A 57,671-nucleotide genomic window follows, 5' to 3' on the forward strand; every position below is an offset into this window, starting at 1 on the left:
GGTCGGCGTGCTGAAGATGAGCGATGAGGCAGGCAGCGACGAGAAGATCCTGGCCGTGCCGGTGTCGAAGATCTTCAGTGGCTACGCCCACGTTGAAGACATCGCCCAGGTCTCGAGCCACTGGCTGGAGCGCATCGGCCACTTCTTCGAGCACTACAAGGACCTGGAGAAGGGCAAGTGGGTCAAGCTCGATGGCTGGGGCGGCGCCGCTGAGGCCAAGCAGATCCTGATCGAGGCGCACCAGCGCCATCTCGACAGCAAGGCCTGAGCCTGAACCGGATCGCTCCGGCATGCCCTGCCGGAGCGATGCGGGTCACGTTTCATGATGACGGCACATCACTCTTGCCGTCGTATTAGGTAAATTGCGTCACTTCACACGTCATCGACATCCACCGTCGAGACAGCCAGGGGAATGTGTCGTGCGTATTCTGCTTGTAGGGGATGCAGCCAGCCTGCCGGCTGAGCTGACCGAATTCATTGCCGATCTTGGGGAAGACTGGCAGCCGCTGACCGCCACCGATGGCCAGGCCGCGATGACCGCGGTTGCCACCCAGGGCGTGGACGCGGTGATTGTCTGCCCGCAGCTGCCGGACCTCAATGCCACCACGCTGCTCGGCCAGATCCGGACCCTGCGTCCGGAAACCATCCGCATCGCGCTGGTGGACGCACAGCATGGCAACCGGCCGCCGCCGGCGCGCCTGATCGGCGTTGCCCATCGCTTCCTGCCGTTGCCACTGGCGCCGGAAGTGCTTCTGGAAGCGCTGACCAGCCTGGAAGAGCTGCGCGAAGTGCTGGACAGCCCGCGCCTGCGCGATGCCATCGGCCGCATCGAGAAACTGCCGTCGCCGCCGCACCTGTACCTGAGCCTGACCCAGGCGCTGGAGCATGACGACGATGCCGACAGCGCCGACGTCGCCAAGCTGGTGGCCGCTGATCCAGCCATCGCCGCCAAGGTGCTGCAGCTGTCGAATTCGGCGTTCTTCAGCCAGGGCCGCACCATCGCCGACCTGCGTACCGCTGTGACCCGGCTGGGCCTGGCAACACTGCGCGACCTGGTACTGGCCAGCGAAGTGTTCTCGGCGCCGACGCTGTCGACCGCCGAACGCAACTCGCTGCAGCAGCGCGCCCTGCTCGCCTCGCGGCTGGCCGCACGCCTGCTGCCCGAATCCAGCGCCGAACTGGGCGCAACCGCAGCACTGCTGGCCGACATCGGCCTGCTGCTGCCCGGCGTACGCAACGAGCGCACCGAGCCGTCGCTGGCTGGTGATACCCGCCCGGGCCATGCCGAAGCCGGTGCCTACCTGTTGGGGCTGTGGGGCCTGCCGATGCCGATCATCGAGGCGGTGGCGTTCCACCTGCAGCCACAGCGCGCCAACACGCGCAGCTTCTGGGTGACCGGTGCGGTGCACGTGGCGCTTGCGCTGGTCAACGGCGATCCGGTGGATGAGGACTACCTGCAGCGCGCGGGCGTGCTCAGCAAACTGCCGCAGTGGCGCGAACATGCCAACAGCCTGATGGGGCTTACGCCCAGCGAAGCCTGAGCAAACGCTTCGCCACAGGCGCTTGATCAAAAGGCGCGCCCGGTGGGCGCGCCTTTTCTTCATCAACGGGCGCCGCAGGCGTCCTGCACGCAGTGACGGTACTGCAGGTCGCACAGGACCTTCGACTTGCCGGCAGCCAGGCACTCCTGGCGCAGTTCCTCGCAATAGACGCCACCGGGACAGACACCCAGGTTCTGCGCAAAGACCGACCCGACCAGCGTTGCATAGATCAAGACGGCAGCTGATGCCTGGCGCAGCAACGTGTTCTTCATTTCCCTCTCCACTTGCAAGCGTCCGGTATTGGACCTTCCAACTATGTTGATTGCGACAAGCCAACACAGTGACCGAGCGCACCGTCCACGCTGTTTCGGAATTCCCCTACAAATAAACGCTTCGCCAAAAAAAGAGGGCGGGCCTTGCGGCCCGCCCTCCTCGTGTTGCTTTCAGGCTTCGATGGATCAGAAGCGCTGGTTGTACTGGACGAACAGGAAGCGATCGTAATCCAGCATCGGGTCAAGCTGCACGGCGCTGCCGTTGGTGACGGCCTGGGTGATCGGCGGGGTCTTGCCGAACACATTGCGGGCACCGACGGTCACGCTGCCGTTCCACGGAGCCTGCCAGGTGGCGGAGATGTCGTGATAGACAATCGCGCCCTTCTTGTTGGCACCTTCGCCACCGCTCCAGCCACCATTCTCGGTCAGGTAGCCCGGCTCGTTGCACTCGTCTTCGGTGCAGTAGTCGCGGAAGCCACCGTAGTAGCGCATGGTCCAGGTGGCCGACAGGTCGCCCTTGGTCCAGGTGCTGGCCAGGGTGCCGCGGACGCGCGGGAAGTTCCAGTAGCCTGCGTAGTCATCCCACGCAGCACCCTTGGTGGCCTGCTGGCGGAAGCTGGACAGGTAGTTGGTGTCCAGGTTGAACGACAGGGTACCGAAGCTGTACTCCGGCAGGCGGTAACGGACGCCGAAGTTGTAGCCTTCGGTTTCCATCGAGCCCAGGTTCGCGTTGCCGCGGCTCAGGCTGTTGACCTGGCCGGTGACCGGGTCACGACCGTACTGGCCGCAGAACTGCGCCGAAGCATTCTGGTAGCACTGGTTCAGCACGTAGTTGGCCGAGACAGCGGTGATCACGTTGTCGACGGTGATCTTGTACCAGTCCAGCGACACGTTCAGGCCGCTGACGAAGCTCGGGCTCCACACCAGGCCCGCGGTGCGGGTCTTGCTGGTTTCCGGCTGCAGGCTGTCGTTGCCGACGCCCGACTGGAACGGGGCGTTGCCCTGGGTGTCACGCGCGGAAACCGGACGGCCAGCGGCGTCGGTCTGGCGGAAGCCCGGAGCCAGGCCTTCGGCGGCACAGCGTGCGGCAACGGCGCCGTTGCTGCGCTGGCCGAACACGGCATCACACGGATCGGTGAAGTCGTCGAAGGTCTGCGAACCGCCACCGAAGGTGTCGTCCAGGGTCGGGGCACGGAAGCCCTCGCCGTAGGTCGCACGCACCAGCAGGTCGTCGATCGGCTTCCAGGTCACGCTGAACTTGCTGTTGATCGTGTTGCCGAACTTGTCGTAATCCGAGTAACGGCTGGCGACGTCCAGCGACAGTTCCTTGGCACCCGGCAGGTCGCGCAGCAGCGGAACCATCAGCTCCAGGTAGAACTCGTTGGTCTTGTACTTGCCATCGGTCGGGTTGGCCGCCAGTTCGGTGGTGTAACCCGCCGACGACAGGGCATCCGGGTGGTTGTAGCCCGACACTTCGCGGTGCTCGTAACCGGCAGCGAAGGCGAACTCGCCTGCATTGCCCGGCATGTCGAACAGCGAACCGGTGATGTTGGCGAAGTACTGCTTGCTCTTGCTCTGGCCGGTCGAGTTCAGCAGGGTGTTGATGTACTGCAGCGCATTCGGCGTGGCACCGGTGGCGCCGCCCAGCAGGTCGAACGGGGTGCAACGGCCCGGACCGACGCCGAGGTCGATCGGGTTGGCGGCGGTACCGCACTGCGCGACGCCGCTGCCGTTGATGAACGACGGGCCCAGCGCATTCTTCAGTGCCAGCAGGTTGATGTTGCCGGTGCTGGTCTGGGTCACGTCGTACTGGTTGTAGTTGATGCCCACATCCCAGTCGAACGGACGGTTGTTGAAGTCGAAGTTGCCTTCCAGGGCTGCGTCGAAGTGCAGCGACTTCACGTTGTTCTGGGTAACGCGCGGCAGCTCGAAGATGCGGCGACCCCAGCTGGTGATGTCAACGCCGGCGCCCGGGTTGGCCCAGTTGCCCAGCGGGTTGTAGACGCTGTCCTTGCTGATGACGATCGGGTAGGTCGGCTGCGAGGTACCGGTCAGCGGATAGCCGGCGATCTGGCGCTTGGAATCACGCTCGGAGTACATCGCCGTCGACTTCAGACGCAGGTTGTCGTTGATGTCGTAGGTGGCCGAGGTGAACATCGTCTTCGACTCAGCGCCCTGGTTCAGCATCATCTGCTGCGAGGCGTTGTAGTAGTCGTCCAGACCGATGGTGTGATAGTTGTTCAGGTTGTTGGACGGCTGGCCGACGCCCACCGGGGTGTTCCACGAACCGGTGTGGTTGATCACCCAGGTGTTGGCTTCCCAATCACCGTCTTCGTTGTACGAACCCGCACCCGGCGTGCCGGCGGCACGCGGATCGGTGAAACGGCCCCACGGGCCGGCCGGGCTCAGGCCGGCAGTCGGGCTGCCCTGGCCGTAGGTGTACTGGGTCAGGCCACGATCCTTGGCCCACACCGGATCTTCCTTGATGTAGTTCGCGCCGAACACGATCGAGGAGCGCTCGCCGGTGGCACCCAGGGTCAGGCTGTACTGGGTCTTGGAACCGTCGCCGCGGCTGTTCTGGCCGTAGTAGGCACTGGCTTCGGCGCCGTCGAAGTTCTTGCGCAGGATGATGTTGACCACGCCGGCGATGGCGTCGGAACCGTAGATCGCCGAGGCGCCGTCCTTCAGGACTTCAACGCGCTCGATCAGCGAGGTCGGGATGGTCGACATGTCGGTGAAGCCGGCCAGGCTGGTGCTCCAGCGCTTGCCGTTGACCAGCACCAGCGTGCGCTGCTCACCCAGGTTGTACAGGCTGACGTACTGGCCGCCCTGCTCCGGGTTGGACGCCAGCACGGCCGCCTTGCTGTAGGTCTGGGTGCCTGCCACGGACAGGTTCTGCAGCAGGTCGCCGACGCTGACCAGGCCCGAACGCTGGATGTCCTCATGGCTTACGGTGAGGACCGGCTGGGAGGTTTCCACATCCACCGAGCGGATGCGGGAGCCGGTGACTTCCAGGCGATCAAGGGTGGTCGGGGCACTGGCTTCCTGTGCGGAAGCAAATGCCGGTGCCAGCGCCAGCGCAATGCCGGCGGGCAGCAGGCCCAGCCGCACGGCAGGGGTGCGAACGTTCATCAATCTCTCCAAGGTACGTGTTAGTAGCGTGTTAAAACGCTCCAGCACGTTACGATTGCGTTGCGATGCTGTATTTGCGCGACCCAACCGGAGACTTTGCAGAGTGTGGCGGGAGCAAGCCGCCGTTTTCCCTGAACCGGGAAGCAGACTGCCCGTAACGGGCGCGGAAGGCCCGGGCGAAGCTGCAGCAGTTGTCGAATCCGCTGGCTGCGGCGACCTCGCCCACCATCATGTCGGTGTCGCGCAGCAGATCGGCGGCCCGTTCCAGGCGCAACCGTGCCGAAAGCGACTGGGGGCTCTCTTCATACAGGCTCTGGAAGGTCTTGGAGAGGTACCAGCTGGAGAAGTTGGTCAGCTCGGCGAGTTCGCCGATCCGCACCACGCGGTGGCTGTTGCCCTCCAGATAGAGACGGGCACGCTGCATGCGGCCGAACACCTGGCGCTTGCGGCTGCGTGAGCGACCGGGGCAGCGCTGCACGTTGTCGGCCAGGTCACGTTGCAGGCCGGCCAGATGCAACAGCAGCGGGCGCAGCGCCTGCGCAGGCAGGCCGCTGTCGAGCGCATCGCGCCACAGGCGCAGGGCAACGCGGGCGTCGCCGCGGCTCATGCGACCACGACCGGCATACAGGCCGCAATCGGCCATCTCGGACAGCACCCGCATCGCCTCCGCATTCAGGCTGAGGCCCACGCACAGTCCGTTACGGCCGGCCTGCACCAGCGGGCGCGACTCCTTCTCGAAGGCGATCCACTCGCCATGGCGCAGGCGGAAACGCCCTTCCTTGGCTTCCACCCAGGAACTGCCCCGGACCTGCAGCCAGACCGTGAAGCTTGATCCTGCCGTCTGCAGGCTGCCGAGCCGGGCCACGCCCATGCAGGTCGGCGCGAGATCGTCGAGCGCCTTGTCGAGGGAGACGGTTTGGCCACGATCGGCCAGCGAGAGTTGACGCATGGGGCACCACGGGTTTGCCTGATACAGGCTTCCGTTTTGCCTAATCAGGCGTCAGCCCGTCAGGAAAATCCGCCGAGATCGCCACGAATTCGCGGCGAGAACTCCACGAAGAAATCACGAAGAGATATTTTTCTTAAGTATCAATGACTTGAGAAACGCGGGAAACAGGGCTGGCGTCGACCGGGGCAGCTGCATGACGCCGATGTCGGCACCATCGCTGACGGCCAGGGCGACGTACAGATCCCGGCCATCGGCGCTGGCACTGATGCCGTTGCCCGCGCTGAGCCGCTGCCGGTCCAGGCAGCGCTCGGGGGCTTCGGTCCCGGCCTGGATATGGATCAGGGTCGTACCGCACTCGGTCGAGTTGCCGAGATACCCGATGCCACCGGTGCCTGCCACCGTCCAGGTGCGATAGCGCCATCGGCTGGGCCGGTCTTCACTGACCTGCTGCACGCTGGCCGGCGACAGTGCCGCATCCACCGACCACAAGCCGCCGGACGCCAGGCGGGTGAACAGCACGCGGCCATCGCCCCGATCGAAACGTGCCTGGGAGACGCCGTCGATGCTGGCCAGGCGACGCCAGGGGGTCACGCTGCGATCGAACAGGCTCAACCGGGTGCGCTGCTCTGCATCGCGCTCGACCACCAGCAGCTGTTCCGGGGTTGCCCCGTACAGGGCCTGCAGGGGCTGATCCACCGGAACCGGCAACGGTTGCAGGTGTTCGTCGCGCGGTGCGATCTCGTAGACCACGGTACGCCCATGCTCATCGCGCCCGACCACCAGCAGCTGGCGGCTGTCGGCCGACCAGTCCGGCGCCTGCCGTCCCTCCGGGCGCAGGCCCTCGATCGGCCGCAGTGAATCGGGCCGCTGCATGTCCGCCCACCACAACGCGAAACTGCCGGAACGATCGGAGGTGAAGACCAGCTGGCGACCGTCGGGCGCCGCCATCGGTTGCCCGTCACGGCCGCTGGACGCGAACAGCCGCTCGGCGCTGCCGCCGGCCATCGGCACCTTGAACACGCCGAACTGGGCACGGCGGTGAACGAAGGCCAGCACGTCGCCGTGGCGTGACACCGCAGGCCATTGTGCGTCGTCGAGGCCGGCATCACGCAAGGTGCGGCGCTCAACGTCCAGGTAGTACAACCGCACCTCGCTGTCCACGCGCCGGCCGAACACGATGCTGCGCCCATCGCCCAGCCAGGCCCAGCCACGCTGTTCGGCCGATTCGTTGGTCAACTGCTCCAGCTCACCGCCCCCGGCCGGCATCCGCCACAGGTCACCCATCTGCGGATTGCGCACGAACACCAGCCACTTGCCGTCGGGCGAGTAGCGTGGCGCGTAGTCAAAATCATCCTGGTCGACCGCATAGTCCAACGCCCGCCACTGGCCGCTGGCCAGGTCGAGCACACGGATGCCGCGATGGGCATAGCGGCCCACCATGCTGCCAAAGACCAGGCCGCGGCCATCCGGTGTCCAGTCGAAGCTGAGCAGCTCGGTTCCGTCGCAGCGGGTCGCCTGGCGCACACCGCCGCCGGTAGCGCTGGCGATCAGCACCTGGCATCCGCCGTCGGCTCCAAAGCGGGCAAACGCGATCTCGCGCCCGTCCGGTGACCAGCTCGGGAAGCGGTCACTGGCCCCCTTCGGCGGCAGCGCCAGCTGCCGGGCCGGCGCATTGCCCGAGGTCTGCACCTTGATCGCACCACCACCGGCGCCGTCCTCGTTGGCGCCTTCATAGGCAACCTGGGAGCCATCCGGCGAAAGCGTGGGATAGGTTTCAAAACCACTGGTGGCAGTGATCAGGCGATAGGGACGCTGCGGGCTGCCGATCACCCGCACGCCGTTCTCGACCGCTGCATCCACCGGTGAGCTCGGCTCCGGCCCGCGCCGGAGCAGCAATGTGGCCATGACCAGCAGCGCGGCCAGCATCATCACACCCAGCACCCACAACAGCTGGCGGCGCAGCTGGCGCCAGCCACGCCGGCGTGAAGGCGCTGCCGGCACGGCTGCGAGCGGATGCCCGCTGCCGCCGGCCACCGCCGGCATGACCTCTGCGACCACATCGGCGTCCAGCACCGGCTCAAGATCCTCCAGCGCCTGCACTGGTACCAGCAGCCGATAACCGCTCTTGGCGATGGTCTCGATATAGGCCTGGCCGTTGTCGTCGTCGTTGGCGAACGCCTTGCGCAGCTGGGTGACGGCCTGGGTCAGCACGTCATTGGTCGGCAACGTATCGGGCCAGACCTCGGCAAACAGCTCTTCACGGGTGACCACGCGCCCAGGCTGACGCATCAACACGCGCAGCACGCCCAGCGCTTTCGGCGTCAGCCGCCGCGGACGGCGCGCGCCTTCAACCTCGACCTCACGCGAGGACAAGGTAATGACGCAGTCGCCGACCCGCACGCGGTCGGCCTCAATGGGCGTGAGTTCGCTGCTGTTCATTTTCCGCTATACAGTAGGGACGGGACCTGGGCAGGGCTCACCAGCAATACCGTCCCCACCGTCCCTGGACAGGGTCATCGAAAAGCCAGATTCCGCACAAAGCATCGGCGCATACCGCAAAAACAATAACGCCCCCGGATATTAGCCTAAGCCGGTTACCCCGCCTATGACGGGGTCGACACTCAGGCTCTCTCTCGCCGACGCATTCACATAATTTGCATCACTATTCGCGCCCTTTTGGGCGCGAAATTTTTATCTGGCGTTCATTTTCACATGCGCCGAAGCATGGTCAATCCGACCAGACGCGACACCACCAGGCCGATATACATGACGCCTGCGAACTGTTCGAGCATCACCAGAGCCCGTGCCTGCGGGTGCAGCGGCACGACGTCGCTCAATCCAACACCGGACAACAAGCTGAAGCTCAGATAAAGCAGCTCCATCCAGCTGCGCTCGGGGCCAGCGGTCGTACCCTGGAAACTGCCTGGATACCACTGCTGGCACACCGCGAACGCAAAGGCGAACGCCCAGGCCAGCAGCGTGAAGGTTGCCCCGGCCGCGAACAGCTCGTCGCGGGTCACTCTATGGTCCTGCAGCATGTAGGCGATCAACGCCCCCGCCGTATAGAAGTACAGCAGGCTTTCCAGCAGCTGCGCCGTGGTCAGCAGCGCGCTGCGGTCCAGCAGAGCGCCAGCCAGCGAGAACACCACCGAAGGAATGGCCAGCAGCAATGCCAGCCAGGTTCCCAACGGACTGCGCTGGACCACCCACAGCGCAAGGCCGAGCACCGCCATGCCGAACATGCCCAGCGCCGCCCGGCCAGCGGCGGTGTCATCGAGCGCCGGGTACAACAGCACCGCCAGCAGTTGGGCCCCCAGCAGCCATGCCGAGGGGTGGCGGCGGGCGATTGCCAGCCAGCGGGTGGTCAAGGCAACAGGCATGGCGTCCTTTCCGCTGGGCAATGGCCGGAGCATAACGGGTAGCGCCGGGCCACGCCCGGCGCTTTTCCTGGACCGCTGCGCCCGCCGGGCATGGCCCGGCGCTACCGGTGCGGCATCATCCCTGGTGGTAGACCTCGGCACCGGCAGCACGGAACTCCTGCGACTTCTCCTTCATGCCGGCCTCTGCGTAGTCGCGCACGTCCTGGGTGATCTTCATCGAACAGAAGTGCGGGCCGCACATCGAGCAGAAGTGGGCCAGCTTGTGCGCGTCCTTCGGCAGCGTCTCGTCGTGGAATTCCTTGGCCTTCTCCGGATCCAGCCCGAGATGGAACTGGTCCTCCCAGCGGAACTCGAAGCGCGCCTTGCTCAGCGCGTTGTCGCGCACCTGCGCGCCCGGGTGCCCCTTTGCAAGGTCGGCCGCGTGTGCGGCAATGCGGTAAGCCATGATGCCGTCGCGCACGTCCTGGCGGTTGGGCAGGCCGAGGTGCTCCTTCGGCGTCACGTAGCAGAGCATGGCGGTGCCGAACCAGCCGATCATCGCCGCACCGATCGCGCTTGTGATGTGGTCGTAGCCCGGCGCGATGTCGGTGGTCAGCGGGCCCAGCGTGTAGAACGGTGCTTCGCCGCACTCACGCAGCTGCTTGTCCATGTTCTCCTTGATCAGCTGCATCGGCACGTGGCCGGGCCCTTCGATCATGGTCTGCACGTCGTGCTTCCAGGCAATCTTCGTCAGCTCACCCAGCGTCTCCAGTTCACCGAACTGCGCTGCATCGTTGGCATCGGCGATGCAACCCGGGCGCAGGCCATCGCCCAGCGAGAAGGTCACGTCGTAGGCCTTCATGATTTCGCAGATCTCTTCGAAATGCGTGTAGAGGAAATTCTCCTTGTGGTGCGCCAGGCACCACTTGGCCATGATCGAACCGCCGCGGCTGACGATGCCGGTGACCCGCTTGGCGGTGAGCGGCACGTAGCGCAGCAGTACGCCGGCGTGGATGGTGAAGTAGTCCACGCCCTGCTCAGCCTGCTCGATCAGGGTGTCGCGGAAGATTTCCCAGGTGAGCGCCTCGGCACGGCCATCGACCTTTTCCAGCGCCTGGTAGATCGGCACGGTACCAATCGCCACCGGCGAGTTGCGGATGATCCATTCACGGGTTTCGTGGATGTGCTTGCCGGTGGACAGATCCATCACCGTGTCGCCGCCCCAGCGGATCGCCCACACCAGCTTCTCCACCTCTTCGGCAATGCCGGAAGACACGGCGCTGTTGCCGATGTTGGCGTTGATCTTGGTGAGGAAGTTGCGGCCGATGATCATCGGCTCGCTTTCCGGATGGTTGATGTTGTTGGGCAGCACCGCACGACCACGGGCGATCTCGTCGCGCACGAACTCAGGCGTGATGATCTTCTGGATCGACGCACCGAACGCTTCGCCCGGGTGCTGCTGCAGCAGGCCGGCATCGCGGATCGCGTCCAGCCGCTGGTTCTCGCGGATGGCGACGAATTCCATTTCCGGGGTGATGATGCCGCGCCGCGCGTAGTGCATCTGGGTGACGTTGGCACCGGCGCGTGCGCGGCGCGGCAGCGTGCGCGCCGGGAAGCGCACCGCGTCGAGCTTCGGGTCATGTTCGCGGTCGCGGCCGAACGAAGAGCTGAGGCCGTCGAGCAGTTCGGTATCCCCCCGTTCTTCCACCCAGCCACGGCGCAGTGCCGGCAGGCCTGCGGACAGGTCGATATGCACGTCAGGATCGGTGTAGGGACCCGACGTGTCATAGACCGTCACCGGCGCATTCTCTTCGCCGCCGAACAGCGTCGGCGTGCGGGTCAGTGCGATCTCGCGCATCGGTACCAGGAGGTCCGCGCGTGAACCGGGCACATGGATCTTGCGCGAACCGGGAATCGGCCGGGTCACGGATTCGGAGAGTTGCTGGGCCTGTTGCTGCAGGGCGGAGAGCTGTGCGTTCATCGGGCATCGTCCAGGAAGGTCAGGGACGAAGCGGCGGCGCACGGCACCCGCGCACGGACGGTCCTTGGGCGGAGTCCGGGCACGGCTGCATTGCAAAGCTTCCCTACGCCGGTATGAGCCGGATCAGGTTCCAAGGGACTGTCTCAACCGCGGCCACATGGCCCGGTACCCCCGCTTCTTGCTGCGCATTAGAGCATAGACCGCCCACCTCCGGTGGTCGGATCCGCATTCCTGCGGAAAGCAGATCCGACCCTGATCGTCATTCGTTAACAGAACCGTGACGTCGCGTTCAGTAACGTGCACGCCCATCGCGTCGCTGAGATCGATGCGTCCCTCGCCGCCTTCGCGGCCCCTGCCCGGTTCGCGCTGCATGCCGCCGGCCCTTCGCTGCAAGCTCTGCTCGCTCCCCTCAATCCCCTTGATCGGAGAAGCTCCTTCATGGTGTTTCGCGTTTCCATCGCACTGGTTCTGCTGCTGGTGCTGCTGGCCGGCATCGCGCCCGGCCCCTTCAATACCGTTGTGCAGTCCATGCTGGCCGAGGTCATCCGCAGTGTCGGCTGGCTGTACCTGCTGGTGGTGTTCCTGGCACTGGTGTTCCTGATGTACCTGGCCTTCGGCCGCTTCGGCAACCTGCGCATCGGCGGCGAGGACGCCGAACCCGAATTCTCCCGCGCCAGCTGGATGTCGATGCTGTTCGCTGCCGGCATGGGCATCGGCCTGGTGTTCTGGGGTGCGGCCGAGCCGATCTCGCATTTCAGCAAGCCGCCTGAGGGGCTCGCGCCGCAAAGCATGGACGCCGCGCGCGCATCGATGCGCTATGCGTTCTTCCACTGGGGCCTGCACCCGTGGGCGATCTATGCGCTGATCGGCCTGGCGATGGCGTGGTTCCAGTTCAACCGCAATGGCCGCGGCCTGGTCAGTGACATGCTGCAGCCGATCATCGGCCGCCACCATCGCGGCTGGATCGGGCGCGTGGTCAACATTGCCGCGGTGGTTGCCACCGCGATCGGTGTCGCCACCACGCTCGGCTTCGGCACCATCCAGATTGCTGCCGGCATGGAGCGCGTGTTCGGCCTGCATGCAGGGCCGCCGCTGCAGCTGGTGATCATCGCGGTGGCGTTCGTGCTGTACATGGCATCCACCGCCAGCGGCGTGGAGCGCGGGGTGAAATGGCTGTCCAACTTCAACCTGGCGTTGGCTGCGCTGCTGGCGGCCATTCTGCTGGTGCTGGGGCCGACCGGTTTCATCTTCGATACGTTCACCACCACGCTGGGCTCCTACCTCAACCAGCTGGTGACGATGAGCCTGCGCATGTCACCGTTCTCCGGCAGCACCTGGGTGGCGGACTGGACGATCTTCTACTGGGCCTGGTGGATCTCGTGGGCACCGTTCGTGGGATCGTTCATCGCACGCATCTCGCGTGGCCGCAGCGTGCGCGAGTTCGTGATCGGCGTGGTGCTGGCACCGACGCTGCTGGGCTTCTTCTGGTTCGCGGTGTTCGGCGGCACCGCGCTGTGGGCACAGATCTTCGGCCACGCCGATCTGGTGCAGGCGCTGGGCAATGGCTACGAGACGGTGCTGTTCACACTGTTCGACAGCATGCCGCTACCGCTGTTGCTGTCGTGCATCGCGCTGGTACTGCTGATGATCTTCTTCGTGACCTCGGCCGATTCAGCAGTACTGGTGCTGGCCAGCATGTCCACCGACGAGGCCGGCGACCCACCGTTGAAGCGCAAGCTGGCCTGGGGCATTGCGGTGGCGCTGATTGCAGCGGCGTTGCTGCTGGCCGGTGGACTGGACGCGCTGCAGGGCATGATCACGATCGCGGCATTGCCGTTCGCGTTGCTGATGGTGCTGGTGATGGTGTCGCTGTACCGGGTGCTGGACCAGGAATATACGCGCGAGCGGCGGCAGGCGCAGCGCCAGCGGCACATGATCGATGCGTGGATCGCGCGCGAGATGGCGGCGCAGGAAGAGACCCAGGCGGAGGCGGCACGCGCGCACGATCAGGATTGAGGGTTGTTTTGCAGCCTGCGGCTGCACCGCTTTTTTCAAGCAACGGCAACAGCAGAAGCGGCTCTGGGTTTCTGCTGGCTGGGCGGGGCGGTGTGGGCGGCCAGGACACGCCGTAAACCCGTCCATGGGGGCTCGATGGCGCCATCCATGGCGCCAACGGTCCTGCCCACCCACACCGCCCCACCCCCGACAGCTTCCGTGTGACGGTTGGTTTTCCACGCTTTGCGTGGAAGAGGTGTATCGGAAAACAAGAAGGGGTCGGATCCGTTTTCCTGTGGAAAACGGATCCGACCCCAACCCACAGCGCGCGGCTGTTGCTGTTGCCTTTGCTTTTGATCTTTTTCTTCTTCCTGCGGTGGCGGCCACGGAAACTGTCAGGGGCCGGGCGGGTGGGCTGGGTGGGGGTGTCAGCCGCATGGGCCCGAGGCATGCCTCGGGCGGGTTGGGCAGGACGCCCAACCCCGGTCTTGCCGTGTGCGCAGGACAGCGCACACGAGCAAGCGGCTGCCAAGCCTTATCTGATCGGAATCTGGCAGCGTAGGTGCCGAGAGCCGGCGTGGGCCGCCGTACAAGCCTGGATCTCGACGATCGCCATGTAGCTTGGCGCCCACGCCGGAATCTCCCTTGATCCGCCCGAACAGTTGCTGGAGCTGACACTCGCAGTGATAAGACTGGGCAAGCGGGGGAGCTCTCGACCCTTCCAGACTATACGGAGTCCGGTAATGAACGGGATCGGGATTGATGTCAGCAAGCGCCAACTGGATGTCGGCACGACGGACGGAGAGACCCTGCAGGTCTGGAATAGCCGCTCCGGCTTTTCTGAGTTGGATGATTGGCTGAAGAAGCGTCCGGTCAGCCAGATCGTGCTGGAGGCCACCGGCGGCTACGAGCGGCCGGTGCTGGATTTTCTGCACGCAGCGGGCCATCCGGTGGTCCGCGCCAATGCCCTGCGGGCCCGCAGGCTGGCCCAGGGGATGGGCCAGATGGCCAAGACCGACCGGTTGGATGCCTATGCATTGGCGCAGATGGCAGCCTTGGTGAAACTGCCCGCCTACCAACCGCTGGAGCCTTGGCAGCAGAAAATGCGGGAATTCGTGCGGGCACGTCGACAGGCGATGCACGCGCTGACCATCGCGCGGCAGCAGCAGGAAATGGTCGGTGATCGTGAATTGCGCCGGCTACTGCAGGCCAACATCACCCGCTTGCAGACGCTGGTTGAACGTCTGGGAAAGCAAATTGCCGAGCAGGTTGCCCATCAGCCTCAACTGGCTGTCCTGAAGTCGATGAAAGGCGTTGGCTCTGGCCTGCAGGCGGTATTGGCAAGCTATCCTCCCGAGTTGGGGAAGATCAGCGGCAAGGCCATCGCCAGCCTGGTCGGTGTAGCACCCATGTCCCACGACAGCGGGACCATGCGCGGCAAACGAAGCATCCACGGTGGCAGGGCCGAGATCCGCCAAGTGCTTTACATGGCCGCCATGTCGGCCATGCGGCATGAGCCTCGACTGCGAGACTTCTACCAGTCGCTGCGGGCCCGCGGCAAGGAAGGAAAAGTGGCCATCGTGGCGGTGATGCGGAAGATGCTGGTGATTCTCAACGCCCGCGTACGCGACGCCCGAAGCAGACCGATCCCCGCCTAAGGACAGTCGCAGCGTCCCTCCGGAGGCTGCCGGCCAGCGGCCGGCACTACCGTGCCTGTCTGCCGGAGAGGGCCAGGCCTCCCCGGCAACACAGTTGCTACACGGACGTACTTGCGGCGCCCCCCGACCAGCCCACCCGCCCGGCCCAATCACGCAAGCCGGCTTCTGAACCCCCACCGCAGGGGGGGGCTCAGCCCGTTGGCCGGGAAACCTCAATACCCCGCCGCCTGCCCATCCTTGCGGCTCTCCGAAGCACCGTAATAAACCCCGGTGTCAGGATCACGCATGATCGCCTGGTACCCACCATACGGGCCGTCGGCGAACACAATGCGATGCCCCTTGCGCATCAGCGCGCGCACCGTCTCGTACGGGAAGCCGGTTTCCAGATTCACTTCGCCACCGTCGGTCATCGCCGTCGCCTGCCCGGTCGGTTCGGTGGAACCTTCGTGCTGGATGCGCGGTGCGTCACCGGCTTCCTGCAGGTTCATGCCGAAATCCACCAGGTTCATCACGATCTGCGCATGACCCTGCGGCTGCATCGCACCGCCCATCACGCCGAAGCTGGCGTACGGCTTGCCGCCCTTGGTGATGAACGCCGGAATGATGGTCTGGAACGGGCGCTTGCCCGGCGCGTATCCGTTTGGATGGTTCTTCTGCAGCACGAACATCTCGCCGCGGTCCTGCAGGATGAAACCCAGTCCTGGAGGTGCCATGCCACTGCCCATGCCACGGTAGTTGGACTGGATCAGCGACACCATCATGCCGTCGGCGTCGGCCACGGTCATGTAGATGGTGTCGCCCACTTCCAGCTGTTTCGGCGTACCCGGCTGCACTTCCTTCAAGGCCTTGTCCATCGAGATCAGCGCGCGGCGCTGCGCCGCGTACTCCTTGGAGATCAGCTTCTGCACCGGCGCCGGCTGGAACGCCATGTCGGCGTAGAAGCGCGCGCGGTCGGCGAACGCCAGCTTCTTCGCTTCCACGAACAGGTGCACATGCTCCGGTGAACCAAACGGAATCTTCGAGAAATCGTAGCCTTCCAGCACGTTGAGGATCTGCAGCGCGGCGATGCCCTGGCTGTTCGGCGGCAGCTCCCACACGTCGTAGCCGCGGTAGTTGCTGCTGACCGGCTCGACCCACTCGCCATGGTGGTCAGCCATGTCCTGGTAGCTCAGGTAGCCGCCGTTGGCCTTGAAGTAATCGCCGATGGTGTGGGCGATCTCGCCCTTGTAGAACGCATCACGGCCGCCGTCGGCAATCTTCTGCAGGGTGCTGGCCAGGTTCGGGTTCTTCCACATCTCGCCCTTGCGCGGAGCGTGGCCGTTGATCGTGAACTGCTCCTTGAAGCCCGGGTACTGCGACAGCTTCGGCACCGAGCGGTCCCAGTAGTAGGCGATCACTTCGGCCACCGGGTGCCCTTCGCGGGCGTAACGGATGGCGGGGGCCAGGTTGTCGGCCATCGGCTTGCGGCCGAAGCGGTCGTGCAGGGCGAACCAGCCATCGACCGCGCCGGGGACCGACACCGGCAGCGGGCCGGTGGCCGGGATGTCCTTCAGGCCGCGGCGCTGGAATTCGGCCAGGGTCAGCGATTTCGGCGAGCGGCCCGAGCCGTTGTAGCCATAGAGCTTCTGCGTCTTCGGGTCCCAGACGATGGCGAACAGGTCGCCGCCGATGCCATTGCCGGTGGGTTCCATCAGGCCGAGCGCGGCGTTGGCGGCAATCGCCGCGTCCACTGCCGAACCGCCGCCCTTCATCACGTCCAGCGCGATCTGGGTGGCCAACGGCTGCGAGGTCGCGGCCATCGCGTGCGGGGCGATCACCTCCGAGCGGGTGGCGAAGGTCTGGCCGGTGATGCGGTCGGCGGCGAAAGACAGTGCAGGCACGGCGGCGAGCACGGCGGCGGCGAGCAGGGAACGGGCAAGGCGTCGGGACACGGTCGGGTTCCGATGGAAGGGTGGTTCCCCGATCTTCGCCGCTGCGGCCTTCACGCGGTATCGGGCAGAGGTCATGGGCCAGGCGGGCAATCCGCCGGGCATGGCCCGGCGCTACCCGCACGGGCCCTGGTAGCGCCGGGCCATGCCCGGCGACCGAACCGGTAGAGACGCCCTCATTCCCGCGCAGAAAACCCGCTGAAAAGACTGAATTCCGGTTCACCAAAACACTTTCAGCAGCAACCATCCTTGTGCCGCAAGCGATTGCGCTGGATGCAGCGGAAACCAATAAAAAATCCGTCGCCAGGGTTGACACCGCCGAAACGGCTGTGTTTCTCTCGATCACATGTTGCATCACAACACGCCACCGCGAACCCACATCGAAGCCGCCGACACCGGCGCCGCCTCGCTGCGTTCGATTCTTGTGCTCGTACTTATTACCCAACCAACAGGTGCGGGACGAGCCAGCGTGTAAGCAACAAACACACCGGAACTCTTCAAAACCCGCACCCGCCCCGGTGCGGGTTTTTTCATTTCAGGACCTGGTTTCAGACGCAACCACCATGCATACCGCCAACTTCAAAACCCGGACCCACACCACCACGACGCCTCGTGGCGGGTGTTCGCGTGCGATGCATGGCGCCTCCCCCACCGCTTTCCCCTGACCGGCCGGCACGTCACCTCGACGACCGGCCGTTCTTTTTTCTTCCCACCGCAAGGAACCTCCCCCATGAGCACCAACGACCTGCCCCAGACCAAGATCGCCGTCATCGGCTACGGCAGCCAGGGCCGCGCCCACGCACTGAACCTGCGCGAATCCGGCTTCGACGTGGTGGTAGGCCTGCGCCCGGGCGGCCCGACCGAGGTCAAGGCGCAGGCCGATGGCTTCACCGTCAAGGCCCCGGCCGATGCAGTGAAGGATGCCGACCTGGTTGCCGTGCTGACCCCGGACATGGTGCAGAAGAAACTGTACGACGACGTGCTGGCGCCGAACATGAAGCAGGGTGCGGTGCTGTTGTTCGCGCACGGCCTGAACGTGCACTTCGACATGATCAAGCCGCGTGACGACCTCGACGTGGTGCTGGTCGCACCGAAGGGCCCGGGCGCGCTGGTGCGCCGCGAGTATGAAATCGGCCGCGGCGTGCCGTGCATCTGGGCGGTCTACCAGGACAAGAGCGGCAAGGCCGCCGACTACGCGCTGGCCTATGCCGGTGGCCTCGGCGGCGCCCGCGCCAACCTGATCCAGACCACCTTCAAGGAAGAAACCGAGACCGATCTGTTCGGTGAGCAGGCGGTGCTGTGCGGCGGTGCCTCGGCGCTGGTGCAGGCCGGTTTCGAGACCCTGGTCGAAGCCGGTTATCAGCCGGAAATCGCCTACTACGAAGTGCTGCACGAGCTGAAGCTGATCGTGGACCTGTTCTACGAAGGCGGCATCTCGCGCATGCTGGAATTCATCTCCGAGACCGCGCAGTACGGCGACTACGTCAGCGGCCCGCGCGTGATCGATGCCGGCACCAAGGCACGCATGAAGGAAGTACTGAAGGACATCCAGGACGGCACCTTCACCAAGAACTGGGTGGCCGAGTACGAAGCGGGCCTGCCGAACTACAACAAGTTCAAGCAGGCCGACCTGGAACACCCGATCGAGAAGGTAGGCAAGGAACTGCGCGCCAAGATGGTCTGGTTGCAAGGTCAAGCCGCGTAACAACGCGGCACCCCCACCCGCTCTGCAAGGTTCCCCCATGAACTCTCCCACACACCGCAGCACGCCGCCCAACGGCGCGCGCTGGCTGACCCAGGCGCTGGAGGCCGAGGGCGTCCGCACCCTGTTCGGCTATCCCGGCGGCACCATCATGCCGTTCTACGACGCGCTGGTGGATTCGTCGCTGAAGCACATCCTGGTACGCCATGAGCAGGGTGCGGCGTTGGCGGCCAATGGCTTCGCCCGCGCCAGCGGCCAGGTCGGCGTCTGCGTGGCCACCTCCGGCCCGGGCGCGTCGAACCTGGTCACCGGCATCGCCGACGCGATGCTGGATTCGGTGCCGATGGTCTGCATCACCGGCCAGGTCGGCACGCCGCTGCTGGGCACCGATGCCTTCCAGGAACTGGATGTGTTCGGCCTGACGATGCCGATCGTCAAGCACAGCTGGCTGGTGCGCAGCGTCGATGACCTGCCGCGCGTGGTGGCCGACGCCTTCCGCATCGCCCGCGAGGGCCGCCCCGGCCCGGTGCTGATCGACCTGCCCAAGGACGTGCAGCTGGCCGATGCCAGCCATCTGCCGGTGCACGTGCCGAGCAGCGTCGAACCACCACCGGCACCGGCCGACGCAGCCATCGCCGAGGCCATTGCCGCGCTGGCGGCAGCCGAGAAGCCGGTGGTCTACGCCGGTGGTGGCATCGCGCTGGGTGATGCCGTGCAGGACCTGCGCGACTTCGTTGAAGCCAGCGCGATTCCCACCGTGATGACCCTGCGCGGACTGGGTGCACTGCCGGCCAACCACCCGCAGTCGCTGGGCATGCTGGGCATGCATGGCACCCGCGCGGCCAACATGGCGGTGCAGGAAAGCGACCTGCTGCTGGTGCTGGGTGCCCGCTTCGATGACCGCGCCACCGGCAAGCTGGCCGAGTTCGCGCCGTTCGCCCGCGTGGTCCATATCGACGCTGACGCCTACGAGATCTCCAAGCTGCGCAGTGCCGATGTTGCCGTGCCCGGCAATGTCGGCCATGCGATCCGCGCCCTGCGTGCGGCCTTCCCCTCCCCCAAGGCCCACCAGGACGCATGGCGCAGGCGCTGTGCACAGCATCGCGATCGTTTCGCTGCGCGCTACGATGCTCCAGGCCAGCACATCTACGCGCCGGCCATGCTGAAGCGCCTGAGCGAACTGGCCCCGGCCGATGCGGTGATCGCCTGCGACGTTGGCCAGCACCAGATGTGGGTGGCGCAGCACTGCCGCTTCAACCACCCGCGCAACCACCTGACCAGTGGCGCGCTGGGCACCATGGGCTTCGGCCTGCCGGCCGCGATGGGCGCGCAGTTCGCCTGCCCGGACCGCACCGTGGTGCTGGTCTCCGGTGATGGCAGCTTCATGATGAACGTGCAGGAACTGGCCACCATCGCCCGCTGCCGCCTGCCGGTGAAGATCGTGCTGCTGGACAACAGTTCGCTGGGCATGGTGCGGCAGTGGCAGGAGCTGTTCTTCGCCGAGCGTTACAGCGAGATCGATCTGTCCGACAACCCGGACTTCGTGGCATTGGCGCAGGTGTTCGGCATTGCCGCCACCCGCATCGACGCGCGCGACGACGTCGAGGGCGGCCTGGCCGCGCTGCTGGCCGAGCCGGGCCCGGCGCTGCTGCACGTGGCCATCGATGCACGCGCCAACGTGTGGCCGCTGGTGCCGCCGAACACCGCCAACAGCACCATGCTGGAAAGCAACCCTGCCCACGCCCGCCAGGAGACCCCCAATGCAATACCGGCTTGACCTGGTGCTGCACCCGGCCGAAGGCGCGCTGCTGCGCGTGATCGGCATGGCCGAGCGTCGCGGCTTCGCGCCGCGCGCGATCAGCGGTGCGCCGGTGGCCGCCGATGACGGCCGCTGGCACCTGCAGCTGGTCGTCGATGGCCAGCGCCCGGCGGAAACGCTGTGCCGGCAGATCGAGAAGATCTACGACTGCGTGTCCGTGCAGGTCACCGCCGTGGAAGGAGTATCGCCATGAACACCCGTACCGTAGCGACCACGGTGCCGGTACGGAGGCGTCTTCTTCGCTGCCCGTGCCCGCATGCGGCGGTCGACCGCACCCCGCTGGTGGCCCATGCCGGCCGCTGATGCCAGCCAGGAAAGCGATGTCGGCGACGTAAGCGTCGCCGACGTCCTGGCCGCGCAGGCCCGCCTGCGCCGCTTCCTGCCGCCCACCCCGCTGCACCATGCCGAGCGCTTCGGCACCTGGCTGAAGCTGGAGAACCTGCAGCGCACCGGTTCCTACAAGGTGCGCGGCGCATTGAATGCACTGCTGGCCGGCCGCGAACGCGGCGACACCCGGCCAGTGATCTGCGCCTCGGCCGGCAACCACGCCCAGGGCGTGGCCTGGGCCGCCTACCGTCTGGACGTACCGGCCATCACGGTGATGCCGCATGGCGCGCCCGCCACCAAGATCGCCGGCGTCGCCCACTGGGGCGCGACCGTGCGCCAGCACGGCAACAGCTACGACGAGGCCTACGCCTTCGCGGTCGAGCTGGCGCAGCGCCACGGCTACCGCTTCCTGTCCGCGTTCGATGATGCCGACGTGATCGCCGGCCAGGGTACGGTTGGCATCGAGCTGGCCGCACACGCACCGGACGTGGTGATCGTACCGATCGGTGGTGGTGGACTGGCCTCCGGTGTGGCCCTGGCGCTGAAATCACAGGGCGTGCGCGTGGTGGGTGCACAGGTGGAAGGCGTTGACTCGATGGCGCGCGCGATCCGCGGCGATGTCCGCGAGATCGCACCTGCCGCCTCGCTGGCCGACGGCGTGCGGGTGAAGATCCCAGGCTTCCTGACCCGCCGCCTGTGCACCTCGCTGCTGGACGATGTGGTGATCGTGCGCGAAGCCGAACTGCGCGAAACCCTGGTACGGCTGGCACTGGAAGAACACATCATCGCCGAGGGCGCCGGTGCGCTCGCGCTGGCTGCCGGCCGCCGCGTCGCGGGCCGCCGCAAGTGCGCGGTGGTCTCCGGCGGAAACATCGATGCCGGCGTGCTGGCCGGCCTGCTTACCGACATCCGACCGCGCCCGCCGCGCAAGCCGCGGCGACGGCGCAGCGAAACACCCCGCTCGCCCGCCAAGGCCAGCGCGCCGCCCTCCCCCACCTCTTCCCCTTCCCACCTGCAAGCCGCAACGCCCGCTGTCGAGGAGATTTCCCTGTGACCACCATCGAACGAATTACCACCCCGCGCATCCGCATCTTCGACACCACCCTGCGTGACGGCGAGCAGTCCCCCGGCTGCAGCATGAGCCCGCCGCAGAAGCTGGTGATGGCGCGTGCGCTGGACGAACTGGGCGTGGACATCATCGAGACCGGCTTCCCGGCCAGCTCGCAGTCCGACCGCGAGGCGATGGCACTGATCGGCCGCGAACTGCGCCGCCCGAGCCTGAGCCTGGCGGTGCTGTCACGCTGCCTGCAGGCCGACATCGAAACTTCCGCACGTGCGCTGGAAGCGGCTGCCAATCCACGCCTGCACGTGTTCCTGTCGACCAGCCCGCTGCACCGCGAGCACAAGCTGCGCATGACCCGCGAGCAGGTACTGGAGTCGGTACGCAAGCACGTAGCGCTGGCGCGCTCCTACATCGACGATGTCGAATTCTCGGCCGAGGATGCCACCCGTACCGAGCTGGATTACCTGATCGAGGTCTCGCGCGTGGCGATCGCCGCTGGCGCCACCACCATCAACCTGCCCGACACCGTCGGCTTCACCACGCCGGAGGAGATCCGCGCGATGTTCCAGAAGGTCATCGCCGGCGTCGCCGACGTGCCCAATGCCGCCAACGTGATCTTCAGCGCGCACTGCCACAACGACCTGGGCCTGGCCGTGGCCAACTCGCTGGCCGCCATCGAAGGGGGCGCGCGACAGGTCGAATGCACCATCAACGGCATCGGTGAACGCGCCGGCAACTGCTCGCTGGAAGAAATCGCCATGGTGCTGAAGGTGCGCCAGGCCTTCTACGAGCAGGACATTGCGATCAACACCCCGCGCATCGTCGGCACCTCGCAGCTGCTGCAGCGCCTGGTCGGCATGCCGGTACAGCGCAACAAGGCGATCGTCGGCGCCAATGCCTTCGCCCACGAATCGGGCATCCACCAGCACGGCATGCTGCGCCATCGCGGCACCTACGAAATCATGCGTCCGGAAGACGTGGGCTGGGAGGACTCGCAGATGGTGCTGGGCCGCCACAGTGGCCGCGCCGCTGTTGAAGCACGCCTGCGTGCGCTGGGCTTCTGGCTGGACGAAGACGAACTGAAGCTGGTGTTCGAGCAGTTCAAGGGCCTGTGCGAACAGCAGCGCGTGGTCACCGATGCCGACCTGCAGACGCTGATGCAGGGCGGTTCCAACGCACAGGGCTACCGCCTGGCGTCGATGACCATCAGCGATGTCGGCAGCCGTGCCAACGCGCTGGTTGAACTGTCCGACCCGGATGGCAACCGCGTGGCCGAGACCGCGCAGGGCGACGGCCCGGTCGATGCGCTGTTCGGCGCACTGTCGGCCGCCACCGGCGTGCAGCTGATGCTGGACAGCTACCACGTGCACAGCGTCGGCATCGGCGCCGATGCGCGTGGCGAAGCCAACCTGAGCGTGCGCCACGAGGGCGTGGAGTACGACGGCACCGGCACCAGCAAGGACATCATCGAAGCCTCCGCGCTGGCCTGGCTGGATGTTGCCAACCGCCTGCTGCGCCAGCGCCAGGCCGCCGCCCACAGCAGCACCGACGTTGCCACCCCCGCCACCGCCTGAGGAAGCCGAGATGAGCGCCTTCGACACCCCCACCCCGACCAGCGCCGCTGGCCAGCAGTGGAACGCCCAGGACTATGCGATCGATGCCGGCTTCGTGCCGCTGCTCGGCGGCGCCGTGGCGCGCCTGCTCGATCCGCGCGCCGGTGAGCGCATCCTCGACCTGGGCTGTGGCGATGGCGTACTCAGCACCGAGCTGGCGCTGAGCGGCGCACGCATCCACGGTGTGGATGCCTCCCCGGAACTGGTGATCGCCGCCCGTGCGCGTGGTGTCGACGCGCAGGTGATGGACGGCCACGCGCTGTCGTTCGACAGCGAGTTCGATGCGGTGTTCAGCAATGCCGCACTGCATTGGATGGGCAACCCCGACCAGGTGCTGGAAGGCGTGCGCCGCGCCCTGCGCCCCGGCGGCCGCTTCGTCGCCGAGTTCGGCGGCCATGGCAACGTGGCCACGATCATCGCCGCGGTGCAGGCCGCACGTGTGGCCCACGGTCATGGCGCCAGCGCCTTCTCGTGGTACTTCCCGACCGCCGATGCCTACGCCGACCGCCTGCGCCAGCATGGCTTCCACGTGCAGCTGATCGAATGCACGCCGCGCCCGACCGCGCTGCCGACCGGCGTGGCCGGCTGGTTGCGCGTGTTCGCCGCGCCGCTGCTGGATGACCTGCCCAGCGAGGCCCGCGCCACCGTGCGCGAAGCCGCCGCCGCGCTGCTGGCCGATCTGCCGCGCAATGCCGCCGGCCAGCCACTGGCCGACTATGTGCGGCTTCGGGTGCTCGCCCGCCGCCGCTGACATGACCTTTTCGCTATCTTTCCTGATGTCCGCACCTTCGTACTTCTGCCAGGCACACGCATGACTTCCGCACCCCGCACCCTGTACGACAAACTGTGGGACGCCCACGTGGTGGTTCCCGAATCCGACAGTGCGCCCGCCGTGCTGTACATCGACCTGCACCTGATCCACGAGGTCACCTCACCGCAGGCCTTCACCGAACTGCGCGAGCGCGGCCTGAAGCCGCGCCGGCCGGATCGGACCAAGGCAACGATGGACCATTCCACCCCGACTCTGCCGGCCGGTGCCGACGGCAGGCTGCCCTATGCCAGCGCCGCCTCCGAAGCGCAGGTTGCCACCCTGGCACGCAACTGCGCCGAGCACGGCATCGAGCTGTTCGACATGGCTTCGGACAACCGCGGCATCGTCCACGTGATCGCGCCGGAACAGGGCTTCACCCAGCCGGGCATGACCATCGTCTGCGGCGACAGTCACACCTCCACCCATGGTGCCTTCGGTTCGCTGGCGTTCGGCATCGGCACCAGCGAAGTCGGCCACGTGCTGGCCACGCAGTGCCTGCTGCAGCGCAAGGCGAAGACCTTTGCCATCACCGTCGATGGCCCGCTGGCGCCGGGCGTCGGCGCCAAGGACGTGGTCCTGCACATCATCGGCGTGATCGGCGTCAACGGTGGCACCGGCCACGTCATCGAGTTCCGTGGCAGCACCATCGAAGCGATGGACATGGAACAGCGCATGACCCTGTGCAACATGTCGATCGAGGCCGGCGCGCGTGCCGGCATGGTCGCTCCGGACCAGGTCACCTTCGACTTCGTGGCCAATACCCCGCGTGGCCCCAAGGGTGCCGCGTTCGACGCCGCCGTCGCACGCTGGCAGCAGCTGCGCAGCGATGACGGCGCACGCTTCGACAGCGAAGTACGCATCGACGCCGCCGACATCCGCCCGACCCTGACCTGGGGCACGCATCCGGGCACCGCCATCGCGGTGGATGCGCCGATTCCCGCCGCCAACGATGCGGCCGCACAGAAGGGCCTGGACTACATGCACTTCCAGGCCGGCAAGGCACTGGCCGGTACGCCGGTGGACGTGGTGTTCGTCGGTTCGTGCACCAATGGCCGCCTGAGCGACATGCGCGAAGTGGCGCAGGTGCTGCGCGGCCGCCGCGTCGCCGAGCGGGTACGCATGCTGGTGGTACCGGGCTCGGAGATCGTCAAGCGCGAGGCCGAGGCCGAAGGCATCCACGAGATCGTGCGCGCCGCGGGTGCCGAATGGCGCGAGCCGGGCTGCTCGATGTGCATCGCCATGAACGGCGATCTGGTCGCGCCCGGCCAGCTGGCCGTGAGCACCAGCAACCGCAATTTCGAGGGCCGCCAGGGCCCCGGTTCACGTACGCTGCTGGCCTCGCCGATGAGCGCCGCGTGGGCCGCGGTGAACGGGCACGTTGCCGATACCCGCGAACTGTTCGCACAGGAGGTGGCGTAATGGCCGGTTTCCGTACCCTGATCTCGTCCAGCGTGGTGCTGGCACAGACCAACATCGACACCGACCAGATCATTCCGGCGCGGTTCCTGTCCACCACCGAACGTGCCGGCCTGGGCCGCAACGCCTTCAATGACTGGCGCTGGCAGGCCGACGGTTCACCAGTGGCCGACTTCGCCTTCAACCAGCCGCACAACGCCGGCCGCAGCATCCTGCTGGCCGGCCGCAACTTCGGCTGCGGCTCCTCGCGCGAGCATGCGCCGTGGGCCCTGACCGACCTCGGCCTGCGCGCCATCGTCAGCAGCGAGATCGCCGACATCTTCCGCGGCAACTCGCTGAAGAACGGCCTGCTGCCGATCGTGCTGGACGAGGCCGACGTGCAGGCGCTGATGCAGCGGCCAGACGATGAACTGACCATCGACGTGGCCGCGCGCGAGCTGCGCACCCCCGATGGCCGCGTGTATTCCTTCCCGCTGGATGGCTTCTCGCAGACCTGCCTGCTGGAAGGTGTCGACCAGTTGGGGTATCTGTTGGGCCGTGTCCCTGAAATCGAACGTTACGAGAGTGAGCATGCACGCTGAAATTGTTGTCCTGCCCGGTGATGGCATCGGCCCGGAAGTGGCCGCCGCCGCAGTTGCCGTCCTGAAGTCCGTCGCCGAACGCTTCAACCACAGCTTCACCTTCAGCGAGCACGATATCGGTGGCATCGCCATCGACCGCCACGGCGAACCGCTGCCAGCGTCGACGCTGGCTGCTTGCCAGGCCGCCAATGCGGTGCTGCTGGGCGCGGTCGGTGGCCCGAAGTGGTCCGACCCGAATGCCAAGGTGCGTCCGGAACAGGGCCTGCTGGCAATCCGCAAGGCGCTGGGCCTGTATGCCAACCTGCGCCCGGTGCGCACCCATGAAGCCGCGTTGCATGCCTCGCCGATCAAGGCCGAGCTGCTGCAGGGCGTCGACTTCGTGGTGGTGCGCGAACTGACCGGCGGCATCTACTTCGGCGACAAGACCCGCGATGCCGACAGCGCCAGCGATCTGTGCCGCTACACCGTGGCCGAGATCGAGCGTGTGCTGCGCAGCGCCTTCCGCCTGGCCCAGCAGCGTCGCGGCAAGGTCACCTCGGTGGACAAGGCCAACGTGCTGGAGACCTCGCGCCTGTGGCGTGACGTGGCCGCGCGCATCGGCCGCGAGGAATTCCCGGACGTTGCGCTGGAGCACCAGCTTGTCGATTCGATGGCCATGCACCTGCTGGCCAAGCCGCGCGAGTACGACGTGATCGTGACCGAGAACATGTTCGGCGACATCCTCACCGACGAAGCCTCGATGCTGGCCGGTTCGCTGGGCCTGCTGCCGTCGGCTTCGCTGGGCGAGCCGGGTGCGGTCGGTATCTACGAACCGATCCATGGTTCGGCACCGGACATCGCCGGCAAGGGCATCGCCAACCCGTACGCAACGATCTTCAGCGCGGCGATGCTGCTGCGCCATTCGCTGGGGTTGGAAGCCGAAGCGGCCACGGTGGAAGCCGCCGTGCATGCAGTGCTGGATGATGGCGTGTTCACCGCCGACCTGGCCGCGAAGGGGCAGGCGGTGAGCACCGCAGCGGCAACCGATGCGGTGCTGGCAAAGCTGCGCTGACCCATCGGGCAACACCTGTAGAGCCGAGCCATGCTCGGCTCATTCAACAGCAGTCGAGCATGGCTCGACTCTACAGGTAGCCGGCAGCCACGCCATGCGTGGCTGCCTTACTTGGTGGTGTACCCACCATTGACCAGAATCGTCTGCCCGGTCATCCACCAGCCATCGGTCACCAGGAAGCGGATCCACGGCACGATGTCGGCGATGTCGGTCAGGCCGGTGCGGGTGAATGCCGACAGCGCCGCCGCGGTCTTGTGATACGCCTGCGCATCGGCGCTCTCGGCCGGGTAGAAGAACGGCGTGTCCATCGGACCGGGGCCGATCGCGGTCACCGAGATGCCGCGCTCACCGAACTCCTTCGACGCCGCGCGGGTGAAGTGCTCGACCGGCGCCTTGGTTCCGGCGTAGCTGGAATAGAACGGCGTGTAGGCACCCAGCAGCGAGGTCACCAGGGTGCAGATGCGAGCACCGTCGTTGACGTGGCGACCAGCTTCCTTGAGGAAGAAGAACGCCGCCTTGGCGTTGACCGCGCTCATCTCGTCGTACTCTGCCTCGCTGATTTCCAGCAGCGGCTTCTTCAGTACCTTGCCGACCGTGTTGATGGCGATGTCAGGGCGACCGACCGCTGCCACGGCGTCTGCGAACAAGCGCTCCATCGCTGCCGCCGACGTCAGGTCGCCCTGCAGGGCAACGGCTTTGCTGCCGGCGGCCTGCACCGCAGCGACGGTGGCTTCGGCGTCGGCGTGGGTGGCGGCACTGTTGTAGTGAACCACGATGGCCCTGGCACCCTGCGCGGCGAAGTCGCGGGCGATCAGCCCACCCAGGTTCTTGGCGCCACCGGCGATCAGCACGGTCTTGCCCTTGAGGGAATGGTCGGTCATGGCTTCGATCTCGGGAGGGGGCTGCCCGGGGTGGCAACCCTGCCCTGACGACGATATCGTGCAGAAAATGCGGATAAAGCCCGCCACATTGACTTAACTTTCCAGAGCCAGCGAACAATGGACCGGATCGATCGCTTCCGCATCTTCACCCGGGTGGTGGAGTGCGCCAGCTTCACCCGCGCCGCCGACCAGCTCGGCCTGCCCCGCTCCACCGTCTCGGCAGCCATTGCTGAGCTGGAGCAGCGGCTCGGCACCCGCCTGCTTCAGCGCTCCACCCGTCGCGTCTCCACCACCCACGATGGCGACGTGTTCCATGCGCGCTGCCTGCGCCTGATCGCCGAAGTCGAAGACGCCGAAACCCTGTTCCGCCAGGACGACGCGCAGCCGACGGGCCTGCTGAAGATCGACGTGCCCAGCCGCATCGGCCGCCGCATCATCGCCCCTTCCCTTCCGGATTTCTTCGCGCGCCATCCGCAGGTGGAAGTGGATCTGGGAATGACCGACCGCGCGGTGAACCTGATCGAAGACGGTTGCGATGCGGTGCTGCGGGTCGGCCAGCTGGGCGATTCCAGCCTGGTGGCGCGCACGCTGGGCCAGCTCGACTTCGTCAACGTCGCCGCGCCGGCGTACCTGCGTGAACACGGCATGCCGCAGCAGCCTGCCGACCTGCAGCAGCACCGTGCAGTGAACTACGCCTCGCCGACCACTGCCCGGGTGGAACCGTGGGAGTGGCAGGAGGGCGCGCAGCTGCGCACATTGCCGATGTCCGGCTGGGTGCGGGTGAACAGTGCAGAAGCGTCGATCGCGTGCTGCGTGGCCGGGCTGGGGTTGTTGCAGATTCCGCGTTACGACGTGCAGGCGGAACTGCAATCCGGCGAACTGGTGGAAGTGATGCCGCAGTACGTGGCGCAGCCGTTACCGGTGACCCTGCTGCAGCCGCATCGGCAGCACCGCGCGCAACGCGTGCAGGTGTTCATCGAGTGGTTGTTGCCGGTGCTGCGGGCGGGGCTGCAATTGCAGTAGATCCACGCCATGCGTGGATGGATGCATCCGTGCCAACCAAGGTTGGCACCCACCACATCATGGATGGGGTCAGATCCCTTTCCCTCCGGGAAAGGGATCTGACCCCGGTCGTGACCCCGGTCGGGCGTTACGCCCCGGATTCGTCCGGCTTGACCCGGAACCACGCCGCGTAGAGCGCCGGCAGGAACACCAGGGTCAGCACGGTGCCCACGATCAGGCCGCCCATGATCGAGATCGCCATCGAGCCGTAGAACGCGCTGCGCGACAGCGGAATCATCGCCAGCACGGCGGCAAGCGCGGTCAGCACGATCGGGCGGAAGCGGCGCACGGTAGCATCGATGATCGAATGCCAGCGGTCATGCCCGGCATCGATGTCCTGCTGGATCTGGTCGATCAGGATCACCGAGTTGCGCATGATCATGCCGGCCAGTGCGATCGTGCCCAGCAGTGCAACGAAGCCGAACGGCGCACGGAACAGCAGCAGGAACAGGGTCGCACCGATGATGCCCAGCGGCGCGGTCACCAGCACCATCGCCGCGCGCGAGAAGCTGCGCAGCTGCAGCATCAGCAGCGTCGCCACCACCACCAGGAACAGCGGCATGCCGGCCTTGATCGAGTTCTGGCCGCGGGCCGAGTCCTCCACCGTACCGCCGGTTTCCAGCAGGTAGCCGCTGGGCAGTTCGGCGCGGATGCCATCCAGCGTCGGCAGGATCTGGTGCACCACGTCCAGTGGCTGCATGCCATCGCTGATGTCGGCGCGCACGGTCACCGTCGGCAGGCGGTTGCGATGCCAGATGATGCCGTCCTCGAAGCCGTACTCCATCGTCGCCACCTGCGACAGCGTGATGCTGCCGCCGTTTGCAGTCGGCATCGACAGGCTCGACAGCAGCTCCAGCCGGTTGCGCTCATCGGCCGGGCCACGCAGCAGCATCTCGATCTGGCGGTTGCCTTCGCGGTACACGCTCACCGACTGCCCGGCCAGCGAACTGGACAGGAACTGGCTGACCTGGGCACTGCTCACGCCCAGTGCGCGGGCACGCTCCTGGTCGATCACCAGGCGCACCACCTTGCTCGGCTCACTCCAGTCCAGGTTGACGTTCATCACGTGCGGGTTCTCACGCACCTTGGCCTCGACCTGGCGTGCGATCGCCTGCACCTTCTCGATGTGCTCGCCGGAAATGCGCATCTGCACCGGATAACCGACCGGCGGGCCGTTCTCCAGGCGGGTCACGCGCATCTGCACATCCGGGAACTTCGGGATCACCTCGTGCAGCAGCCAGTCGCGGGTGCTTTCGCGCGACTTGATGTCCTTGGCCAGCACCACGAACTGGGCGAAGTTGGTGGCCGGCAGCTGCTGGTCCAGTGGCAGGTAGAAGCGCGGCGAACCGGTGCCAACGTAGGACACATAGTTGGCGATGCCCTCGCGGCTGGACAGCAGCTTCTCCAGCTTCTCGGCCTGGGCCTGGGTCGAGCGCAGCGAGGCGCCCTCGGCCAGCTCGATGTCCACCATCAGCTCCGGCCGGGTCGAATCCGGGAAGAACTGCTGCGGCACGAAGCGGAACAGCATCAGCGAACCGATGAACAACGCGATGGTCGCGGCGATCACCCACCAGCGCCGGCGCAGGCAGGTATCCAGGAAGCGACGGAAGCTTCGATAGAACGGGCGCTGGTACGGATCATGGTCATGCCCGTGCTGCGGCGGCGCGATCAGGTTGGCCAGCGCCGGGTAGCGGTCGGCCCACTGCTGGCGCTTGGCATGCCAGCGCGCGGACAGGCTGCCCGGCTTCGGCGGCTGCGGGTTGAACAGGTCCGGCAGCATCTTGTCGCCCAGGTACGGGATGAACAGCACCGCCGCGATCCACGACACTACCAGCGCGATGGTCACCACCTGGAACAGCGAGCGGGTGTACTCACCGGTGCTCGAGGCGGCCGTAGCGATCGGCAGGAAGCCGGCCGCGGTGATCAGGGTACCGGTCAGCATCGGGAACGCGGTCGACTCCCAGGCGAAGCTGGCCGCGCGCAGGCGGTCGTAGCCCTGCTCCATCTTGGTGGCCATCATCTCCACCGCGATGATCGCGTCGTCCACCAGCAGGCCCAGCGCCAGCACCAGCGCGCCCAACGAGATCTTGTGCAGGCCGATGTCGAAGTAGTGCATGACGAAGAAGGTCATCGCCAGCACCAGCGGGATGGTCACGCCCACCACCAGGCCGGTGCGCAGGCCCAGCGAGAAGAAGCTGACCAGCAGCACGATCACCACTGCCTCGGTCAGCACCTGCACGAACTCGCCGACCGACTCCTCCACCGACTGCGGCTGATCGGACACCTTGCGCAGCTGCATGCCCGCCGGCAGGGTCTTCTGCAGGCGCTCGAACTCGGCATCCAGGTTGGCGCCGAGCTTGAGGATGTCACCGCCATCCTTCATCGCCACCGCCAGGCCGATTGCCTCTTCGCCCATGAAGCGCATCTTCGGCGACGCCGGATCGGCGAAGCCGCGCTTGACCTCGGCGATGTCACCCAGGTGCACGGTGCGCTCTCCGGCGCGGATCGGGAACTGGCGGATCGCTTCGATATCATTGAACTGGCCGGTCACGCGCAGCTGCACGCGATCGGTGGCGGTCTCGAAGAAGCTCGTGCCGGTCACCGCATTCTGGTCGGCCAGTGCCTGCTGCACCTGCTGCATCGACACGCCCAGCGTCGCCAGGCGGGTGTTGGACAGCTCGATCCACACCTTCTCGTCCTGCAGGCCGACCAGATCGATCTTGCCGACATCGGGCACGCGTTGCAGTTCCAGCTGGATGCGGTCGGCGTAGTCACGCATCACCGCATAGTCGAAGCCTTTGCCGGTCAGCGCGTAGATGTTGCCGTAGGTGTCGCCGAACTCGTCGTTGAAGAACGGGCCGACGATCTCGCGCGGCAGGGTCGCCCGGATGTCGCCCACGCGCTTGCGCACCTGGTACCACAGATCCGGAATCTGCTTGGAACGCAGGCTGTCACGGGCCATGAAGATCACCTGCGATTCGCCCGGGCGCGAGTACGAGCGGATGAACTCGTACTCGCCGGTGTTCATCAGCGCCTTCTCGATCGGCTCGGTCACCTGCCGCGAGACCTGCTCGGCGGTTGCGCCCGGCCACAGCGTGCGCACCACCATCGCCTTGAAGGTGAACGGCGGGTCTTCGGACTGGCCCAGATGCTTGTACGACCATGCGCCGATCAGGGCGAAGGCGAGCATCGCAAACAGCACCAGCGGGCGATTGGCCAGCGCCCACTCGGAAAGATTGAAGCGGCGCACCGGCTTACTCCTTGGCCTTGGCGGCAGCGGGCGGCGTGGCCGGCTTCAGCACCGGGCGGTTCTGCCGGTCCACCGCGATCACCGGCTGGCCGGCGCGCAGCAGATGGCCACCTGCGGCAACCACCCAGTCCCCGGCACCGACCCCGGACAGCACCGGCACCGATTCGCTGCCATAGGCTCCGGTGGTGACCGACGCGGCCTTCAGCGTGCTGTTGGCCGGATCGACCACCCACACGCTGGCGGCACCGTTGGCACCGCGCTGCAGCGCGCCCAGCGGCAGCTGCAGGGTGCCGTGGCGGCCGGCACTGCTGTAGACGCGTGCGCTCTGGCCCAGTTCGACATCGGCCAGCGCATCGGCGGCCAGGCTGACGCGGGTGGCATAGGTGCGTGCCTGCGGATCGGCGGCGGCAGCGATCTCGCGGATCGTGCCCGGCAGGCGCTGGCCCGGGCGGTTCCACAGTTCCACCTCGACCGGCTGGCCGACCGCGTAGTCGCGGATGGTGGCTTCGGGCAGATCGATCAGCACTTCGCGGCCACCATCGGCGGCCAGATTGAAGATGGTCTGCCCGGCGGACACCACCTGCCCGGCTTCGGCTTCGCGGCTGGCGATCACGCCATCGGCCGGTGCGCGCAGCTGTGCGTAGTCGGCCTGGTTGCGCAGCACATCGAGGTTGGCGCGGGCGGCATTGGCCTGGCCCTGAGCAGCCTTGAACGCCGCGGACTGCTGGTCCAGCTGCGAGCGGCTGACCAGTTGCTGGTCGGCCAGCACCTGGTAGCGCTTGAGATCGTCACGGGCACGCACCAGATCGGCTTCCGCCGCCGCCAGCTGGGCCTGCGAGGCACGCGCCTGCAGCGCGAAGTCGGCCACGTCCAGTTCGGCCAGCACGTCGCCCTTCTTCACCCGCTGGCCGGCATCGACATGGCGCTTGACCAGGTTGCCGCCGACGCGGAACGACAGCGGGCTTTCCTGGCGGGCACGCACCGTGCCCGGGAACGCCGCCGGCGCCTGTCCGGCCTGTTCGCCGGGGTGAACCACCAGTACCGGCACGGCCGCCTGCGGCGCCTGTTCCTGTCCCGAACAGGCTGCCAGCGCAGCCACCCACACCATACCGCCCATCCAGCGCACGATCTTCATCGGTCAACGTCCTGAAAACGCAGGGTTGCAACAAGGGGGAGCCGCGACTGCCGGCCCAATTTAATAAACCGGCCGGTATAGTATAAATATCGAACCGCTTGGTCTAGTATTGTTGCGATGAGTTCTTCCACTTCCCGCAAGCCGTCGGCCAAGCCTGCTGCCAAGGCCGCCGGACCCGGGCGCCCCAAGGATCTGGGCAAGCGCGCGGCGATCCTTGAAGCAGCCAAGGTACTGTTCATCGAACAGGGCTATACCGGCGTGAGCATGGACGCCATTGCCGCCCAGGCCGGCGTCTCGAAGCTGACCGTGTACAGCCACTTCGGCGACAAGGAAACCCTGTTTTCCGAGGCCGTGCAGTCAAAGTGCATTGAAATGCTGCCCGATGCCCTGTTCGTGGCCGACGCGGACGGCCCGCTGCGCGACCAGCTGATCGGCATCGGCCTGGCCTTCTTCGAGCTGATCACCTCCGATGCGGCGATCTCGATCCAGCGCATGATGATGGCGCCGGAGACCGATGAACGCCTGCGCGAGCTGTTCTGGCAGGCCGGCCCGGAACGCACCTGCGAGGCCCTGGCCGACTTCCTGCGCGCCCGCGGCGAACGCGGTGAGCTGGCGATCCCCGACTACTACCTGGCCGGCCAGCAGTTCCTGACCCTGGTGAAGGGCGAAGTGCACATGCATATGATGTGCGGCATGCCACTGTCACCGGTGGAGTGCGACCCTCTTGCCCATGTGACCGCCAGCATCGACTTCTTCCTGCGCGCCTATGCGCCGCGAGGGGCCGGGACGGCTGAATAACCAAAACTGAACGAACCGGAGGTCGCGATGACTTCCGGCACTGCGACCCCGGCCACCCGGCAGCTGATGCTCTGGGCGCGCCGCCGGCCTCCGGCACCGGTAAAATGGCCGGCCCACTGCGCTGGATTTGAACCTCATGACGATTGATTACGCCCACGCCCGCGAACTGATGGTGGAACAGCAGATCCGTCCCTGGGACGTGCTGGACATCAAGGTGCTCGACGTCCTGGCCCGCCTGCCGCGCGAGGCCTTTGTCGCCGATGCACACCGGGCTCTGGCCTACGCCGATGTCGAACTGCCGATCGGCCATGGCCAGAAGATGATGAAGCCGGTCATCGAGGGCCGTACCCTGCAGGCACTGGATCTGCAGCCGGGTGACGAAGTGCTGGAAATCGGCACCGGCAGCGGCTTCCTGTCGGCCTGCATCGGTGCGCTTGCGCGCGATGTGCTGAGCCTGGAGATCGACCCGGAACTGGCCGCCGCCGCGCGTGCCCGCCTGGACGCTTCCGGCCTGGGCACCAACGTCCGCGTGGAAGTGGCCGATGCCCTGTCCTGGCAGACCGAACGCCGCTTTGACGTGATCTGTGTCACTGGTGCGGTCGACGTGGTGCCGTCACAGTTCGCCTCGTGGCTGCGTCCGGGTGGTCGCCTGTTCGTGATCCACGGCCGCTCGCCGGCGATGGAGGCCCTGCTGGTCAAGGCCGACGGCAGCACCGAGTCCCTGTTCGAGACCGATATCGATTACCTGCGTGGTGCCGCCCCGGCCCCCCAGTTCCACCTCTGAGTCCAAGGAAGCCGCAATGATCCGCCGATCCCTCGCTGTTGCGCTGGCCACTGCCCTGCTGCCGTTGTCCGCCCATGCCGCCGACCTGCTGCAGGTCTACGAGATGGCGCGCAACGGCGATCCGCAGCTGTCCGCTGCCGAATCGACCCGGCTGGTCGACAAGGAAGGCGCCGTGCAGGCGCGCGCCGCTCTGCTGCCGCAGATCGACGGTACTGCCACGCTGAACCGCTCGCGCAGCGAAGCTGACCATGATGCCAACTCCGGCACGATCACCAGCAAGCGCCGCAACTACACGATCAATGGCAGCCAGACGCTGTTCAACTGGACCCAGATCAACAACCTGCGTTCGCAGCGTGAACTGAGCAAGGCGGCGGACTTCACCCTTGATTCGGCCAACGATAGCCTGATCGTGCGTACCTCGGCGGCCTACTTCAACGTGCTGGTGGCGATCGAATCGCTGAACGCCGCACAGACCAATGAAGCGGCCGCGAAGAAGCAGTTCGACTTCGCCGACAAGCGCCTGGAAGTGGGCCTGGCGCCGATCACCGACGTGCACGAAGCGCGCGCCCAGTACGACCAGGCGCGTGCCAACACCATCGTTGCGCAGAACACCCTGGCCGATAACTACCAGGCCCTGACCGAACTGACCGGCCAGCCGGTGGTCAACCTGCGTGGCCTGCCGGCGGACTTCCGCCCGGAAGTGCCGGCCAACCGCGGCAACATCGACGAGCTGGTGCACCAGGCCACCACCCAGAATCCGGCGCTGAAGGCGCAGGAGCTGAAGGTCAGTGCCGCCGAAGCCGGTGTGCAGGCGGCCCGTGGCGGCCACTACCCGACCCTGTCACTGGGCGGCAGCTGGGGCAAGAGCGCGACCTGGGGTGACAGCACCGGTGCCGGCTCGCTGTCGCCGGATGCACGCACCAACAGCATCGGCCTGACCCTGAGCGTGCCGATCTTCTCCGGCGGCGCCACCCAGTCCGGCGTGCGCCAGGCACTGGCCCAGCGTGACATCGCCCAGGACGGCTACGAGCAGCAGAAGCGTGCCTTGGACCGCAACACCCGCAATGCCTACCAGACCCTGGTGCAGGGCATCAGCGAAGTGGAAGCCCGCCGCCTGGCGGTGGTCTCGGCGCAGAGCGCGTACGACGCGTCGCAGGTCGGCCTGGAAGTCGGTACCCGTACCGTGCTGGACGTGATCCAGAACCAGCGCATCCTGTTCTCGGCGCAGCTGGATTACGCCAATGCGCGCTATACGTTCCTGCAGAACCGCCTGCTGCTGAGCCAGTCGCTGGGCGCACTGGACGTAGCCGAGCTGCAGGACGTCAACCGCCTGCTGACCCAGGACGCAGGCAACCCGGCAACGACCACGCACTGAGTCGTCAGCCTGCCGGTCACGAAGAAGCCACCCGCGAGGGTGGCTTTTTTGTTGGTCGCGCGTACGGAAGCATGCATCCAGCGACCGTCAGCCGGGCCAGACCCGCATCCGTTCGACTGCGGCCAGCAGACACAGTGCGATGGCGACGGGCGCCAGCACCGGCAGGGCACGTGACCGCGGTGCCCGTCCACGCAGCACAGCCAGGCACACGGCCCCCATCACCAACAGGGTTGCCGGGCCAGGCAATACCGGCAGGCTGCCCATTGGCGCCCACAACGCCAGCAATGCCGCCGACAGGACGACGGCGACCGGCACCAGCCTCTCCCGGAATTCCAGGGATTCGCCACCTGCCGTCGGCCACAGCTGTATCGCCAGCCGCGCAGCCAACATCAGCAGCACCAGAACGAGCGCCCCCAACCCGGCCACTCCTGCCAACGGCAGCAAGGGCATCATCCAGTACAGCTGCGGGTGATGCTGCAGGGCCACCGACAAAGGCCGCGTGCTGGCCAAGGACGGAAATTCGACCAGGCCAGCCTGCAACGCGGCCAGTACGATCAGCAGCACCATGGCCAGCAGCACGCACGCCAGCAGCAGCCGCGGCCGTGCCCTCGCCTGCCTGCCAATGCCAGGGAATCCCAGCGCCAGGCCAACGGTGGCGAACACACCGGACAGCGGCACGCTCGCCGCCAGTACACCGCCGATCCCGAAGCGATAGGGTGCCGTTGCCGGCGGCAGCCATGGAATCCAGTACGCGTAGTGCACATGGCGGGCTGCCAGCACCAGCAACAGCAGGCCGACGCCGATCTTCACCGTCAGCAGCACGCAGGCAACCAGCACCACACGGTGTGGCCGCAGCAATCCGACCACTGCAAGCAGCAGCAGGCTGGCAGCAGCCATCAGTTGATCCGGCATCCCGTTGCTTGTCTCGATTCCACAACCAGCCAGCAGCGCATGCAGATGGCTGGCGATGGATTGCGCCACGCCAGCGGCAGTCACCACCAGTTCCAGCAGCAGCGCGCCACCGAGCAGAACGGCCGGCACGCTTCCCAAGCGGTCCCGCAACACGCCGTTCAGGCCGTCGGCAGCGGGCCATTGCTGGTTCAGGACGTGCAGGCAGTACAGCAGCGGACCCGTGCCCAGCGCGGCCAGCAGCAGGCTCAGGACGATGGCCGGGCCGGCCTGGGCTGCGGTGTGCTGGCCGACCAGCGCGACCACGCTGCCTCCCAGCAGCAAGGTCAGTGCCACCACTACAAGGCGATCGCCGTACCCGGGCTCATCAATGCCGTCGGGGCTGCTGTCGCTGTCCATCGCAAGTTCCCTTGATATCCGCCCAAGCGCGGTCGACAGCAGACTGACAGCCTGTGCCGGGAGGCGGTATCGGAATACGCGCCCTGCGCACCGCGATGTGACGGCAGGCACGTTGGCAAGGAAGCTCCCGGTCCCGCTACGACAGGTTCGCGGTCGCTAAGCAGAATTGACGCGGTCTTTCACGACAGTCGCGTCGCGCGCGCCGGCCCTTAGAACTCAGCGGCAAGGTGGCGGCAGGTGCGGTCCGACCAGCGCCAGCGTACGCTGCAGGGCACCGCGTCCATTGCTGATCAGCGTGCAGCCTGCCCGCGCCATGTCCTCGCGTGCCTGCGGGTCTTCAAGCAGGTGCTGCAGCAGTTCGCCGACCGCCTGCACGTCTTCGCCGATCAACAGCGCGCCGGCCTCGCGCATGCGCCGGGAAATTTCCGAGAAGTTGTGCAGGTGCGGGCCTGTCACCGCAGCGGTGCCCATCGCCGCCGGCTCCAGCAGGTTGTGGCCACCGATCGGCTGCAGGCTTCCCCCGACAAACGCCACCTGCGCGCAGGCATAGAACGGCATCAGCTCGCCCAGGGTATCGATGACGAACACATCGGTTTCAACCTCCGGCCACTGCTTCGCGCGCCGGGTTGCCACGTTCCAGCCCTGCTCCCGCGCCAGTGCCTCCACCTTCGGGAAGCGCTCGGGATGCCGCGGCGCCCACAGCAGCAACAGGTCGGGGTGCTGCTGGCGCAGGCGCCGGTGCAGATCGATCACTGCCTGTTCTTCACCATCGTGGGTACTGGCGGCGATCCACACCGGCCGCCGGGCCGGCACGCAGGCATGGAACTGCTCGACGAAGCGCTGCACGTCCGGCGTGGTGATGTCGAACTTCAGGTTGCCCAGCGCCTGCACCTGCTCCGGCGCAGCGCCCAGCTGCACGAAACGCTCGGCATCGTCCTGCGACTGCGCGGCCACGCAGGTGACCGTGCGCAGCGCGCGGCGTATCAACGCCGCCAGCAGCCGGTAGCCCCGCAGCGAACGTGCCGACAGGCGCGCGTTGAGGATGTAGACCGGAATGCTACGGTCACGGCAACCGAACAGCATGTTCGGCCACAGTTCGGTTTCCAGGATCAGCGCCAGGCTGGGCTGGAAGTGGCCGAGGAAGCGGTTGACGCTGCCGGGCACGTCATACGGCAGGTAGACGTGGTCCAGGGCATCGCCCCACAGCGCACGCACGCGCTCGGAGCCGGTCGGGGTGATGGTGGTGATGACCCAGCGGATGTCCGGGCGCTCCTTGCGCAGCGCGTTTACCAGCGGCGCAGCGGCATTGACTTCGCCCACCGAGACCGCGTGCAGCCAGACCCGCGGTTGGCCGGTGGGTTGCGGATAGGAGGCATAGCGCTCGTCCCAGCGCCGGAAGTATTCACGGACCCGGAAGCCGCGCCAGACCAGGTGGTACACGGTGATCGGCAGCAGGATGTAGAGCACGACCGAGTACAGGCCGCGCAGGATCCATTCGACAGGGTCTTTACGCATGCGGCAAGGATACGGGAGCCCCCCGGGAAAGACACGCGGCCGCCTTGGTAGAATGGGCCAATGTCCGATGCCACCACCGCCGTCCGCCCGTCGCTGCGCGATCCCCGCAACTGGCCGATGTTCGCCGCCATGCTGGGCGCCTTCGCCATCGCCCGCCTGCCGTGGATGCTGCAGCGTGCGCTGGGCCGGGGCGTCGGCTGGATCACCTGGCGCCTGCTCGGCAGCCGTCGCCGCGCCGCCGAGGTCAACCTGCAGCTGTGCTTCCCCGAGAAGGACGAGGCCTGGCGCCAGCGCCTGGTGCGCGACAGCTTCGATGCCCTGGGCGTGGGCGTGTTCGAGTGCATCCGCGCCTGGTGGGGCAGCATCGACAGCATCCGCCCGCAGGTGCAGATCGAAGGACTGGAACATCTGCGGCAGATGCAGGCGGAAGGTCGTGGCGTGCTGCTGGTGTCCGGCCACTTCATGACACTGGAAATGTGCGGGCGCCTGCTGTGCGACTACGTTGATCTTTCGGGCATGTACCGCAAGCACAAGAACCCGGTGTATGAGTGGGCGGTGAAGTTCGGCCGCCTGCGCTATGCCAAGGCAATGTTCGCCAATGAGGACATCCGCGCTACCGTGCGCCACCTGAAGAAGGGGGGCTTCCTCTGGTATGCGCCGGACCAGGACATGCGCGGCAAGGACACCGTGTTCGTACCGTTCTTCGGCCATACCGCCTCGACCATCACCGCTACCCACCAGCTGGCGCGGATGACCGGCTGCGCGGTGATCCCGTATTTCCATCGCCGCGAAGGCGGGAAGTACTTCCTGAAGATCGGCGCGCCGCTGGAGAATTTCCCCAGCGAGGACGTGGAAGCCGATACCACGCGGGTCAACCAGGCCATCGAAGAGATGGTGCGCGAGGCGCCCGACCAGTACCTCTGGATCCATCGCCGATTCAAGCGGCAGCCGGGTGGCCGGAGCGATTTCTACAAGTAACGCGGGGGCGGGTTGGCTCTATCCACGCATGGCGTGGATCTACCGGCGCGGATGGATTCATCCACGCATGGCGTGGATCTACCGGGCGTTCTGAAGTAGATCCACGCCATGCGTGGATGCGCTTCGATCCCGAGCCAGAATTCACAACGGCCAACGGCACCATGCATGCGGGTACTCACCCAACGTGCTGGCCAGGCCGCTCCGGACCGGGTTGGCCATGATGTACATCGCCTTCTCGTGAAGTGATTCGTCGGTCCGCACTGCATGGTCGTGATAGCCGTGCTGCCACAGCGCGCCGCGTCGGCCCAGATACTGGTTCAACACGCGGCCGCTGCGGGATTTGAGCAGGGACATGCACTCGGCCAAGGTTCCACTGCGCAGTTCCATCAACCAGTGCAGGTGGTCGGGCATCACCACCCATGCCAGGCTGTGGCTGGAACCGCTGCGTTCGACGAAGCGCAGCGCATCTACCAGGATCGCCACACGGGCGGCATCGGCGAAGAACGGTTCCCGGCCAAGGGTTGCCGTGGTCAGGAGGTACACGCTCCCCGGGTTGGAGTAGCGACCGTAGCGGAGTCTGGGGCTGGCCATGGCCCCAGCGTGCGATACGCAGGGAAGCACCGGTAGCGGAGGTTGGCGCGTGCTTGCGTCGGGAAAGCCCCATCCACGCATGGCGTGGATCTACCAGGGTTGCGTTTGTCCGGTGACCGCCCATCAGTGTTCGTCCGGCGATTGCAGTAGATCCACGCCATGCGTGGATGCGCCGTTATTTCGGCGCCAGTGATTCATCCGCGTCCCGCGCCAGCAGGCTGCCGGCGAACAGCGCGGCCAGCAATACGGTCAGGCCACCCCAGAAGGCCGAATAGAACGCCAGATGGGTGTTCAGCGGGAACACGGTCACCGCCAGCGCCAGCATCGCCGGACGCGCGCGTTCGCGGGCAATTGCCGGCGCGTAGCGCCATGCACGCCAGGCCTGGGCCACGGCCGCCAGCCACAGCAACAGGCCAATCACTCCGGTCTCTGCGAGGATTTCCAGCACGATCTGGTGGGCGTGCAGCGCCGGGGCATTGCCCCACACCGCCGGCCCTTCCTCCGCCACGCAGGCGGGATAGGCATCGCGGAAACCACGTGCACCCACGCCATTGATCGGGTGCGCTTCAATCATGCAGGCGGCAGCTTCCCAGATCCGCGCGCGCCCTGACAGGGCCTCGTCGACACCACGCTCGCCCCCATCCAGCGCCATGGCCGTACGCGCGAAGCGCTCGCGCAGCTGCGGCACGCTGGCGGTCAGAGCGCCCGCGCCGAGCACCGCCACCAGCGCCAGCGCGGCCAGCCGTTTCCAGCCGAACTGGCGCACGCCGCTGTAGGCCAGCACCAGCGCGAAGGTGATCCACGAGGCGCGCGAACCGGCCAGCAGCAGCACGCTGCCCAGCGCTGCCGCAGCCAGCAGCCAGCCCGCATTGCCAAAGCGCCGCGCGACAGGCAGCAGCAGGAACGGCGACAGGCTGGCCAGCACCTGGCCGAACTTCAGGTTGCAGGGTCCCAGTGCGCCGCTGAGGCGGTCGGCCAGGGCGGCCTCATCGGCCGGGCACAGCGCGTGGCCACTGACCGCCAGCTTCAGCTGTTCCAGTGACCAGAACCATGGGCTGGTACCGGCCACGGCCTGCACCAGCGCATCCAGCGTCCATGCGCCGGTGATCAGCGCCAGACCTGCGAAGGTCAGCCGCCGCCGCTCCGGCGTGGCCACCGCGATCGCCACCAGCCACATGAAGGGCAGATAGCGCAGGCCCGCTGCAGCTTTGGTCCACGAGGCCGCAGGGTCGATCGCATCGAATGCGGAAAATGCCTGCGGCAGCCAATAGCCGAGGAACAGGATCGAAGTCAGTGCCCAGGCCGCCGTGCTCAACAGATGCGGGCGGCGCTGCAGGCGGCGCATCACCATGCGCGCCGCAGCGTACAGCGCACCCAGGCCCAACACGGTTTCGGCGATGCCCGGCAACGGCCACATCGCCACGTACGCCAGCACCCACCAGGGCGCCCAGCGCCCGGCGCGGTCGTCGCGCACGATGACGGCAGGGTCAGCCGGCGAGGTCGGCATAGAGGCGGAGGGTATCGCGCTGCATGGCCTGCAGGGTAAACGGGATGCGGGTCGGCAAGGACGGGGGCTGGGCCAGCAGGGCCAGCGCACGTTCACCCAATGCGCGCGCATCGCCGAGCGGCACGGCACCTGCGGGTTGCAGCTGCCGAAGCAGTTCACCGACGCCACCATGGTCCCAGCCCAGCACCGGTCGGCCCACCGACAGCGCCTCGACCACGGTGCGGCCGAACGCTTCGGGCTTGTCCGACAGCTGCAGCACCAGGTCGCTGGCCGCGTAGGCCTGAGCGATGCGCGCGGTCGGTGTGCTGATGTGCACGGCCTCGGCCACGCCGAGCGCGGCCGCCTGCCGGCGCAGATCGGCCACGTAGGCTTCACGGCCGGGTTCATCGGTGCCCAGCATCCACAGCTGCGCCAGCACACCGGCGGCGCGCACATCGGCAAGCAACTGCAGCGCATGTGCGTGGCCCTTCAGACGGGTGCCCCGCCCCGGCAACAGCAGCAATGGGCCTTCAACCTGCGCCAGCCACGGGTAATCGGCTGCTAGCGCCATCCGCGGACGGCGATCGGCACGCGCCACGCGCGGGAACTGGGCCACATCAACGCCGCGCGGAATCACCTGCAGCGCCTGTTCGGGCACGGTCGGGTAGTGCCGCTGCACGTAATCGCGCACGGTGTTGGATACGCAGATCACGCGCTCGCCGCTGGTCATCACTGCGCTGTAGCGGCTGGGCGAATTCAGCCCGTGCACGGTGGTCACCCAGTGCGGGCGCTGCGCGGCAGGCAGGGCGCGGATCGCGTACAGGCCCAGCCATGCCGGCAGGCGCGAGCGCGCATGCACGATGTCCGCGCCAACCTCGGCGAACAAGCGGCGCAGGGTCGGCAGATGGCGCAGGGTCAGCAGCGACTTGCGGCCGATGTCCAGGGTGAGGTGCTCGGCACCGCTATCGAGCAGCGGCTGCACCAGGCGGCCACCGGCGGAAACCACCAGCGCCCGATGGCCGGCGGCGACCAGGGCCGCAGCGATTTCCAGGGTCGAGCGCTCGACACCACCGGAGTGCAGCGCCGGCAGCAACTGCACCACGGTCAATCGGCGCATCGAGGGGGCAGCCGCTTAGTCGGCCAGCACGAACACGGAACCGCAGTACGGGCACTGCGCTTCACCGTTGGGCTCGTCTTCGATCGGCAGGTACACGCGCGGATGCGAGTTCCACAGCGCCATTTCCGGGGTCGGGCAGCTCAGCGGAAGATCGCTGCGGTGCACGGTGTAGCGCTTCTCGGCGTTGGCGGGCGCAGTGGCGGTATGGCTCATGGCGGATGTCGATGAACGGGTTGCGAGGCCTGTGATTCTAGCATCCGGGCCGCCCCGACATGGCGCCGCAACAGGTCTTTGGGCGCCGCGGGCCGATTCCGCGTGGCGTTGCACAGCACCTGGGCCGGTCTGTCAGCGTGGAATCCCCGGTCGCCCGTGCGGGTTGGTGCTGGAATCCTGCCGACCGCGATATTTCCCGCATTTGGATCGAACTAAATGGCACTTGTCAGGCCGCGGCGGCTGTTGCAGGATCGGGCCCGGGTCGTGAATCGACCCGTCCAATCGACCCGATCGCATGGCCCGCCCCCACCGGACCGGCATCGCCTCTTCCACTGCCATCCCGGCGGGCGGAGCGATGCTGCCCGTGGTGTCCGCCGATGCGGGTTCTGCCCGCCGCCTGCCCTTCCGGGAGACTCCTGCATGACCCTGTCCGATCCACGCCGCGCCCTGCTTCCGCTTGCCCTGGCCCTGGCCTGTGCGACCACTGCGATGCCGGTGCTGGCACAGGGACTGCAGACCTCGTTCGAACCCGGCGAACCTGCGCCGGCGCAGGCCGCTGGCGCCCTGCAGGCAACAATCGGCAACGGCCCTGCCGCGCCTTACACGGCCAAGCGCAACGCCGGCTACAGCGGGCTGCATGCCCTTCGCTACAGCAGCGCAGGAGGCAACGCGCGGCGCGAACTGTTCAAGACCGACCTGCCGATCGAGGCCGACACCACGCTGTCGTGGCTGGTGCTGCCGGAAATCGTTGGCCGGGACACCGTGGCCTCGACCTATGTGTCGCTGGACCTGCGGCTGGACGATGGCAGCCTCGTGTCGGCCAGCCCGGCACGCGACCAGCACGGCGTAGCCCTTGGCGCACGCGCGCAGGGCGAGTCGAAGACGCTGTACCCGCAACAGTGGGCACGCAAGGCGGTGCGACTGGGCGACGTGCCCGCGCTGAAGGGTCGCCGCGTGGTAGCGATCGAACTGGAGGTGGCCAGCGCCGACGGTGCGCCGGTGTCCGGCTGGATCGACGACGTGCGCCTGGATGCTCAGCCGCGGCAACAGCCGCAGCGCGTCTCCGACTGGGTGCTGACCACCCGTGGCACCCAGGCCAACGGCACCTTCTCGCGCGGCAACAATTTCCCGGCCACGGCGGTGCCGCACGGCTTCAATTTCTGGACCCCGGTGACCGATGCCGGCGCGCTGAACTGGCTGTACCGCTGGAACGAGCAGAACGACGCACAGAACCGCCCGCAGCTGCAGGCGCTCGCGTTGAGCCACCAGCCCAGCCCGTGGATGGGCGACCGCCAGACCTTCCAGGTAATGCCCTCGGCCAGCCGTGGCGTGCCGGAGGCTGATCGCCGCAAACGTGCCTTGTCGTTCGACCGCAGCCACGAAAGCGCCCGCCCCTACCGCTACGACGTGCGCTTCGACAACGGCGTCGCGGCATCGATCGCGCCGACCGACCATGCCGCGCTGTTCCGCTTCGACTTCCCGGAGGGCGGCGACGCCAACCTGCTGTTCGACAACGTCGATGCACGTGGCGGCCTGAGCCTGGATGCCGCCACGCAGACGCTGTCCGGCTATACCGATACGCGCAGCGGCCTGTCCAACGGTGCCAGCCGCATGTACGTGGTCGCCAGCTTCGACAAACCCTGGCGCAGCAGCGGTCGCCTCGACACCGGCCGCCCGACCGGCTACATCAAGTTCGATGCCGGCAGCGAGCGACGGGTGACCATGCGCATCGCCACTTCGCTGATCTCGGTGGAGCAGGCACGGCACAACCTGGCGCTGGAAATCGCCGCCACCGATACGCTGGAGAGCGTGGCCGGGCGCGCGCAGGATGCGTGGGATGCGCGCCTGGCCCGCTTCGACATCGGCACGGCCAGCGACGACCAGAAGACCACGCTGTACTCCAGCCTGTACCGGCTGTACCTGTACCCCAACTCAGGCCACGAGAACGTGGGCAGCGCGGCCGCACCCGACTGGCGCTATGCCAACCAGGCCAGCGCCAGCGATGACAACACCGAGGGCAGCGCGAAGCGCAGCTTCACCGGCGTGCGCGATGGCAAGGTGTTCGTCAACAACGGCTTCTGGGACACCTTCCGCACCACCTGGCCGGCCTATGCGCTGTTCACGCCCGACGATGCCGGGCAGATGGTGCAGGGCTTCATCGAGCAGTACCGCGCTGGCGGCTGGATCGCGCGCTGGTCGTCGCCGGGCTACGCGGACCTGATGGTCGGCACCAGTTCGGATGTGGCGTTTGCCGATGCTTGGCTGAAAGGCATCGGCGGCTTTGATCCGGCCGAGGCCTACGCCGCCGCAGTGAAGAACGCGACCGTGGTACCGCCGGACCGCCACGTCGGCCGCAAGGGCATGGACCGCTCGACCTTCCGTGGCTATGCCAGCGCCGACGTGCATGAGGGCATGTCATGGACGATGGAAGGCGCGCTCAATGACTTCGGCATCGCCAACATGGCCGACGCTCTGGCCAAGCGTGCGACCACGCCGGCCGCACGCGAACGCTACAGCACCGAGGCCGACTACTTCCGCCACCGCGCCGCCAGCTACGCGACGATGTTCGATCCGGCGGCAGGCTTCTTCCAGGGCCGCAAGGCCGATGGCCGCTGGCGCGTGGACGCCAAGGACTACGACCCGCGCGTATGGGGCCACGACTACACCGAATCCAATGGCTGGACCTTCGCCTTCACCGCGGCCCACGACGGTGAAGGCCTGGCCGCACTGTACGGCGGCCGCGACAAGCTGGCCGCCAAGCTGGACACCTTCTTCGCCACGCCGGAAACCGCCGATGCGGCGTTCGCCGGCTCCTACGGCGGCACCATCCATGAGATGACCGAAGCGCGCGATGTGCGCATGGGCATGTACGCGCACAGCAACCAGCCGGCGCACCACATCCCGTGGATGTACCTGTACGCCGGGCAGCCGTGGAAGACCCAGCAGCACGTGCGCGAGATCCTGTCGCGGCTGTATGTGGGCAGCGAGATCGGCCAGGGCTATCCGGGCGATGAGGACAACGGCGAGACCTCGGCCTGGTACGTGCTGGCATCGCTGGGCCTGTACCCCCTGCGCATGGGCGCGCCGGAGTACGTGATCGGTTCACCGGCCTTCGAACATGCGCGCGTGGAACTGCAGGGCGGTGCCGTGCTGACCGTGAACGCGGCCAACAACTCGCGTGAGAACGTCTACGTGCAGTCGCTGAAGATCAACGGCAAGCCCTGGACCAGGACCTGGGTGCCGCACGGGCTGATCGCCAAGGGCGCGACCCTGGACTTCGTGATGGGCCCGCAACCGTCGCGCTGGGGCAGTGGTGTGGACGACGTGCCGCGCTCGCTGACCGCGCGTGGCCAGCGTCCGCAACTGCTGCACGACCTGCTGGGCAGCGGCGCGAAGGCAGTGCTGGCCGATGGCCGTGCCCTGCCCGCGCTGGTCGATGACGATGCCGGCACGACAGTGGGCCTGGGCGGCGGCGCAACCATCGCGCTGACCGGCCTGGCTGACGGCACCGCGACGATGTACACGCTGACCAGTGGCGACGGCCGCATCCATGGCGGTGAATGGACGCTGGAGGCGCGCAATGGCAGCGGCAGCTGGACCGTGCTCGACCAGCGCAGTGGCGAAGACTTCGAATCTGCCCGCCAGACCCGTCCGTTCCGCATCGCAAAACCCGGCCGCTACAGCGAGTACCGCCTGCGCCTGGCGGCACCAGGGCGACTGCCGCTGGCCGAGATCGAACTGCTGGCAGCCGGCACCGTACAATGATCCGCATGCGCTACCGTCTTCTGCCCCTGGCCCTTGTTGCCCTGTCCTTCTCCAGCTTCGGCCAGACCCAGGCGTTCGATACGCAGCTGACCCGCGACGGCGTGACACTGAACTACCAGGACGCCCGTGGCGTCCTGGCTGCACCGCAGCGCAAGCGGGTGATCGATACGTTCTTCTTCGCCTATCTGCGCGAGCGGGCTGACTTCCACCCCGCCGCGCCGTCGTTGGTGCGCATCGTGATCGATCCGGCCTACACCGGCATCGCCTTCGTCGGCGACAAGGACCAGGCGGCGACGATCACCATCAATCCCGGCTGGTTGGCGCAGCACCCGAACGACATCGACCTGGTCACCCACGAGGCGATGCACATCGTGCAGGGCTATCCCGGTTACGGCGATGCACGGGTACCGGGCTGGCTGGTGGAAGGCATCGCCGACTACGCGCGCGACCGCTACGGCATGGACAACGCCGCCGCGGGCTGGGCGTTGCCGGTCAAGGTCGAGAAGGGGCAGAACGTCGACAGCGGCTACCGGGTCACCGGTGCGTTCCTGAAGTGGGCCGAGGCTGAGCATCCCGGCCTGGTGCTGGCGCTGGACAAGGCCCTGCGCGAGGGCCGCTATACGCCAGCGCTGTGGCAGAAGCACACCGGCAAGGCATTGCCGGCGCTGTGGACGCAATACGCCAAGCCGCGTTCGGATGCACCGCCGCCGGCCCCTGCGCGGCGCGGCAAGCGGCACTGACTGGGTGGTCGACTGGGTATCGGGGCGACTGGGTATTGGGGCGCCTGGGTAGAGTCGACTGTTAGTCGACTGCTCTTCGTACAACCATCCAAAACCCCGCGCTATCGCGCGATAGTCGACCAACGGTCGACTCTACCTCGCTGCCTTCTACGCCTCAGCGCGACCGCACGAAACCGGCGTACAGCGCGAACAGTTGCTGGAAGTAACGCCGCGTCACTCGATTGCGCATGACACCCTCGCCGATGGAAAGTTGGTCGGGCCCAGGGTGGGAAGGCCGGTCCGGTCCCTTCCCACGGCCGGGCCGCGTGGGCGTATTGGGCCGTAGCGGCGTTGCAGGGGGATGACCAGGTCGCGTCGCGCGTGTGGCAGCGATGGGACGGGCATCGGGACCGGGACCGAGACCGGGACCGGTAGAGTCGACCGTTGGTCGACTATCGCGCGATAGCGCGGGATTTTCGGCGTCCGAATCAAGAGCAGTCGACTGACAGTCGACTCTACCCGTTTCCGCTGCGCGGAAACAGAAACGCGCCCCGTGGGGCGCGTTTCTGCAGCTGTCGCTGGAAAGAAGGCTTACGCCTTCTTTTCCGCTTCCAGCTGCTTCCTGATCTGCGCATCAACTGCGGCAATCGCGGTCATGTTCAGGATCCGGCGCGAGGTCGCGCTGGTGGTCAGGATGTGCACCGGCTTGTTCACGCCCATCAGGATCGGGCCGATCGCCACGCCGTCGGTGAACACACGCACCAGGTTGTAGGCGATGTTGGCCGCTTCCAGGTTCGGCAGCACGAACAGGTTGGCGCGGCCCTGCAGGGTCGAGCCCGGCAGCAGCTTCTGGCGCAGCGCTTCATCCCACGCGGTGTCGCCCTGCATTTCGCCGTCCACGTTCAGACGCGGGTTGCGCTTGAGCAGCAGCTCGCGCACCTGGCGCATCTTCAGCGCGTCCTTGGAGTCGTGGCTGCCGAAGTTGGAGTGCGACAGCAGCGCCACCTTCGGCTCGATGCCGAACAGCTTCATGCGGTAGGCCGCCTGCAGGGTCGCTTCGCACAGCTGCTCGGCGGTCGGGTCTTCCTGCACGTGGGTATCGACGAAGAAGAACACGCCCTGCTGGTTGATCACGCCGGTCATGGCCGAGGTCGAGGTGACCTTCGGCTCCAGCGGCAGCACGCTGCGCACGTAACCCAGCTTCTTGTGGAAGCGGCCGACGATGCCGGTCAGCATCGCGTCGGCTTCGCCACGGGCCACCATCACCGCGGCGATCAGGGTCGGGCGCGAACGCATCAGGTTCTTCGCCGCGGCCACGGTCACGCCACGACGGCCGGTCAGGCCGTGGTAGTACTGCCAGTACTCGTTGAAGCGCGGGTCGTCGTTGATGTTGGTGACTTCAACGTTCTCGCCGATCTTCAGGCGCAGGCCCAGACGCTCGATGCGCGATTCGATCACTTCCGGGCGGCCGATCAGGATCGGGTGTGCCAGGCCGTCATCAACCACGTTCTGCACAGCCTGCAGCACCACTTCCTCTTCGCCTTCGGCGTACACCACGCGCTGCTTGTCGCTGCGCGCGCGGTCGTAGACCGGCTTCATCATCAGGCTGGTGCGGTAGACGAACTGGGCCAGCTTGTCGCGGTAGGCGCCCATGTCGTCGATCGGGCGCGAGGCCACGCCCGAGTCCATCGCGGCCTGGGCCACGGCGGCCGACAGCTCCACCAGCAGGCGGCGGTCGAACGGGCGCGGGATCAGGTATTCACGGCCGAAGCTCGGGGTTTCACCGCCGTAGGCCGAGCCCATGTCGGTGGCGGCACGGCGTGCCAGCGCGGCGATGGCGCGCACGCAGGCGATCTTCATTTCTTCGTTGATCGCGGTCGCGCCCACGTCCAGCGCACCGCGGAACAGGTACGGGAAGCACAGCACGTTGTTGACCTGGTTCGGGTAGTCCGAACGGCCGGTGCCGATGATCGCGTCCGGACGCGCAGCGCGCGCCACTTCCGGCATGATTTCCGGGGTCGGGTTGGCCAGCGCGAAGATCACCGGATCCGGCGCCATGGTCTTGACCATCTCGGCGGTCAGGATGCCCGGTGCCGACAGGCCCAGGAAGATGTCCGCGCCGTCGACGATCTCGGCCAGGGTGCGCTTGTCGGTGTCGCGCGCATAGCGCTGCTTTTCCGGATCCAGGTCGGTACGACCGGTATGGATCACGCCCTCGCGGTCGAAGGCCAGGATGTTTTCCGGCTTCAGGCCCAGCTGCACCAGCATGTTCACGCAGGAAATACCGGCCGCGCCCATGCCCGTGGTCGCCAGCTTCACTTCCTCGATCTTCTTGCCGGTGATCGCCATGGCGTTGAGCACCGCTGCGCCGACGATGATCGCCGTGCCGTGCTGGTCGTCATGGAACACCGGGATCTTCATGCGCTCGCGCAGCTTGCGCTCGACCACGAAGCATTCCGGGGCCTTGATGTCTTCCAGGTTGATGCCGCCGAAGGTCGGCTCCAGCGAGGCGATGATGTCGACCAGCTTGTCCGGGTCGGTCTCGTCCACTTCGATGTCGAACACATCGATGCCGGCGAACTTCTGGAACAGAACGCCCTTGCCTTCCATCACCGGCTTGCCGGCCAGTGCGCCGATGTTGCCCAGGCCCAGCACTGCGGTGCCGTTGGAGATCACCGCCACCAGGTTGCCGCGCGCGGTCAGCTCGCTGGCCTGCTGCGGGTCGGCCTTGATCGCTTCACAGGCGTACGCCACGCCCGGCGAATACGCCAGCGACAGGTCGCGCTGGGTCAGCATGGGCTTGGTAGCGGAAACCTTGATCTTGCCGGGCGGAGACATCCGGTGGTAATCGAGGGCGGCCTGTTTGAAATCTTCGTTGGACATCGATGTGGGTTACATGAATGGGCAGAAGGGACAGGGGATGATACCCCCGTTGGAGCGTCCGGACCTGTCGCTATCCTGTCGCAGGCATGCTGCGACCGCACAATTCCGTGCCGTATGCGACGGTACCGGGATACCAGCTTCGGCGTCTGCCATGACAGCCATGGGACGCCCTGAAACGCCGCGGGGCCGTACCACTGTCGTGATCGGCCCCGCGGTACCACACACCTGGATCAGCCCTTGGCCGGCAGCGCCTCGGGCAGCGCGTCCACCGGCGGCGGCAGCTCGCTCTCGCGGCCATCCAGCGCCAGCTGCAGGCGGTTGCGGTCCAGCGCGCCTTCCCAGCGCGAGACCACCACGGTGGCCACCGCATTGCCGATGAAGTTGGTCAGCGAGCGGCATTCGCTCATGAAGCGGTCCACGCCCAGGATCAGCGCCATGCCGGCCACCGGCACTTCCGGCACCACGGCCAGGGTCGCGGCCAGGGTGATGAAGCCGGCACCGGTGACACCGGCCGCACCCTTGGAGCTGAGCATGGCGACCAGCAGCAGGGCGATCTGGTGGCCCAGGGTCAGTTCGGTATTGGTGGCCTGGGCAATGAACAGCGCGGCCAGGGTCATGTAGATGTTGGTGCCGTCCAGGTTGAACGAGTAGCCGGTCGGGACCACCAGGCCCACCACCGACTTGCTGCAGCCGGCGCGTTCCATCTTCTCCATCAGCGACGGCAGCGCCGACTCCGACGAGGAAGTGCCCAGCACCAGCAGCAGTTCGGCCTTCAGGTAGCGCGCCAGCTTGAACACCGAGAAGCCACACAGTCGGCAGACCAGGCCCAGGATCACCGCCACGAACAGGAAGGCGGTGAGGTAGAACGAGCCCACCAGCCATGCCAGGTTGACCAGCGAACCAACGCCGTACTTGCCGATGGTGAAGGCGATCGCGCCGAAGGCACCAATCGGGGCGGCCTTCATCAGGATGTGCACCAGCTTGAACACCGGGGCGACCAGCGCCTCCAGGAAGCTCAGGATCGGCTTGCCCTTCTCGCCCACCGATGCCAGCGCGATGCCGAACAGCACCGCGATGAACAGCACCTGCAGGATGTTGCCGTCGACGAAGGCGCTCACCAGCGTCTTCGGAATGATGTCCATCAGGAAGCCGACCAGGGTCAGGTCGTGCGACTTCTCGACGTAGCTGTGCACCGCGGTCTGGTCCAGCTCGGCCGGGTTGATGTTCATGCCGGCGCCGGGCTGCACCACGTGCGCCACGATCATGCCGACGATCAGCGCCAGCGTGGAGAAGAACAGGAAGTACGCCATTGCCTTGGCAAACACGCGGCCCACCGTGCGCAGATGGGTCATGCTGGCGATGCCGGTGACGATGGTCAGGAAGATCACCGGCGCGATGATCATCTTCACCAGGTTGATGAAGGCATCGCCGAGCGGCTTCATCTTCTCGCCGACCAGCGGTTCGTAGTGGCCGAGGATGGCGCCCAGGACGATCGCCACGATCACCTGGAAGTACAACTGGCGATAGATCGGCAACGGCTTTGTAGGCGCCGGGGCTGCGGTCGGGATGTGCATGGCGGACTCCGGAAGGGGCGTTTTCAGGCACGTACGGCCCCGGGACAGCGCGGGAACCGTTACCGTGGAAACTGCTCGCAGGCCCTGTGCTGCACGCGCAGGGGGTGCGACCAATGGACGCCTTTGTACGCGCCGGGCACGCCGGCGCAGATAACCTATTGGTACTAGCCCCCCGGTTCAGGTGGCCGTGGTGCCTACACTGGCGCCGCACCGCCCGATCACGGGGAGGCCGGTGGCCCGGGCTGAACAGCTGGGCGCGTCATTGCGAAAGTTTCGGCCCCCGCGGCCGTTGTTGTCCTGTCCACACGCAATCTGAGAGAGCCGCACCCTACATGCGCCCGATTCCCACCTTGCTGGCCCTGTCCCTGGCCGCCCTTCCCGCCTTCGCCTCGGCTGCCGATTTCGACAACTGGCCGACCAAGTACGCCTTCGGCGACGGTACCGAGTTGGCCGCGACCGCCAACATCGCCTACGACTACAACGATTTTTCCTCCGGCAGCGGCCTTGAGGACGATGACGCCGTGCGCCGCAAGGAGTTCGGCGCGACGCTGAAGAAGAAGGGCGTCTACGACGCGATGGTCTACTACGACTTCCAGTCCGACACCTGGCTGGACGTATTCGTGCGCTTCGAGAGCAAGGCTTTCTTCGGCCGTGACATCGGCCGTTTCCGCTTCGGCTACATGAAGACCCCGGTCGGCCTGGACGCCAACACCTCGTCGCGTGCGGGCAGCTTCCTGGAGACCGCGCTGCCCGTGCAGGCCTTCTACGCAGGCCGCCGCACGGGCGTGGAATGGGTGCTGGAGCGCCCGCAGTACCTGCTGCAGGCCGGCGCCTATGGCGGCAAGGACCTGCAGGGTGACAACCCCGGTACCACCCAGGCAGTACGTGCAGTCTGGACGCCGGTGAAGGCGCCGGGTGACGTGATCCACCTGGGCCTGGCCTACTCGCAGGAAAATCCGCGCGGCTACAGCGATGGCCGCGACGTGCACCACGAGGCCAGCGCGCGCCTGCGCGCGCGCCCGGAAGCCGGCCTGACCGACATCCGCTACGTCGATTCCGGCGCCCTGGTCACCGCCGACCAGATCCGCCGCACCGGCCTGGAAGGCATCTGGATCCGCGGCCCGTTCTCGCTGCAGGCCGAAGCCCTGCAGGCCACCGTCACCCGCAAGGGCCTGCCGGATTACACCGGCAGCGGCCAGTACGCGATGGCCAGCTGGGTGCTGACCGGCGAATCGCGCCCGTACAACGCCGGTGCGGTGGCCAACATCAAGCCCGCGCACGACTACGGCGCGGTGGAACTGGTGGCCCGTTACAGCCGCATGGACCTCGACGATGGCAGCATCCTTGGTGGCCGCCAGCACGACCTGACCCTGGGCGCGAACTGGTACCTGACCAGCCACTTCAAGTTCCAGGCCAACTACGTGAAGGTCGACGCCAGCCGTCGTGGCGTGCACAGCACGCCGGAGATCTTCGAACTGCGCGCGCAGATGCACTTCTGACCCCTTCCACGTCAGATCCCGGCGGGCGTGCATGCCACGCCCGCCGGCCCTGCGTAGACTGCCGCCATGTACTGGCTCAGCCGCCACCGGATGCTGTTGCTGACCATCGCGGTGATGGTCGGTGGCACCGTGCTGTGCGCGGTCACCGCCGGCCACTATGCCTGGCGGCGTGCCCTCGGCGAGGAAAGCAGCCAGGTGCAGCGCCAGCTGCAGTTGTATGGCCAGGGCCTGCAGCAGCGCATCGACCGCTTCGGCACGTTGCCGCAGGTGCTGGCACTGGATCCGGACCTGCTGCACGCGCTGCGCGTGCCGCCCTCGCCCACCGAACGGCAGCGGCTGAACCTCAAGCTGCAACGCGCCAATGAGGTCACCCGCGCCTCGACCCTGACCCTGGTCGGCCACGACGGCGTGGCGGTGGCGGCCAGCAACTGGGACCAGCCGACCACCAATGTCGGCGAGAACTACAGCTACCGCCCGTACTACCGGCAGGCACTGGCCAAGGGCCGGGGTCGCTTCTACGGCATCGGCATGACCACCGGCGTACCCGGCTATTACCTGTCGCAGGCCATCGAGGAAGGTGGCCAGCGGCTGGGCGTGGTGGTGATCAAGGTCGAGCTGTCGGCGCTGGAACAGGAATGGCTGAGCAGCCCGGACGTGGTGCTGGCCAGTGACGACCACGATGTGGTCTTCCTGGCCAATCGGGACAGCTGGCGCTACCGCCTGCTGCGCCCGTTGGGCGCCGACGAGCGCCGCGAGATGCTCGATGCCCGCCAGTACGCCGACCGCGCGCTGCAGCCACTGCGTGCGCGTACCGAGGACGTGCTGGCCGACGGCGGCCGCATGGTGCGCCTGCTGGACCCGGCATTGCCGCAGCCGATGCTGTGGCAGAGCCTGGCGCTGCCTGCCGAAGACTGGAACCTGCATCTACTGCACGATGCCAGTGCGGCCACTTCTGCCGGTCGCGCGGCCGCACTCACCGGCGGTGCTGCGTGGCTTGCACTGGGCTTCCTGGTGCTGTTCGTGCAGCAGCGCCGGCGCCTGGCCAAGCACCGCCTGCGCAGTCGCCGCGAGCTGGAAACCCTGCTCAAGCAGCATGCGCAGGAACTGCGCACCGCACAGGATGGCCTGCTGCAGGCCGCAACCGACGCTGACAGCGGCCTCAGCCGCAGCCTCGAACACCTGCCGCAGGGCGTGGTGGTCATCGACCGCGAACTGCGCCTGGTCGCGTGGAATTCGCGCTACCTGGAACTGTTCCGTTTCCCGCTGGACCTGGTGCGCGTGGGCCGGCCGATCGAGGAACTGTTCCGCTTCAACGCACGCCGCGGCCTGCTCGGTCCCGGCCCGGTGGACGAGGCCATCGAGCGTCGCCTGAACCACCTGCGCAGCGGCCGCCCGCACATGCGCGAGAGCGAGAAGGACGACGGCACGGTGCTGGAGATCCGTGGCAATCCCTTGCCCGACGGTGGCTTCGTCACCAGCTATGCCGACATCACCAGCTACAAGAATGCCGCGCGCGAACTGCGCTCGCTGGCCGATGCGCTGGAGCACCGCATCGCCGAGCGCACCCATGATCTGGATGAGGCGCGCCGCGAAGCCGAGCAGGCCAACCGCTACAAGACCCGCTTTGTCGCCTCGGCCGTGCACGACCTGCTGCAGCCCCTCAACGCAGCGCGCATGTTCGTCTCGGTGCTGCGCGGCAAGCTGAGCGACCCGGCACAGCAGCAGACCAGCGACCACATCGACGCTGCACTGGCCGCGCAGGACGCGATCCTCAACAGCCTGCTGGATATCGCGCGCCTGGAATCGGGCAGCCTGCCAACCCGTGTGCAGGCGTTCCGGCTGGGCCCGCTGCTGCAGACGCTGGCGCGCGAGTTCGGCATCGCCGCGCAGTCACGCGGGCTGGTGGTCGACTGGGTCGATACCGCTGCGGTGGTGGTCAGCGATGAAGCGCTGCTGCGGCGCATCCTGCAGAACTTCCTGTCCAATGCACTGCGCTACAGCGAACGCGGCCGCGTGCTGCTCGGCTGTCGCCGCCGCGACGGTCTGCTGTGGATCGAAGTGCACGACCAGGGCCCGGGCATTCCCGATGCGCTGCAGGGCGAGATCTTCGAGGAATTCCGCCGCCTGCACGACGGCCAGCAGCGCGGCGCCGGTCTTGGCCTGGCGATCGTCGACCGCATCGGCCGCCTGCTTGGCCATCCGATCCGGCTGCGCTCGCAGCTGGGCCAGGGCAGCGTGTTCGCGGTGGGCGTGCCGTTCGGCGAAGCCAGCGCGATTCCCGCTACTGCTCCTGCGCCGGTGCTGGTGCAGGAACCGGCGGCGGACAATCCGCTGCGCGGGCGCCGTGTGTGGGTGATCGATGACGATCCGCACGTCTGCGCGGCCAGCCGCGCGCTGCTGGAACGCTGGGGCTGCGAGGTGATGCTGGCCGATGGCCCACAGGCCGCGTTGCTGCTGGCCAGTGTCGAAACGGTGCCGGAGCTGGTGCTGCTGGATGTACGCATGGGCGATCACCATGGCCCGGTGCTGTACGAGACGCTGGCCGAGCTGTGGCAGGCGCGCCCACCGGTGGTGCTGGTGACCGCCGAGCGTGATGCGGGGCTGCGCGAGATGGCCGCGGAGCGCGGCTGGGGGATGATGGCCAAGCCGGTGAAGCCGCCGGCGCTGCGGGCGTTGATGAGCCAGTTGCTGATCCGCCATCGTGGGTAGTTTCCAGCCAACGGCGCAGCCCCTCGTGGGTGGCCGCGCAAAGCAGTTCATGGCTGGGGCCGGGTAGATGGGCTGCGCAGGGGCCGCTGCAAGTACGTCCATGTAAGCTCGGTCGCCGCATCCATGCGGCTCACGCCCCTGCGCAGCCCATCTACCCGGCCACGGACAAGTTCCGTGCGCGTCCACCCACGGAGAAGAAAAAGAAAATCAAAAGCGGGCCGCTGCGCTGCGCTTGCTCGTGTAGAGCCGAGCCCATGCTCGGCTTCGCGGGCCGGCCGGAAAGCAGCCGAGCGTGGGCTCGGCTCTACAAAAGGCGGCCTGGCAGGCTGCTTTTGATTTTGATCTTCTTTTTCTTATCCGTGGGTGACAGGCCACCGAAATCTGTCAGCGGCCGGTCGGGTTGGGTGCGCGGGGGTGTCAGCCGCATGGATGCGGCTGCCAAGCCTCCAGGGACGGATTCACGGCGTCCCCCGCGCACCCAACCCGACCGGCCCACTCGCAGCTTTTGCTTTCAACGCCCCCCAAACCACCCACGAGGGGCTGCGCCGTTGGCTGGAGCTACCGCCCGGCGCCGGCGTCGCCCTCAGGCTCCAGCGCCTTCACCAGCACCGCCGCCTGCGTGCGACTGTGGCATTCAAGCTTCTTCAGGATCGCGGTGACATGCACCTTCACCGTGTTCTCGGCCAACCCCAGCGTGTAGGCAATCTGCTTGTTGAGCAGGCCGTCTGCCAGGCACAGCAGCACCCGGAACTGCTGCGGCGTCAGCTGCGCCAGGCGGCTGGCCAGCAGCGCATCCGCCTCCGAGCGTTCGGCGGCCATCGCCGGGAACCA

At 66.9% G+C, this 57,671-nt stretch carries 41 protein-coding genes and 1 riboswitch (2 of these 42 only partly in view); of the genes, 22 read left to right on the top strand and 19 right to left on the bottom strand.

Annotated features, from left to right (window positions below; translation table 11 throughout):
- Positions 1-268 carry the final stretch of an inorganic diphosphatase gene (gene ppa, locus QP552_RS17160; RefSeq protein WP_005410935.1) on the top strand. It extends 269 nt beyond the left edge of the window, so the window shows 268 of its 537 coding nt (coding positions 270-537); its start codon lies beyond the left edge, outside the window; its stop codon occupies positions 266-268.
- A gap of 151 nt (positions 269-419) precedes the next feature.
- Positions 420-1,541, top strand: coding sequence for an HDOD domain-containing protein (locus QP552_RS17165; protein WP_111112904.1), 1,122 nt, complete (start codon positions 420-422; stop codon positions 1,539-1,541).
- A gap of 62 nt (positions 1,542-1,603) precedes the next feature.
- Here QP552_RS17165 and QP552_RS17170 read toward each other — a convergent pair whose 3' ends face one another.
- The 6 genes from QP552_RS17170 to thiC all read right to left on the bottom strand — a co-directional run bounded on the left by QP552_RS17170 (position 1,604) and on the right by thiC (position 11,234).
- Entirely contained in the window at positions 1,604-1,813 is a 210-nt protein-coding gene (locus QP552_RS17170; RefSeq protein ID WP_286074143.1) for a hypothetical protein, read from the bottom strand.
- Positions 1,814-1,999: 186 nt separating this feature from the next.
- On the bottom strand, positions 2,000-4,945 hold the full coding sequence (locus tag QP552_RS17175) for a TonB-dependent receptor (protein WP_286074144.1): 2,946 nt from the start codon (positions 4,943-4,945) through the stop codon (positions 2,000-2,002).
- 49 nt (positions 4,946-4,994) lie between these two features.
- The gene (locus QP552_RS17180; RefSeq protein WP_049429948.1) at positions 4,995-5,894 is read right to left on the bottom strand and encodes a helix-turn-helix transcriptional regulator; all 900 of its coding nucleotides are present in this window, start codon (positions 5,892-5,894) and stop codon (positions 4,995-4,997) included.
- Positions 5,895-6,008: 114 nt separating this feature from the next.
- Positions 6,009-8,333 carry a winged helix-turn-helix domain-containing protein gene (locus tag QP552_RS17185; protein WP_154329594.1) on the bottom strand — a complete coding sequence of 775 codons (2,325 nt, stop codon included), beginning with the start codon at positions 8,331-8,333 and terminating at the stop codon, positions 6,009-6,011.
- Positions 8,334-8,602: 269 nt separating this feature from the next.
- Positions 8,603-9,274: an ion channel gene (locus QP552_RS17190; protein ID WP_099552986.1), complete on the bottom strand. Its 672-nt coding sequence runs from the start codon at positions 9,272-9,274 to the stop codon at positions 8,603-8,605.
- A gap of 115 nt (positions 9,275-9,389) precedes the next feature.
- The gene (thiC, locus tag QP552_RS17195; RefSeq protein ID WP_286074145.1) at positions 9,390-11,234 is read right to left on the bottom strand and encodes a phosphomethylpyrimidine synthase ThiC; all 1,845 of its coding nucleotides are present in this window, start codon (positions 11,232-11,234) and stop codon (positions 9,390-9,392) included.
- Between the two features lie 82 nt (positions 11,235-11,316).
- Positions 11,317-11,417, bottom strand: a riboswitch (TPP riboswitch).
- A 255-nt stretch (positions 11,418-11,672) separates the two neighbouring features.
- Here thiC and QP552_RS17200 point away from each other — a divergent pair.
- Positions 11,673-13,250, top strand: coding sequence for a BCCT family transporter (locus QP552_RS17200; RefSeq protein ID WP_286074146.1), 1,578 nt, complete (start codon positions 11,673-11,675; stop codon positions 13,248-13,250).
- Between the two features lie 722 nt (positions 13,251-13,972).
- The gene (locus QP552_RS17205; protein WP_286074147.1) at positions 13,973-14,887 is read left to right on the top strand and encodes an IS110 family transposase; all 915 of its coding nucleotides are present in this window, start codon (positions 13,973-13,975) and stop codon (positions 14,885-14,887) included.
- Positions 14,888-15,099: 212 nt separating this feature from the next.
- Here QP552_RS17205 and ggt read toward each other — a convergent pair whose 3' ends face one another.
- A complete protein-coding gene (gene ggt, locus QP552_RS17210) occupies positions 15,100-16,818 on the bottom strand; it encodes a gamma-glutamyltransferase (protein ID WP_286074148.1) in 1,719 nt (572 codons plus the stop codon).
- 727 nt (positions 16,819-17,545) lie between these two features.
- Between ggt and ilvC the strand changes: the two genes are divergently transcribed.
- From ilvC to leuB, 9 genes are all read left to right on the top strand, one after another.
- Positions 17,546-18,520: a ketol-acid reductoisomerase gene (gene ilvC, locus QP552_RS17215; RefSeq protein ID WP_049435305.1), complete on the top strand. Its 975-nt coding sequence runs from the start codon at positions 17,546-17,548 to the stop codon at positions 18,518-18,520.
- Positions 18,521-18,557: 37 nt separating this feature from the next.
- Positions 18,558-20,294 carry an acetolactate synthase 2 catalytic subunit gene (gene ilvG, locus QP552_RS17220; protein WP_111111485.1) on the top strand — a complete coding sequence of 579 codons (1,737 nt, stop codon included), beginning with the start codon at positions 18,558-18,560 and terminating at the stop codon, positions 20,292-20,294.
- Positions 20,278-20,529: an ACT domain-containing protein gene (locus QP552_RS17225; protein ID WP_005410947.1), complete on the top strand. Its 252-nt coding sequence runs from the start codon at positions 20,278-20,280 to the stop codon at positions 20,527-20,529. The genes ilvG and QP552_RS17225 overlap by 17 nt, the downstream gene beginning before the upstream one ends.
- Before the next feature lie 96 nt (positions 20,530-20,625).
- Entirely contained in the window at positions 20,626-21,717 is a 1,092-nt protein-coding gene (locus tag QP552_RS17230) for a threonine dehydratase (protein ID WP_106550755.1), read from the top strand.
- Complete coding sequence (locus QP552_RS17235; RefSeq protein ID WP_286074149.1) at positions 21,714-23,300, top strand: 2-isopropylmalate synthase; 1,587 nt, start codon at positions 21,714-21,716, stop codon at positions 23,298-23,300. Before QP552_RS17230 ends, QP552_RS17235 begins: the two co-directional genes overlap by 4 nt.
- Before the next feature lie 10 nt (positions 23,301-23,310).
- On the top strand, positions 23,311-24,090 hold the full coding sequence (locus QP552_RS17240) for a class I SAM-dependent methyltransferase (protein ID WP_111113862.1): 780 nt from the start codon (positions 23,311-23,313) through the stop codon (positions 24,088-24,090).
- A gap of 60 nt (positions 24,091-24,150) precedes the next feature.
- Positions 24,151-25,569, top strand: a complete 1,419-nt coding sequence (leuC, locus tag QP552_RS17245; protein WP_286074150.1) for a 3-isopropylmalate dehydratase large subunit — start codon at positions 24,151-24,153, stop codon at positions 25,567-25,569.
- Positions 25,569-26,147, top strand: coding sequence for a 3-isopropylmalate dehydratase small subunit (gene leuD, locus QP552_RS17250; protein ID WP_286074151.1), 579 nt, complete (start codon positions 25,569-25,571; stop codon positions 26,145-26,147). Before leuC ends, leuD begins: the two co-directional genes overlap by 1 nt.
- Positions 26,137-27,198, top strand: a complete 1,062-nt coding sequence (gene leuB / locus QP552_RS17255; RefSeq protein WP_286074152.1) for a 3-isopropylmalate dehydrogenase — start codon at positions 26,137-26,139, stop codon at positions 27,196-27,198. Before leuD ends, leuB begins: the two co-directional genes overlap by 11 nt.
- 107 nt (positions 27,199-27,305) lie before the next feature.
- Here leuB and QP552_RS17260 read toward each other — a convergent pair whose 3' ends face one another.
- Entirely contained in the window at positions 27,306-28,079 is a 774-nt protein-coding gene (locus QP552_RS17260; RefSeq protein WP_286074153.1) for an SDR family oxidoreductase, read from the bottom strand.
- Between the two features lie 117 nt (positions 28,080-28,196).
- Between QP552_RS17260 and QP552_RS17265 the strand changes: the two genes are divergently transcribed.
- Positions 28,197-29,102 (top strand): LysR family transcriptional regulator, encoded by a 906-nt coding sequence (locus QP552_RS17265; RefSeq protein ID WP_286074154.1) that lies wholly within the window; start codon positions 28,197-28,199, stop codon positions 29,100-29,102.
- A 127-nt stretch (positions 29,103-29,229) separates the two neighbouring features.
- Here QP552_RS17265 and QP552_RS17270 read toward each other — a convergent pair whose 3' ends face one another.
- A complete protein-coding gene (locus QP552_RS17270) occupies positions 29,230-32,391 on the bottom strand; it encodes an efflux RND transporter permease subunit (protein WP_286074155.1) in 3,162 nt (1,053 codons plus the stop codon).
- Between the two features lie 4 nt (positions 32,392-32,395).
- Positions 32,396-33,526: an efflux RND transporter periplasmic adaptor subunit gene (locus QP552_RS17275; protein WP_286074156.1), complete on the bottom strand. Its 1,131-nt coding sequence runs from the start codon at positions 33,524-33,526 to the stop codon at positions 32,396-32,398.
- 117 nt (positions 33,527-33,643) lie between these two features.
- Here QP552_RS17275 and QP552_RS17280 point away from each other — a divergent pair, with 117 nt between their 5' ends.
- The 3 genes from QP552_RS17280 to QP552_RS17290 all read left to right on the top strand — a co-directional run bounded on the left by QP552_RS17280 (position 33,644) and on the right by QP552_RS17290 (position 36,483).
- Complete coding sequence (locus QP552_RS17280) at positions 33,644-34,324, top strand: TetR/AcrR family transcriptional regulator (protein ID WP_106550764.1); 681 nt, start codon at positions 33,644-33,646, stop codon at positions 34,322-34,324.
- Between the two features lie 136 nt (positions 34,325-34,460).
- Positions 34,461-35,108, top strand: coding sequence for a protein-L-isoaspartate O-methyltransferase (locus QP552_RS17285; protein WP_005414414.1), 648 nt, complete (start codon positions 34,461-34,463; stop codon positions 35,106-35,108).
- Between the two features lie 16 nt (positions 35,109-35,124).
- The gene (locus tag QP552_RS17290; RefSeq protein ID WP_111113855.1) at positions 35,125-36,483 is read left to right on the top strand and encodes a TolC family outer membrane protein; all 1,359 of its coding nucleotides are present in this window, start codon (positions 35,125-35,127) and stop codon (positions 36,481-36,483) included.
- An 87-nt stretch (positions 36,484-36,570) separates the two neighbouring features.
- Here the strand turns inward: QP552_RS17290 and QP552_RS17295 are convergent, their stop codons facing one another.
- Both QP552_RS17295 and waaA read right to left on the bottom strand, forming a co-directional pair.
- Positions 36,571-37,791 (bottom strand): amino acid transporter, encoded by a 1,221-nt coding sequence (locus QP552_RS17295; protein ID WP_286074157.1) that lies wholly within the window; start codon positions 37,789-37,791, stop codon positions 36,571-36,573.
- Between the two features lie 216 nt (positions 37,792-38,007).
- Complete coding sequence (waaA, locus tag QP552_RS17300) at positions 38,008-39,306, bottom strand: lipid IV(A) 3-deoxy-D-manno-octulosonic acid transferase (RefSeq protein WP_286074158.1); 1,299 nt, start codon at positions 39,304-39,306, stop codon at positions 38,008-38,010.
- 60 nt (positions 39,307-39,366) lie between these two features.
- On the opposite strand from waaA, the gene QP552_RS17305 reads away from it, so the two are divergent.
- Positions 39,367-40,284 (top strand): LpxL/LpxP family Kdo(2)-lipid IV(A) lauroyl/palmitoleoyl acyltransferase, encoded by a 918-nt coding sequence (locus tag QP552_RS17305; protein ID WP_049429074.1) that lies wholly within the window; start codon positions 39,367-39,369, stop codon positions 40,282-40,284.
- A 141-nt stretch (positions 40,285-40,425) separates the two neighbouring features.
- Here QP552_RS17305 and QP552_RS17310 read toward each other — a convergent pair whose 3' ends face one another.
- From QP552_RS17310 to QP552_RS17325, 4 genes are all read right to left on the bottom strand, one after another.
- Positions 40,426-40,875, bottom strand: coding sequence for a transposase (locus QP552_RS17310; RefSeq protein WP_111113852.1), 450 nt, complete (start codon positions 40,873-40,875; stop codon positions 40,426-40,428).
- Between the two features lie 175 nt (positions 40,876-41,050).
- Positions 41,051-42,382 carry an O-antigen ligase family protein gene (locus QP552_RS17315; RefSeq protein ID WP_111113851.1) on the bottom strand — a complete coding sequence of 444 codons (1,332 nt, stop codon included), beginning with the start codon at positions 42,380-42,382 and terminating at the stop codon, positions 41,051-41,053.
- Positions 42,363-43,478 (bottom strand): glycosyltransferase, encoded by a 1,116-nt coding sequence (locus QP552_RS17320; RefSeq protein WP_286074159.1) that lies wholly within the window; start codon positions 43,476-43,478, stop codon positions 42,363-42,365. Before QP552_RS17320 ends, QP552_RS17315 begins: the two co-directional genes overlap by 20 nt.
- A gap of 15 nt (positions 43,479-43,493) precedes the next feature.
- Entirely contained in the window at positions 43,494-43,691 is a 198-nt protein-coding gene (locus tag QP552_RS17325; protein WP_005410967.1) for a zinc-finger domain-containing protein, read from the bottom strand.
- A gap of 420 nt (positions 43,692-44,111) precedes the next feature.
- On the opposite strand from QP552_RS17325, the gene QP552_RS17330 reads away from it, so the two are divergent.
- Entirely contained in the window at positions 44,112-47,456 is a 3,345-nt protein-coding gene (locus QP552_RS17330) for a GH92 family glycosyl hydrolase (RefSeq protein WP_286074160.1), read from the top strand.
- Positions 47,453-48,196, top strand: coding sequence for a basic secretory protein-like protein (locus QP552_RS17335; RefSeq protein ID WP_286074161.1), 744 nt, complete (start codon positions 47,453-47,455; stop codon positions 48,194-48,196). The genes QP552_RS17330 and QP552_RS17335 overlap by 4 nt, the downstream gene beginning before the upstream one ends.
- Before the next feature lie 570 nt (positions 48,197-48,766).
- Here QP552_RS17335 and QP552_RS17340 read toward each other — a convergent pair.
- Both QP552_RS17340 and QP552_RS17345 read right to left on the bottom strand, forming a co-directional pair.
- Positions 48,767-51,058: an NADP-dependent malic enzyme gene (locus QP552_RS17340; RefSeq protein WP_049469974.1), complete on the bottom strand. Its 2,292-nt coding sequence runs from the start codon at positions 51,056-51,058 to the stop codon at positions 48,767-48,769.
- Between the two features lie 230 nt (positions 51,059-51,288).
- On the bottom strand, positions 51,289-52,632 hold the full coding sequence (locus QP552_RS17345; RefSeq protein WP_286074162.1) for a dicarboxylate/amino acid:cation symporter: 1,344 nt from the start codon (positions 52,630-52,632) through the stop codon (positions 51,289-51,291).
- Between the two features lie 332 nt (positions 52,633-52,964).
- On the opposite strand from QP552_RS17345, the gene QP552_RS17350 reads away from it, so the two are divergent.
- The gene (locus tag QP552_RS17350) at positions 52,965-54,131 is read left to right on the top strand and encodes a porin (RefSeq protein ID WP_106551402.1); all 1,167 of its coding nucleotides are present in this window, start codon (positions 52,965-52,967) and stop codon (positions 54,129-54,131) included.
- A 66-nt stretch (positions 54,132-54,197) separates the two neighbouring features.
- A complete protein-coding gene (locus QP552_RS17355; protein WP_286074163.1) occupies positions 54,198-56,840 on the top strand; it encodes a PAS-domain containing protein in 2,643 nt (880 codons plus the stop codon).
- 558 nt (positions 56,841-57,398) lie between these two features.
- Here the strand turns inward: QP552_RS17355 and QP552_RS17360 are convergent.
- Positions 57,399-57,671, bottom strand: partial view of a response regulator transcription factor gene (locus tag QP552_RS17360; protein ID WP_286074164.1) — the 3' portion only. The gene runs 378 nt beyond the window's last position; 273 of the gene's 651 nt are visible here — the last part of the coding sequence; its start codon lies beyond the right edge, outside the window; its stop codon occupies positions 57,399-57,401.

Source organism: Stenotrophomonas sp. 59 (genome assembly GCF_030291095.1).
Lineage (GTDB): Bacteria > Pseudomonadota > Gammaproteobacteria > Xanthomonadales > Xanthomonadaceae > Stenotrophomonas > Stenotrophomonas maltophilia_Q.

Bases quoted from the DNA above. Each gene is read 5' to 3' on its own strand.
- QP552_RS17290 (WP_111113855.1), top strand. From the start codon at position 35,125: ATGATCCGCCGATCCCTCGCTGTTGCGCTGGCCACTGCCCTGCTGCCG.
- QP552_RS17260 (WP_286074153.1), bottom strand. From the start codon at position 28,079: ATGACCGACCATTCCCTCAAGGGCAAGACCGTGCTGATCGCCGGTGGC.
- QP552_RS17325 (WP_005410967.1), bottom strand. From the start codon at position 43,691: ATGAGCCATACCGCCACTGCGCCCGCCAACGCCGAGAAGCGCTACACC.
- QP552_RS17200 (WP_286074146.1), top strand. From the start codon at position 11,673: ATGGTGTTTCGCGTTTCCATCGCACTGGTTCTGCTGCTGGTGCTGCTG.
- QP552_RS17350 (WP_106551402.1), top strand. From the start codon at position 52,965: ATGCGCCCGATTCCCACCTTGCTGGCCCTGTCCCTGGCCGCCCTTCCC.
- ilvC (WP_049435305.1), top strand. From the start codon at position 17,546: ATGAGCACCAACGACCTGCCCCAGACCAAGATCGCCGTCATCGGCTAC.
- QP552_RS17315 (WP_111113851.1), bottom strand. From the start codon at position 42,382: ATGCCGACCTCGCCGGCTGACCCTGCCGTCATCGTGCGCGACGACCGC.
- QP552_RS17230 (WP_106550755.1), top strand. From the start codon at position 20,626: ATGCCGGCCGCTGATGCCAGCCAGGAAAGCGATGTCGGCGACGTAAGC.
- QP552_RS17275 (WP_286074156.1), bottom strand. From the start codon at position 33,526: ATGAAGATCGTGCGCTGGATGGGCGGTATGGTGTGGGTGGCTGCGCTG.
- QP552_RS17330 (WP_286074160.1), top strand. From the start codon at position 44,112: ATGACCCTGTCCGATCCACGCCGCGCCCTGCTTCCGCTTGCCCTGGCC.
- QP552_RS17295 (WP_286074157.1), bottom strand. From the start codon at position 37,791: ATGGACAGCGACAGCAGCCCCGACGGCATTGATGAGCCCGGGTACGGC.
- QP552_RS17180 (WP_049429948.1), bottom strand. From the start codon at position 5,894: ATGCGTCAACTCTCGCTGGCCGATCGTGGCCAAACCGTCTCCCTCGAC.
- QP552_RS17345 (WP_286074162.1), bottom strand. From the start codon at position 52,632: ATGCACATCCCGACCGCAGCCCCGGCGCCTACAAAGCCGTTGCCGATC.
- QP552_RS17355 (WP_286074163.1), top strand. From the start codon at position 54,198: ATGTACTGGCTCAGCCGCCACCGGATGCTGTTGCTGACCATCGCGGTG.
- ilvG (WP_111111485.1), top strand. From the start codon at position 18,558: ATGAACTCTCCCACACACCGCAGCACGCCGCCCAACGGCGCGCGCTGG.
- QP552_RS17310 (WP_111113852.1), bottom strand. From the start codon at position 40,875: ATGGCCAGCCCCAGACTCCGCTACGGTCGCTACTCCAACCCGGGGAGC.
- QP552_RS17265 (WP_286074154.1), top strand. From the start codon at position 28,197: ATGGACCGGATCGATCGCTTCCGCATCTTCACCCGGGTGGTGGAGTGC.
- QP552_RS17305 (WP_049429074.1), top strand. From the start codon at position 39,367: ATGTCCGATGCCACCACCGCCGTCCGCCCGTCGCTGCGCGATCCCCGC.
- QP552_RS17185 (WP_154329594.1), bottom strand. From the start codon at position 8,333: ATGAACAGCAGCGAACTCACGCCCATTGAGGCCGACCGCGTGCGGGTC.
- QP552_RS17285 (WP_005414414.1), top strand. From the start codon at position 34,461: ATGACGATTGATTACGCCCACGCCCGCGAACTGATGGTGGAACAGCAG.
- leuB (WP_286074152.1), top strand. From the start codon at position 26,137: ATGCACGCTGAAATTGTTGTCCTGCCCGGTGATGGCATCGGCCCGGAA.
- QP552_RS17170 (WP_286074143.1), bottom strand. From the start codon at position 1,813: ATGAAGAACACGTTGCTGCGCCAGGCATCAGCTGCCGTCTTGATCTAT.
- QP552_RS17335 (WP_286074161.1), top strand. From the start codon at position 47,453: ATGATCCGCATGCGCTACCGTCTTCTGCCCCTGGCCCTTGTTGCCCTG.
- waaA (WP_286074158.1), bottom strand. From the start codon at position 39,306: ATGCGTAAAGACCCTGTCGAATGGATCCTGCGCGGCCTGTACTCGGTC.
- QP552_RS17190 (WP_099552986.1), bottom strand. From the start codon at position 9,274: ATGCCTGTTGCCTTGACCACCCGCTGGCTGGCAATCGCCCGCCGCCAC.
- thiC (WP_286074145.1), bottom strand. From the start codon at position 11,234: ATGAACGCACAGCTCTCCGCCCTGCAGCAACAGGCCCAGCAACTCTCC.
- leuC (WP_286074150.1), top strand. From the start codon at position 24,151: ATGACTTCCGCACCCCGCACCCTGTACGACAAACTGTGGGACGCCCAC.
- QP552_RS17280 (WP_106550764.1), top strand. From the start codon at position 33,644: ATGAGTTCTTCCACTTCCCGCAAGCCGTCGGCCAAGCCTGCTGCCAAG.
- QP552_RS17320 (WP_286074159.1), bottom strand. From the start codon at position 43,478: ATGCGCCGATTGACCGTGGTGCAGTTGCTGCCGGCGCTGCACTCCGGT.
- QP552_RS17225 (WP_005410947.1), top strand. From the start codon at position 20,278: ATGCAATACCGGCTTGACCTGGTGCTGCACCCGGCCGAAGGCGCGCTG.
- QP552_RS17205 (WP_286074147.1), top strand. From the start codon at position 13,973: ATGAACGGGATCGGGATTGATGTCAGCAAGCGCCAACTGGATGTCGGC.
- QP552_RS17340 (WP_049469974.1), bottom strand. From the start codon at position 51,058: ATGTCCAACGAAGATTTCAAACAGGCCGCCCTCGATTACCACCGGATG.
- leuD (WP_286074151.1), top strand. From the start codon at position 25,569: ATGGCCGGTTTCCGTACCCTGATCTCGTCCAGCGTGGTGCTGGCACAG.
- QP552_RS17240 (WP_111113862.1), top strand. From the start codon at position 23,311: ATGAGCGCCTTCGACACCCCCACCCCGACCAGCGCCGCTGGCCAGCAG.
- QP552_RS17175 (WP_286074144.1), bottom strand. From the start codon at position 4,945: ATGAACGTTCGCACCCCTGCCGTGCGGCTGGGCCTGCTGCCCGCCGGC.